The following is a 57,671-nucleotide window of genomic DNA, read 5'->3' as shown; positions in this document are numbered from 1 at the left end:
GTAACTAATTGGTTATGGCCAACTAAGGGGAAAGTAATTAAAGAATTTTCTTCTAGCGATCAAGGTAATAAGGGAATAGATATTGCTGGGAACTTTGGTCAGCCTGTGATATCAAGTGCTGATGGATTGGTTGTTTACTCTGGAAATGCTCTTCGCGGATATGGAAATTTAGTTATTATTAAACATAATAATGATTATATTAGTGCATACGCTTATAACAAACAGTTACTCGTAAGTGAGGGGCAAGATGTGAAAGCTGGTCAAAAAATAGCGATGATGGGAAATTCTGAGATTGGAACTGTTTGTTTGCATTTTGAAATACGTTACAAAGGTAAATCAGTAAATCCAAAGCTGTACTTACCAAATCAGCAAGCATCTTAATTGATGCTGTCTTTCTAGGCCTAATTAAGGCGAAGCATGGGAGGCGTTAAAAATGAATACTAGCAATCCAGCAGCGAAAATTGAAGAATTAGATTTAGAGAAATTTGATATTGAATCAGAAAAGGCTTTTCTTATTACAGCCCAGGATTTTTCAACAGATAAGGAGGAATTTGAAGTATCTGAAAAAAATTTAGATGCAACTCAGATGTATTTAGGTGAAATTGGTTTTTCTCCTTTATTGACTGCAGAGGAGGAAGTTTTTTATGCTCGGCGTGTATTGCTAGGTGATAATATTGCTCGTAAACGTATGATTGAAAGTAACCTTCGATTAGTAGTAAAAATATCTCGCCGTTATAATAATCGTGGTTTAGCTCTTCTCGATCTTATTGAGGAGGGTAATTTAGGATTAATTCGTGCTGTTGAAAAATTTGATCCAGAAAGGGGGTTTCGTTTTTCAACATATGCCACTTGGTGGATTAGACAGACAATTGAACGTGCCTTGATGAATCAAACTAGAATTATTCGTTTACCAATTCACGTAGTTAAAGAACTTAATATTTATTTGCGAACAGCTCGTGAATTATCACAACAGTTGGATTATGAACCTACAGCAGAAGAAATTGCAGTGAAGCTTGATAAATCAGCTTCTGATGTAAGTAAAGTACTACGGCTTAATGAGCATATTGGTTCAGTAGATATCCCAATTGGTAATAGTGGAGAGAAAGTATTATTAGATATTATCCCTGATCTTAATAACTCTGATCCTGAATTATCAACACAGGATAAGGATATTGAGGAGTCACTAATTCATTGGTTAGATGAATTAAATCCTAAACAGAAAGAAGTTTTAGCACGTCGGTTTGGTTTATTAGGATATGAACCAGCAACACTTGAGGAAGTTGGCCGAGAAATTAGTTTAACTCGTGAGCGTGTTCGCCAAATTCAAGTAGAAGGTTTGCGTAGATTAAAAGAAATCCTTATTAATCAAGGTTTAAATATGGAAAATTTGTTTAATTCTGAAAGAATATAGTATTTTTTACTGAATAAAAATCATTTTTCATTGATATGAAAGGTATATGATTTATTTTTATTAGTGATTAGTATTTTTAATTGGTATAGTTTCTCTAGTGCTTGACGAGGACTTAGATCATCTAGCTCTATCTCCGATAAAATTTTTTCTAGTTGATTTATATTTCTATTTGCTATTTGTTGGTTGTGTATCTTTAGGCCATCTGGATGTTCATTATTTTTTTGAAAATATTCTAATTTTTGTCGAGCATTTTTAATTACTGTTTTAGGTAAACCAGCTAATTCTGCAACTGCTATACCATAGGATTTATTTACTGAACCTTCTTTTATTGAATGCATAAAAGCAATTTTGTTTTTATACTCAACTGCATCTAAGTATACATTAGCAACACAATCAGACAATTGTTCAGCTAATTTTGTCAACTCAAGATAATGAGTAGCGAATAAAGTCATTGCTCCAATACTAGTAGCTAACCATTCAGCAGTAGCCCATGCTAATGATACTCCATCGTAAGTGCTAGTGCCTCTACCAATTTCATCCATAATTACTAAACTATTTCTTGTAGCATTATGAAGAATATTTGCTGTTTCTGTCATTTCAACCATGAATGTCGATTGACCAGAAGCTAAGTTATCTGATGCTCCAATTCGAGTAAAAATCCGATCTATAGGACCAATTTTAGCTGAGCTTGCTGGTACATAAGAGCCTGTATATGCTAACAGAATAATCAATGCAGTTTGACGCATGTATGTAGATTTTCCACCCATATTAGGGCCAGTAATGACTAACATTTTTCGTTTATCATTTAGTTTAGTTGGATTGGCAATAAAAGGCTTATTAATTGTTTGTTCAACTACAGCATGTCGACCTAATTGAATCTGAATTCCACTGATAGAGTTGAAAGATGGTTGGCAGTAATTTAATGTTTTTGCGCGTTCCGCAAGATTTTGCAAAACATCGATTTGTCCAATAGCTGCAGCAAGATTTTGCAGTGATTCTAAATGGGGAATTAATAGATCAAATATTTCTTCCCAAAGTTTTTTTCTAATGCTATAGATTTTGAACGTGCGTTAAAAATTTTTGCTTCATACTCTTTGAGTTCTGGTATAGTATACCTTTCGACATTTTTTAGAGTTTGATGACGAGAATAATGTTTTGGAATTAAACTACTTTGTTTACGACTAACCTGAATAAAAAATCCTTGGACATTATTATATCGTACTTTAAGTGTATCGATTCCGTAAAGTTTACGTTGCTCCTTTTCTAATTCAGTTAAGTATGTTAATGCTCCATTTGCTAATATACGATATTGATCTAATTCTTTGTTATAACCTTCTTTAATCACATTACCATCACGAATGGTAACTGAAGGTTCTTCTTTTAATGAAATTTTAAGTAGTTCATATACTTTTTCATTAGGCAATGAAAATTGAGCTAATTGTATGAGATGAGGTGTCATTATAGAATTAAATATTATTTGTAATTCTGGTAACTGTTTTAATGTTTGACGTAATCTAATCATATCTTTAGGTTTGGCAGACCGTAATGCCAATCGAGTGATAATACGCTCAATATCTGCAATTTCTTTTAGTATAGGTTGAAGCTTTATAAACAGAGAATTTCGTTTGATTTCTTCAATAGAGTCCAACCGTTGTTGTAAGGTATCAAGGCAACGTGTTGGTTGTTGTAGCCAACGTTTTAGCATACGGCTACCCATAGCAGTTTTAGTACAATCAAGTAATTCAACTAAGGTATTTGTATTACCACCTGATAGATTTTTATTAATTTCTAAATTGTGACGTGTAGCAGCATCTAATATCATCAAATGATGTTGTTGAGTGAAAATTAAAGAACGTATATGCGGAAGCGCAGTACATTGATTATTTTTTACATATTGAATTAAACAACCTGCAGCACGTAAGCCTAATTCAGCTTGTTCAACGCCAAAACCAGCCAAATTTTGTGTTCCAAATTGTTGGTTGAGTTGTTGTTTAGCTGTATTGAGTTCAAACTCCCAAACAGGTCGAGGTCGATTCCCATTTCGGTGATTTACTAATTTAGTATATTTGAAATCTTCAGGGAAAAGAAGTTCTGTTGGCAAAGTACGTTGTAATTCCGAAGCCATTTCGTTTTCTGTCTCTGGCTCAGTGAGTTGAAACCGACCAGAAGTTATATCTAAAGTAGCGTAACCAAATTTGCCTTTTTGATAATAAATTGCTGCAATTAAATTATCAATCTCTCCTTCTAACAATGTTTCATCGGTAACAGTTCCTGGTGTAATGATTTGTACTACTTGTCTTTTAATAGGAGCTTTTTTATCAGTAAGTTCTCCAATTTGTTCGCAAATGGCCACTGATTCACCTAGTTGAATTAATTTTGTTAAGTAGTTTTCAAGTGAATGAAATGGTACGCCTGCCATTGGCACTGGTTTACCTGCTGATTGGCCTCTTCGAGTTAAAGAAATATCTAGTAATTTAGAGGCACGTTTAGCATCATCATAAAATAATTCATAAAAATCACCCATACGATAAAATAACAACATCCCGGGATTTTCAGCTTTTAATTTTAGGTATTGCTGGATCATAGGAGTGTGATTTTGGTTAATGTTCATGTGTAGTATTTATCACTTATCTATACTATCGAATGATATGTTAAATTACTATTATTAAAAAAGATAATAATAAATGTTCTTAATATCAACTGTAATCTTTATTTTTTATCAAAATTCGGAAAAGTTCAGGTATTATACCTGGTAAACGTGTAAATTCTATGAATTAAAGTACAATATTGCACATTGTAAAACTTGGTATGATTAATATCTAATGCTTTTATCTTGTTTTTAAAACATAACTTGATAAGTATAGAATTAAGAGATAGATATTGAAAGAGTAGGAATAAGTTATGGATGAAAATAAAAAAAAAGCATTAGCTGCAGCCCTTAATCAAATTGAAAAACAATTTGGTAAAGGTTCAATAATGCGTCTTGGAGATAATCGTACTATGGATGTTGAAACTATTTCAACTGGTTCTCTTTCCTTAGATATTGCTTTAGGTACAGGGGGGTTGCCAATGGGGAGAATAATAGAAATTTATGGTCCAGAATCATCAGGTAAAACAACGTTAACTTTAGAATTAATTGCTTCTGCGCAAAGATTAACCAAAACTTGTGCGTTTATTGATGCAGAGCACGCATTAGATCCAATTTATGCAAAAAAACTAGGTGTCGATATTGATAGACTTTTAATATCTCAACCAGATACTGGTGAACAAGCATTAGAAATTTGCGATGCGTTAGCCCGTTCTGGCGCTATTGATGTCATTGTTATAGATTCAGTAGCTGCATTAACACCAAAAGCTGAAATTGAGGGAGAAATGGGTGATAGTCATATGGGACTTCAAGCTCGTATGCTTTCTCAAGCTATGAGAAAATTAACTGGAAATTTAAAGCAGTCTAATTGTATGTGCATTTTTATTAATCAAATTCGTATGAAAATTGGTGTGATTTTTGGGAGTCCAGAAACTACAACTGGAGGTAATGCTCTAAAATTTTACGCTTCAGTGCGTCTTGATATTCGTCGAACTGGTTCCATTAAAGAACGTGATGAAATCATTGGTAATGAAACCAGAATTAAAGTTGTTAAAAATAAAATTGCCGCACCATTTAAGCAAGCTGAAATGCAAATTTTATATGGTCTAGGTTTTAATCGTGAAAGTGAATTGATTGATTTAGGTGTGAAGAATGAACTAATCGAAAAATCTGGTTCTTGGTATAGTTATAATGGGGATAAAATTGGCCAAGGAAAAGGTAATGCGTGTAAGTACCTAAAAGATAATGTAGATAAAGCAAGACAGCTAGATAAACAACTTCGAGAAAAATTACTTAGATTAGATGAATTAAAAGAAATTAGATAAAAGAAAGATTTTACTAAGTGTTCATTTTTAAATTAGAAAGATGTTGATTCAAGGGTATCAATTGGCCAGCGGGCTTTAGCTTGGATAATTAAGTTACTTTTTTTAGAGATTTTTAAACGTTTCATTCCAGCGTAAGCAATCATTGCAGCATTATCAGTACAGAATTCAATTCTTGGATAGTAGGCTGTTCCTCCAATTTCCTTAGCTAAATCCTCAATTGATTTACGTAATCTTTGATTAGCAGATACACCGCCAGCAATAACAATACGTTTGATACCAGTTTGTTGTAATGCTTTTTTACACTTAATTATTAAGATATCACAGAGTGCTTCTTGAAATGCATACGCAATATCTGCTTGTGTCTGTTCGTCATTTCTACTAACACTAATAATGTTAGCAGCAGAAGTTTTTAAACCAGAGAAGCTCATATTAAGCCCAGGATGATTTATCATTGGACGGGGGAATCGAAATCGACCTGGTGTCCCTTTTTGAGCTAAATGAGATATTAAAGGACCGCCAGGATAACCTAGTTTCATTAATTTTGCTGTTTTATCCAATGCTTCTCCAGCTGCATCATCGATTGATTCTCCTAAGGTTTTGTATTTTCCAATATCAATTACTTGTACTATCATGGTATGGCCGCCAGAGACTAATAATGCGATAAAGGGAAATGTAGGATGTATCTTTTCTAACATTGGTGCTAATAAATGTCCTTCCATATGGTTAATAGGAATAGCAGGAATATTCCAAGCATAAGCAATACTATGACCAATGCTAGCACCAACTAATATAGAACCAATAAGACCAGGTCCCGCTGTATAGGCAATTCCATCAATATCTTCCGATGTTGAATCACTATCATTTAAGCTAGATTGGATAAGTGGGATTATTTTGTGTATGTGATCACGTGATGCTAATTCTGGAACAACGCCTCCATACTTAGAGTGAATGTGTACCTGACTATATAATTTATGAGAAAGTAATCCTTCTTTATCATCATAAATGGCTACACCTGTTTCATCGCACGAGGTTTCAATAGCAATAATACGCATATTTTAAAAGTTACTGCTCCATTTTAGTTGAAATATATATAATTAGTATTTCAAATACTCGGCTAGATTCGAGTATAGTGTTGATAATAGATTGTTAGAAATTACTTCTGTATAAAAATTTTTGCAAATTAGTAGAAATAAGATTAGAATCTCGAAAATCTCAAGATAGCTTTTTTGTTGATTGAATGCAATTAATTTTATTAAATAGCTTTTCATTGTATAACCTTAAGATTAAAAAAAGAAGAGAAGATAATTATGCCAATAATTAAAGTACGTGAAAATGAACCATTTGATGTCGCTTTACGGCGTTTTAAGCGTTCTTGTGAAAAGGCAGGTATTCTTTCTGAAGTGCGTCGCCGTGAACATTACGAAAAACCTACGACACTTCGAAAACGAGCTAAAGCTGCAGCTCAAAAACGTCATTTTAAGAAATTATCTCGAGAAAATGCTCGTAGGATTCGTTTATATTAAAATAGCTTTAGTTAAATTAACTGTTTCAGCTATTCTAAAATAATTTAATAGAACGACTTATTTGCGGTATTTAAATTTATTTTTTCTCTTCAGTTCAGTTAAATAAATTTCATTTATTTAATAACGGTTCTGTATCGTTCAGAAGTTAATTTTTAAAAAGATCTTATGGTAGGTCGTATTCCAAGTAGTTTTATCTCTAATCTTCTAGAACAGATTGATATCATTGATATCATTGATTCTCGTATCAAGCTTAATAAAAGAGGGAAAAATTATACTGCATGTTGTCCATTTCACGATGAAAAAACCCCCTCTTTTACTGTTAGTCCTAAGAAGCAGTTTTATCACTGTTTTGGTTGTGGTGTACATGGCAATGCAGTTGATTTTTTAATGCAGTATGAACAGTATGAATTTATAGAAGCTATTGAACAACTTGCATCATTTATAGGTTTAAAAGTTCCTCGAGAGCAGTATGATCATTATGTTAGTAACCGTTCTAAGTCCATTACAGATAAACAAAATTTGTATTTAATAATGAGGGATATTACTAATTTCTATATCGGACAGTTAACATCTCCTGGTAACAAGATCGCTACTAATTATTTAAGAAATCGTGGAATTTCTAGCAAAGTTATCCATAAATTTTTAATTGGTTATGTTCCAAATAAATGGGATTTAGTTCGTAATTACTTTAGTAAACAACATAATATGCTTATAGATACTGGGGTCTTGGTAAAAAATGATTTTGGAAATTGCTATGACCGTTTTCGTGGCCGGATTATTTTTCCAATTCGTGATCGTCTTGGACGAATTATTGGTTTTGGCGGAAGGGTTCTTGATGATAGTAAACCAAAGTATATCAATTCACCAGAAACAATCATTTTTAAAAAGGGAAAGGAGCTTTACGGTCTTTATGAAGTGATTAAATCTTCTTCTATTCTTTCGAGGGTTTTAGTTGTAGAAGGGTATATGGATGTGATTGCTTTATCTCAATATGAGCTAAATTACACTGTTGCATCATTAGGAACATCTATCACTGGAGAACAATTAAAAATATTATTTCGTCAAACCAGTACCGTTATTTGTTGTTATGATGGAGATCAATCAGGTGAAGAAGCAGCATGGCGGACATTAAAAAATTCTTTAAAGCATTTAAAAACAGGAAAGACTCTTAAATTTTTGTTTTTACCTAAAAATGAAGATCCTGATAGTTATATTCGTCAGTATGGTAAAAATAAATTCGAAAGATTAATTGAAGGAGCTACATCATTATCTACTTACTTATTTCAAAATTTAATTAAAATACATAAATTAAATTTAGGTACTGATGAAGGAAAATCAGCATTTCGTTCATATGTAATTAAATTAATTGATAAAATTCCAGATTATCAATTTCAAGAATTATTAGGGAAATTACTTGATCAAAGAACCGGATTTGATAATCACTTTAAGCACCTAAAAAAACACTTGAATAAGAGTCGATTAAAATTAGATCAAAAAATTAAACGTACTCCAATGCGCGAAGTTATTATTTTGCTAATTCAAAATCCAAGCTACGCTAATTTAGTTCCTGATCTTTCAAGTATCAAAGGGTTAGCATTACCTGGACTTGATTTATTATTTGAAGTTCTTGATTATTGTCGAGCTTGTCCCCATGTTAGCACAGGTCAATTGCTGGAAAGCTGGCGATATAAGAAAAACAAGATGCTTTTATCTCGTCTAGCAAGTTATATGATTCCTCTTGATGAAAATAATCAGGAAGATGTTTTTTTGGATTCTCTAGACAAAATATTGTCTCAGTGTATAGAAAAACAAATTGAACTTCTTCAAGCTAAAGATAGAAGTATTGGTTTACCAACTGGAGAAAAAAAGAAGTTATTGGCCTTAATGCTTGATTTAAAATCATGATTCAGTTTGATTAATCGATAATAAATAATTTTGTTAGTATTTTAAAATTTGCAATTCATACACTAAATCCGTTACTAGATGAAAAGTTGGATACCTTTTTATGGATCAAAATCCGCAGTCACAGCTAAAATTACTTATTATTAAAGGTAAAGAACAAGGCTATCTAACCTACTCTGAAGTAAATGATCACCTACCTACAGAAATTGTTGATGCTGAGCAGGTAGAAGATATCATTCAGATGATTAATGATATGGGTATTAGGGTAGTAGAAACAGCTCCTGAGGCTGATGAACTTGTTCTAAATGGCGATAGTGCAATTACTGATGAAGATGTGGCTGAAGCAGCAGCAGCTTTATCAAGTGTAGAAAATGAAATTGGTCGCACAACCGATCCTGTTCGTATGTATATGAGAGAGATGGGTACAGTTGAGTTGTTAACTCGAGAAGGTGAAATTGATATTGCTAAACGTATTGAAGATGGTATTAGTCAAGTTCAGAATGCTGTAGTTGAATATCCAGGTGCTATTCCATATATTTTAGAACAGTTCGATAAAGTTCAATCTGAAAAATTGCGTCTAACTGATTTAATTTCAGGTTTTATTGATCCTAGTGATTATGGTAGTGGAGCACCAACTGCTACGCATGTCGGTTCTGATCTTACAGATTCTGATCTTGAAGACGAAGATGAAGAAATGATTGGTATTGATCCAGAATTAGCTTTTTCAAAATTTTCGAAATTACGTGATACTTATAAAAAACTTCAATTAGAAATTAAGATATACGGCGCAGATAGTGAAAAAGTTGTTCAATCCACGAAAATATTACAACAGGTATTCTCTGAATTCCGTTTGACACCAAAGCAGTTTGATTATTTAGTGAGTGAATTGCGTACAGCTATGGAACGGGTACGTACTCAAGAGCGGTTGATTATGTATCGAACTGTTGAATATGCCAAAATGCCTAAAAAGTTATTTATTGCTTTATTTGTTGGAAATGAATCTAGTGGAGAATGGTTAAATAAGCTTTTTGTTTCAGATAATCCATATATAGAGAAGATAAAATGCCATGAAAATGACATTCGTCGGTCTATTCAGAAACTGAATCTTATTGAAAATGAAACTTCTTTAAAAGTTCAAAATATTAAAGATATTAGTCGTCGTATGTCTATTGGCGAAGCCAAGGCTCGTCGAGCAAAAAAAGAAATGGTTGAAGCTAATTTACGCTTAGTCATTTCTATAGCTAAGAAGTATACTAACCGTGGATTACAATTTTTAGATCTCATACAAGAAGGAAATATAGGCCTAATGAAGGCGGTAGATAAATTTGAGTATCGTCGTGGTTATAAATTTTCAACATATGCTACATGGTGGATTCGTCAAGCAATTACTCGTTCTATTGCAGATCAAGCCCGTACTATTCGCATTCCCGTTCATATGATTGAAACAATTAATAAACTTAATCGAATTTCTCGTCAAATGTTACAAGAAATGGGACGAGAGCCTTTGCCAGAAGAATTAGCAGAACGTATGCAAATACCAGAAGATAAGATTCGTAAGGTCCTAAAGATTGCAAAAGAACCAATTTCTATGGAAACTCCTATAGGCGATGATGAAGATTCTCATTTAGGTGATTTTATTGAAGATACAACTTTAGAATTACCATTAGATGATGCTACGTCAACAAGTTTAAAAGTTGCGACTAGGGATGTATTATCAGGTCTAACACCTCGTGAAGCAAAGGTATTACGTATGCGATTTGGCATAGATATGAATACTGATCATACTCTCGAAGAAGTAGGTAAACAATTTGATGTAACTCGTGAGCGCATACGTCAGATAGAAGCAAAAGCACTTCGTAAACTACGTCATCCGAGTAGATCAGAAACTTTGCGTAGTTTTTTAGACGAGTAAAACTTAATCTATCCATTTATAATATTTAGATAAATGTAAATGGATTAAGCAGCTTTACTTTATTGATAGCAGTCTATTTTTCTAAGCTTATATCTTATATAGGTAGGATAGTTATAAGTATTAATAAACAATCTAAAATGCATGTTTGGCACGCCCTGAAGGATTCGAACCTTCGACCACATCCTTAGAAGGGACGTGCTCTATCCAGCTGAGCTAAGGGCGCATTGTATGCATGTATACCAGAAGGAGATTGTACGGATTAAATTTATTAAATCAACAATTTTATTTGTGTAATAAGACACTATTTAAAATAGCTAAAATTATTTTTTAGGAAAAAAATTAAACAAACTTTTTCATGCTGTATTCATTTTTTTTACATGATAATCTAAGTTTTATTCTTTCATTAGTAAGGGAGACTCATGACTGCTCAAAAGATTGAAGGAATGTCGGTTGCGAAAAATATCCGCTTAGAGGTTGCTAATCGTGTAAAAGAACGGATTAATTCAGGTTTTAGAGTTCCTGGATTAGCTGTAATTTTAGTTGGTCAAGATCCAGCATCTAAAATTTATGTAGACAATAAACGGAGAGCATGTGAAGAGGTAGGTTTTATTTCAAAATTGTATAATATTCCAGTTACTACTGTTAGTGAAAATCAGCTTTTTTCTCTTATAGAGCAGTTAAATGAAGATTCAAAAATTGATGGTATTCTTGTTCAGCTTCCTTTACCTAATTCCATTAATACTATGCGTGTACTAGAGCATATTCTTCCAGAAAAAGATGTTGATGGATTTCATCCATATAATATTGGTTGTCTTGCTCAACGTATTCCTAAATTGAGACCCTGTACCCCTAAAGGGATCATTACGTTACTTAGTTATTATAATATAAATTTATGTGGTAAACATGCAGTAATAGTTGGTGCTTCAAATATTGTAGGTCGTCCTATGACGTTAGAGTTACTATTAGCTGGTTGTACTACAACTACATGTCATCGTTTTACTAAAAATCTTCAAGAACATGTCCGTCAAGCTGATTTATTGATAGTTGCAGTAGGTAAGCCGAATTTTATTCCTGGAATCTGGATTAAAAAAAGTGCTATTGTAATTGATGTTGGTATTAACCGTTTAAGATCTGGTCGATTAGTTGGAGATGTAGAGTATGAAGTAGCTAAAAAACACGCTAGTTTTATAACTCCTGTACCTGGTGGGGTTGGTCCAATGACAGTAGCTAGTTTGATTGAGAATACTATGATTATTGCTTCTGGACAATATTAGATAGAGTTTAGTTTTTTAGAAATATATATATACACTATTTTTCTTAATCAGTTTTAACTGAAGATCTTTTGAAGAGCATAGAAAAATATAACTGAAAGTATCGCACCTGCTGGTAGAGTTACAATCCAAGAGGCAACAATATTGCGTACTACACCTAAGTTTAAAGCAGCAATTCCACGAGCAAATCCAACACCTAATACAGCTCCAACTAAAGTTTGTGTAGTTGAGATAGGTAAACCAGTACCAGATGCAAGAATTACGGTACATGCAGTTGCTAGCTGAGCAGAAAAACCACGGCTTGGTGTTAGTTCTGTGATACCAGTACCAACAGTAGCCATTACTTTTTGACCAAGAGTAGCAAGGCCAATGACAATCCCTATTCCACCTAATGGCAGAATCCACCATGTTATTGTATTTTTGCTTGCAATGATTGTACTTGTTGCATGCTTAATTGTCGAGACAACAGAAGAAAGAGGACCAATAGCGTTAGCTACATCATTTGAACCATGTGAAAAAGCCATTGCACAAGCAGTGATGATCATTAAAATACCAAAAACATCTTCTACTCCAGAAAAGCTATGATCATTTTTGCAGTTTATAAACTTCTTTTGAATATATATATAACCAAGAACCATAATTATACTGGAAATACTCACCGCCAAAATCCAAGCGTTTTCATTACTTAAATTTAAACCAATATGTTTTAGTCCTTTTTTAATAGTTACTAGAGTGATAATAATAGTAGTTATAAACATATATATAGGAACAAATCGTTTAGCATTAACAAGTGCATTATCAGTATTAAATATTAATTTTTGGGTGCTAATAAATATAATATAAGAAAAAAAACCAGAAATTATAGGAGTAATAAGCCAACTACTTACTATTCCTCGGACATTTGCCCAATTTACTGCTTCTATACCTAGTGATGTACAAGTAAAACCAATAATAGCACCAATAGTTGAGTGTGTTGTCGATACAGGCCATCCCATATAGGATGCAATCAATAGCCATGTACCAGCAGCTAATAATGCTGACATCATACCATAGACAAGTATATCTGGATTGTGATTAAATAGAGATATGTCAATTACACCGTTTCGAATTGTATTAGTTACTTGACCACCTGCAAGATATGCTCCTGTGAATTCAAAAATCATAGCAATAATAATTGCTTGTTTCACAGTAAGTGCTTTTGATCCTACTGATGTTCCCATTGCATTAGCTACGTCATTTGAACCGATTCCAATAGCCATAAAAAAACTAAAAATTGCTGAAATCAAAATTAAGACATTGCCATAGTTTGCCAGAATATCCATAGTGGTACCAAATTATTGATAACTAAAGCAAAATCATCTATACACAAAGAAAGACAGGCGGTGAGAGAATCATCGCTTAATTAACTGAGGTATATAAAGTATTTAATTGCTCTTAGTTATTTTGTTAATTATGATTTAGGCTCGAGAAAGCATTACTTCAAGACGGGCACCAACACGCTGTGCTTGATCTGCAATAGCTCCTACCCATTCTAGAATTTTATATAAAAATATGATATCAACAGGGTTATATTCTGATTCAATTTCCATCAATTGTTGGCGAAGCTGAATTTGCATCGTATCAGTATCATCTTCAATTACATCTAATTGATCAATCATTTCAGCAACTAGTGTTACTTCACGACCTTTAAATCCAGTTTCTAGTAATTCATCAAGTTCATTGATTACTTTTTGTGCTTGATTAGCTGCATCTAGACAGCGTTTTAAATAAATAATAAAGTTTTTTTGAAAAGTTTTAGGAATAACTAGTTGTCTACCGAAAACACGACCAGCAATATCTTTCGATAAATTCGCTAGTTTATCTTGTTGGGTGAGGAGTTCAAGCATATCACTTCGATCAACAGGCATGAATAAACCTCTAGGTAGTTTTAACCGAATTTTACGTTTTAATATGTCAGCTTTTTTTTCCAGATTAGAAATTTTCATGTAAATTTCAGATGCTTCCTTCCAATCTCGGTTAGAAGATGCCTTAAAGAATTTTACGAGATGTGAACAGCACTCGTTAACACATACAACATGATGTTGCAAAGGTTTAATCGGGGACTTTGCAAATAACCCCATAATAGTATTTATTGGCATGATGATTACTAAGGCAACTTTATGGTCTTACTATATAAGTATGTATATTTCTAATAACAGTATAGACTGTTCTTTATTTTATTTTATAACTTTTTTTCTTTGCCTATAACAGCAATTTCGGCTCTATTTATTAAAATGAATATTCTTCATCATAGCAAAAAGTTTTGATTGTTTTTATAGTGATTTTTATTTGTGTGTGTCAATTAAAATTTCTCCTTTTTTATGATATGAAACAGTAATATGTTATTTGAAATTTGGAACAATAAAACCTACTGCTTCATAAACTTTTTTTAATGTTTTAGAAGCAAGAATTGATGCTTTTTTTGCACCATCCCTCATTACCGAATTAAGATATGAATAATCTTTTCTGACACGTTTGTATTCTATTTGAATTGGTTCCAGCATTGAAATGATTGCTTCAGCAACATCTGTTTTAAATGGACTATATAGTTCTGTATTTTGGTACTGTGTTTCAATTTCAGTAAAAGTTTTTCCGGTTGCCGCTGAGTATAAACTCATTAAGTTTGAAATTCCAGGTTTTTTATCTGCTTCATATATGATACGTGGTGGTTTGTCCAGATCAGTTTGTGCTTGATTAATCTTCTTAAGGATTGTCTTAGGTTCATCTAAAAGAGTGATGATATTTTTGTGATTATGATCTGATTTAGACATTTTTTTAGCAGAATTTTGTAAGCTCATAACTCGTCCATTGATTTTTGGAGTATATGCTTTTGGGATGGTAAAGATTGGATTATTTTGGCTATATATGTTATTAAATCGAATAGCAATATTACGAGCTAGTTCTAGGTGTTGTTTTTGATCATTTCCTACAGGAACTTTATGGGCTCCATAAAGTAAAATATCTGCAGCCATTAGCACTGGATAATTAAACAAACCTGCATTCACGTTGTTATAACATTGAGATTTATCTTTAAACTGAGTCATTCTGTTAAGTTCACCAATTTGTGTATAACAGTTAAGGAGCCAACTAAGTTGAGTATGCTCTGGTATGTGCGATTGAATAAACAGAGAACTTTTTTTAGGATCGATACCGGAAGATAAACAGATAGCTAAAGTGTCAAAAATATTTTTATTTAATTCTTTTGGATTTTTACGGATACTAATTGCATGAAGATCTACTATACAATATTGGCAATTATAATTATCTTGCATTTCTATCCATTGACGTAATGCACCAAGATAATTGCCAATACTTAATTTACCTGACGGTTGAATACCACTCAGGACAATAGATTTTTTCATTAATAAAATTCCTTTGAAAATAGATTGTTAGACATGAGAATCTGAGAGAGATACATATAGTATATTTATTACATTTTTTCTAGAAATAGTGTTTCATATTTAAAATAAAAACTAAGTTATTAATAAATTAGTTGAGTTAATATTGGAAATTTAAAAATTTTAACAGTGTCAATATGTTTCAAAAAATGGGTTCAATGACTTAATTTTAAATGGAAAAGCATCAATTTTGTTTTTTGATTCTATTTCATACCTTCTATATAAAGCAGTATACCATTTAGTATCATTAACTACCTTATGATTTACCTAGATTGGTTGCTTTCTTTGTATTGGTAAATTATGAATAAATTCATTAATCTCGTTTTTAGAAGTAACTGAAACCATTTGAATAGTACAATTATAATAATTAGAATATATATCTTGTTTTGTTTCTATGGGTAATATAAGTGTAATAATTGTTTTTTTCTGTTTCTCATATATGCTTATATTTCAAATAAAAATAAAATGCTGTATATAAGTATGCTAACTGTTTAGTTTAGAATCAAATTTAGATTTCCATTAGTAATAGATTCGATTTGTTTTAGTTACAGAAAAAGTTAACAGTTCTTCTAATTACAAATGTTGATATATGTTACCAAGATTTAATAAAAAATAGGTTAGATAGCAAAAAATCAAATAGAGTCACGTTCAATAGGACAGCTCATGCAGCGAGTTCCACCACGACCACGCCCTAATTCATTACCTGGAATTGTTAAAACTTTGATACCTGCTTTATCAAATTTTTCATTTGTATAAATATTATGCTCATAAGATATTACTAATCCGGGTTTAACTGTCAAAACATTATTAGCATCGTTCCATTGCTCACGTTCTGCTTGATATTTGTCACCACCAGTTGTGATAATTTGAATAGAACTTAAACCAAGGGCTTTTTCAATTGCATAAATATAATTCTCAGCTTTTTTAATTTTAACTTCACCATTGAGTGTTGGTGTAAAACTCCATGTATCTAGATCTCGGTGCATAACTTTTGGGTAAATAGAGAAAGTATCAATGCTTACATGAGTCATAACTGTATCTAAGTGCATACAGGAACGCGCTTTTGGTAAATTAATTGCTATTAATTCCCTTGCTTGATTATTTTTAAATAGATTAAAAGCTAAACTTTCTACACCTTGTGGAGTTGTTCTTTCAGAAATTCCAACCAATACTACTCCTTTGCCAATAACTAATATATCGCCGCCTTCAATATGAACATTATCATAGTTTATATTTTCATCAAAAAAATATGTAAAAAAATCTTGCTTAGAAAACATTGGATGCCAACGATAAATAGCTCTTAAATGATTAGTTTCTCTTTTTCGAGAAGATTTCATCATTGGATTAAGAGAAACTCCACCATATAACCAACAGGATGTATCACGAATAAACATGTGATTAGGTAAAGGTTCAATAACAAAATCTAAAGATTGATTTATTTGAGGAAGGATTGATGATGAATGAATATTTAGCTCTGAATAAGCAAGACCACCAAGTAGTATACTAGCTAACTCTTTGTTTTTCATATTTTTTAAGTAATGACGTAAATTTTGAGAAAAAACAGGACCATACCGAAAATTAGAGATTTGAGTATTTAGTAGCCATTCTTTAGCTTTATCTATTTCTAAAGTTTCAAGTAACAAATTTTGAAGAAAAAATACCTTGATTCCTTTTACACTAAGAAGAGTCTTCACAAATATATCATATTCTTTCAAGGCCTTTTGTATATTAAAGACATCATCAAATAATAATTTATTGCAATTGGATGGCGTAAGATAGACTAAAGCTCGGTCAGGTCGATTTAACAATACTCGTTTTAGTTGACCTACCTCAGAACCAACATACAGAATACTCATTTTTTATTCCTTAAGTACTTCTAAACATAACATAGTGATATGGTTTGATTTATATATCTTTTAAATCAAATGAAATATTTAGTTTATATAAAAAGCTAATTTTAAGATTATATTCAAACTATGATGAAAAATAGAACTTAGAATCAATATGTTTTTTAACATTTTCTATATTCTGCAATTCGTTGGATTTATTTAATTTAATTTAAGTTTTTGATTTAACTGGATATTTGCTATTATTAAAGATTAATTATAACTAATCTTCATAGAAGAATAATATAGTCAATATTTAAATATTTTTAAAAAATAAGTTAAAGTTAGTAAATCATTGAAATTGAGGCAAGCTATTTATCTTATGATTAGGTAAATGTATTATTATTAATAGCTTAAGATTAGGAGGAAAAATGATTCTTGTAATTGGTCATAAAAATCCAGATAGTGATAGTATTTGTAGCGCGCTAGCAACTACAGCTTTGTTAAAAGCGCGGGGGTTTAAAGCTAAGCCCATACGTCAAGGTAAGGTTAATAGAGAAACTGAATATATTCTTAAAACTGCTGGTGTTGCACAACCTGAATTATGTACGAATATTTCTGGCAAAAAAGTGTGGTTAGTTGATCATACTGATTTAGCACAAGCAGCAGATGATATTGGCGAAGCTGAAATCTTAGGGATTGTTGATCATCATCGTCTAGGTGATGTTATGACAATAAATCCTTTAGAGGTTTGGATTTGGCCAGTAGGTTGCACATGTACCATATTATTCAATCTATTTAAAATTGAAAAGGTACAAATTACACAACAACTAGCAATTTTAATGATGTCTGCAATCCTTTCTGATACAGTTGCGTTTTCATCTCCTACTTGTACTTTAAAAGATAAAGATGCAGTGCAAGAATTAGCAAAGATTGCTTCGGTAGAAAATTTAGATGAATTTACTAAATCAATTTTAATTGCTAAAACAGATATCAAAGGATTATCAGCTACTGAATTAGTAGAAAAAGATCTTAAAGCCTACACACATAATGGTCATTATTTAATGATTGGTCAAGTTGAGCTTGCAAGCTTAGATCAAGTTAGCAATCTCATCAAAGATATTGAAGATGATTTGGAAATTCGTTGCAAAAAAAATAATTCACCTTTTTCAGCTATTATGCTTACTGACATTATGACAGCTAGAACTAGGTTAATTTACAAGGGGAAATGGGCAGATAATCTAAATAAATACAGAAAAAATGGTATGTTAATGATGGAGAATACACTAAGTCGAAAAAAACAATGTTGGCCTTGGATTCAATCAGAACTGTTAAAGTCTGTCTAGAGATTTTTTTTAGCATAAAAATAGCGCGTTAACATACTAAATAAGTACAAAATATGCCAGATTTTATTATTCAGATAAGTTATTTGACAGCTTTAAAGATTTAAAGGAACATCTTGTGAATATGCAATTATTAATTAATAAAAAAATATCGAATGCCCTTGAAGATGCTGGTGCTCCTTTAGGAAGCTTTGCTGATGTTCGTCAATCTTCAAAACAAGAATTTGGAGATTATCAAGTAAATGGGATAATGAGCATTGCTAAACGTTTGGGAATTGATTCATACACATTTGCTAAAAAAGTATCAAAAATCATAAACCTAAATGGTATTGAAAAAAAAATAGAGGTTATCAAACCTGGTTTTATTAACATTTTTCTAAATAATTGTTTTTTAGAGGAAAAAATTAATAAAATTTCAGTTTCTAATGAATGTCTTGGTATTCAAAAAGAAATTAGTAAAACCATTGTGGTTGATTATTCAGCTCCAAATATAGCTAAAGAAATGCATGTTGGCCATTTACGTTCAACTCTCATTGGAGATGCAGTAGTTCGAGTACTAGAGTTTTTAGGTCATAAGGTTATTCGTGTAAATCATATTGGTGATTGGGGTACTCAATTTGGTATGCTTATTGCGAATCTTGAACGGATACAGAAAGGCTTAAGTAATACAGCATTAATGAATTTATCCAATTTAGAAAAATTTTATCGTGAATCTCAAAAACTATATGACACAGATAAGGAATTTGCAATCCAGGCTCGTTCTTATGTTGTTAGGTTACAAAGTGGTGATAAATTTTGTTCTGAAATGTGGAAACAGTTAGTGGATATTAGTATGATTCAAAATCAGCGTAATTATGAACGTTTAAATGTTTCTCTAACCCATAGTCATGTAATGGGAGAAAGCATGTATAACGATATGTTACCTGATATTGTTACTGACCTTGAAAAGAAAGGTTTAGCTAAACAAGATAATGGTGCTAAAGTTGTATTTTTAGATGAATTTAAAAATAAAAACGGTGCTCCTATGGGAGTTATTATACAAAAACATGATGGAGGTTTTCTTTATACTACAACTGATATAGCTTGCGCAAAGTACCGCTATGAACAGATGGATGCTGATCGTATTCTTTATTTTGTTGATTCTCGTCAACATCAACATTTAATGCAAGCTTGGACTATTGTTCGAAAAGCAGGTTATGTTCCCAAACACGTTTCTTTAGAGCATCATGCGTTTGGTATGATATTGGGTAAGGATGGTCGTCCATTTAAAACTAGATCAGGTTGTACTGTGCTTCTTAAAGACTTATTAAATGAAGCTGAAAGTCGTGCAATGAAATTAGTTGAATCAAAAAAACCAAATTTGAAAGCAGATGAGAAAATAAATATTTCTAATATAATTGCAATAGCAGCGATAAAATATTCAGATCTTTCAAAGCATCGTGATACTGACTATGTATTTGATTGGGATCATATGCTAGAAATTGAAGGGAATACAGCATTATACATTCAATATGCGTACGTTCGTCTTATTTCTATCTTTACTAAAGTTGGCCTGTCAATAGATTCTTTTAAAGGTGTTATTAAAATTACATGCAAGAAGGAAAGAGCACTTGTTATGAAGTTGCTACAGTTTGAAGAAGTGATAAAATCTGTTTCTGTTCAGGGACAACCTCATATTCTATGTAATTATTTATTTGAATTAGCAGGGCAGTTTTCTAGATTTTATGAAGTTTATCCTATTCTAATTAAACAAAATATTCTTTTGAAACAAAGTCGGTTGCAATTATCGGCATTAATAGCAAAAACTATTAGACAAGGTTTATCATTACTAGGTATTAGAACTTTAAATAATATTTAATCATTATTGAATGTTGAAGTTTTTTATTTGTTCTTTTTAATTCTCTTTATTTTATAATTTTTTCAGGATAATCGAAAATATGTTTAAAAAACTTCGTGGTATGTTTTCAAGTGATCTATCTATTGATTTAGGCACTGCTAATACTCTCATCTACGTAAGAGGTCAAGGCATTGTTTTAGATGAACCTTCTGTAGTTGCTATACGTCAAGATCGATCCCGTTCAGGAAAAAGTGTTGCAGCTGTTGGTTATGCTGCAAAACAAATGCTAGGTCGAACTCCTGGTAATATTTTAGCAATTCGTCCTATGAAAGATGGTGTAATTGCTGATTTTTATGTAACTGAAAAAATGCTTCAGCACTTCATAAGACAAGTTCATGATAATAGTGTACTAAAACCTAGTCCGCGTGTTTTAGTTTGCGTTCCTTGCGGTTCTACTCAGGTAGAGCGTCGTGCTATTCGTGAATCTGCTTTAGGTGCAGGTGCTCGTGAAGTTTATTTGATTGATGAACCTATGGCAGCTGCAATAGGTGCGGGATTACGTGTATCTGAACCTACAGGGTCAATGGTTATTGATATTGGTGGAGGTACAACTGAAGTGGCCGTTATTTCGTTGAATGGTGTAGTTTATTCCTCTTCTGTTCGTATGGGTGGTGATCGTTTTGATGAGGCAATTATTAATTATGTACGTCGCAATTATGGCAGTTTGATTGGCGAAGCGACCGCAGAAAGGATTAAGCATAAAATTGGTTCAGCTCATCCAGGTAATGATGTCAAAGAAATTGAAGTTCGTGGTAGAAATTTAGCAGAGGGTGTTCCTCGTAGTTTTAGTTTAAGTTCAAATGAAATTTTAGAAGCACTTCAGGAACCTTTAAGTAGTATTGTTTCAGCAGTAATGCTTGCTTTAGAGCAGTGTCCTCCAGAACTCGCTTCTGATATTTCTGAAAATGGTATGGTTTTAACTGGCGGTGGTGCATTATTAAAAGATTTAGATCGTCTATTAACTAAAGAAACTGGAATACCAGTTGTAGTGGCTGAAGATCCTTTAACATGTGTTGCCTTAGGTGGTGGTAAAGCGTTGGAAATGATTGATATGCATGGTGGTGATTTATTTAATGAAGAGTAATTACTATAAAAAATTAGTAGGCTATATTCTTAAGATTAAAAATAAAAAGCAACATTTGGATATTTAAATAGAATGAAACCTATATTTGACAAAGGACCTTCAATTCAATTTCGTTTATTTTTATCTGTTATTTTATCAGCTAGTTTGATGTTTGCAGATAGTCATTCTAGTGCTTTTTATACAGTTCGATATTTCTTAAATAGTTTAATTATTCCATTACAGTATATAGCTGATATGCCTAGGTTTGTTTTTGTTTTTTTTGATGAAAACTTTAATACAAAGAAATCATTAATCGATTCTAATCGTACTTTGAAGATGGAGCTTCTGCTTCTTAAAAGCGATTTAATGCTTTTAAATGAATACAAAAAAGAAAATAAAAATTTACGTAAACTTCTTGAGTTTTCATTATTGCATGATGAAAAGAAAATTGTTACTGAGGTAATGGCAGCTGATACTACATCTTATCGTCGTCAAATTCTTATTAATAAGGGGCATCATGATGGTGTGTATGAAGGTCAACCAGTAATTAGCGAAGATGGTATCGTTGGTCAAGTAGCTTCTGTTAATGCATATAATAGCCGGGTTTTGCTATTGACTGATAATAACAGTGCTATTCCAGTGCAAGCTATACGTAATGGTGTTCGAGCAATTGCTTCTGGCACTGGTAATTGGGATTGGATGCAGTTAGAACATATCTCTATTACTACTGATATTCAAGAAGGTGATTTATTGGTCACATCAGGTTTAGGTGGTGTTTACCCACAAGGTTATCCTGTGGCCTATGTGAATAAAGTTGAACATCATACTCAAAAAAAGTTTGTGGTAGTTCGTGCTAATCCAGTTGTAGATTTTGAACGATTAAGGTATTTGTTATTACTTTGGCCTGCACATCAAATGTGAGGATCTCGATAAGATTGGATTTTTAGAAAAACGAGATATTTTTAACTATGATAAAAGATTTTGTAAAGAGTTATTTAGTAATTAATATTTCTTTTTTATTGCATTGGTTTTACAAACTATTCCATGGCCAGGCAATCTTGTTTTTTTAAGGCCTTCTTGGATTTTTTTAGTGATCTCCTATTGGGTATTATCGTTGCCACATCGGGTAAATGTAGGCACTGCATTAATACTTGGTTTAATTTGGGATTTGTTGTTGGGTTCAACTCTTGGGATACGCGGTATGATGATGTCGATAGTTGTTTATATTATAGCTTTCAATTTTTTAATACTACGTAATTCAGCTTTATGGCAACAAGCAGTTTTAATAGCGTTATTGTCAATGGTTTTAGAAGTTTTTATTTTTCTTGGAGAATATGTAGTTCAGGATACTACTTTTAATCCTCTCTTTTTATTGAGTGCTTTTCTTAATTGTTTACTTTGGCCTTGGGTATTTCTATTGATGCGCCGAATTCGTCGTCATTGGTGTTTAAGGTAAATAGTTATTATTAATAATTAGATAATGTAGAGAAAAACTATTGTACAGAGAACCAACTCCAATCATCAATTACTAGTTGGTTTTCTTTATCCTTGGGCTATCTTCTTATTTTTAAGGTATTTGCTAATGAGCATGGAGTTGGTTCTAAATGTTACTATGAGTGAAACTCGTTTAGCTATAGTTAAAAATAGAGTCCTTCAAGAGATACGTATAGATCGTAAAGTTAATCATGGGATTGTTGGTAATATTTATAAAGGTAAAGTCATTCGAGTATTACCTAGTATGCAATCGGCTTTTGTTAATTTAGGTTTAGATAAACCTGCATTTTTGCATTTATCCGATATTTCTGTTTATTCAAAAAACAGGAAAACCAAGAAATTTCAAGTAAATAGTATTTCTGACATTATTCATCAAGGGCAAGATATTATTGTTCAAGTTTTAAAAGAATCATTAGATATAAAAAGGGTTCGTTTAACTACCAAAATTATTATTCCTTCAAAGTATTTAATTTTTGTTTTTGGTTCTATCAATATTGGTATTTCCAAAAATATTTCAAACCAGTATGAACGCAATCGTTTAAAAAAAATTATTTCTAATTATTGCGATAAAAATTTCAGTTTTATTATCCGAAGTGCTGCTGAAGGTATTGATAAAACTAAACTTGTTCAAGATGCCGTTTTTTTAAAGAATATTTGGTCGAAAGTTTTAGAAAGAAAAAATAGAAGCAGTACTTGTATAGTGCTTTATAGTGAACTAGGCTTAACTCAGAGCATTCTTCGTGATTTTGGAACTATTAACAATTTTGCTAAAATCTTAGTTGATTCGTATTCGGAGTATAAGAAAATCAAAAAGTTTGCTTTGAACTATATTCCAGAACTTGCTAATAAAGTTAAATTTTATTCAGGAAGTGATCCTATATTCGATATTTATAATATTGAAAATCAAATTCAATGTTCTTTAAAACCTAAAGTTACATTTAAATCTGGCGGTTATTTACTCATTGAGCAGACTAAGTCAATGATAACAATCGATATTAACACTGGTACTTTTGTAGGTATGAATAAATTTGAAGATACAATTTTAAATATTAATATTGAGGCAACTAAAGAGATAGTACATCAATTGCGCTTGCGTAACCTAGGTGGAATTATTATTATCGATTTCATTGATATGATGTCTGATAAAGATCGTGAATGTGTAATTGCATCATTGAAAACAGAGTTAACTAAAAATTGCGTACAAGCAACTGTTGGTAGTTTTACTCGATTTGGTTTATTGGAAATAACTCGAAAACGTACACGAGAGAGTATTGAAAATGTTCTTTGTGATAGCTGCTATTCATGCAAAGGAAAGGGAACTATAAAAACATCTGAAACAGTATATTTTGAAATTCTTCGTGAAATTTTGTATTTGAGTAAAAAAGATTCTGTTAAAGAAGAAAAATTTTTTGTACATGCATCACCTGAGGTTGCAAGGATATTACAATTTGATAAATCGCATGAATTATACCAATTACAAGCCATTATCGGAAAGCAAGTATTTATTCAAATTGAACCGCTCTATTTTCGAGAGCATTTTAACGTTGTTGTAATATAATGGAAGTTTTGTGAATCTAAATTTTATTCGGATATCTCGTTTTTTTTTATTTCTAGTAGCTATATCATCTATCTTTTTAGCAATAATAATAACCATATTACGTATTACTTTATTTCGAATTGAATTTTTTCAAGAAGATTTTGAAACTTGGCTTAGTCAAGCAAGCTGTGTTAATTTTCAAGTATCTGAAATGAATGGATTTTTTCGTAATGGTCATATTTATATTTCTCTAGAAGGATTACATCCTAAATCTTCTGAAAGTTGTAATGTTTTTTTTTCTGCTAAAAAACTTGAAATTAAACTTGATCTGATTCAGTCAATTATTCAATTGCAACCGGTTATTTCTAACCTTACTATCAATGAATTTCAATTGGATTTCAAAAGCATTAATCCATTCCATTTTATAAAAGAAATAGGTTTACACTTTTCTTCAGAAAAGGAAAACTTAGACTTTCTTAGAACTATTATTGCTAATTTTGATAGTCTTCTCCTGAGACAGTTAAATAATTTCTCTTTTCTAAACTCCAGTATTCATTACAATTCAAGAAATGGTCAAAGTAACCATATTAACATCGAAAAGTTTCGCTGGCAAAGTAACAAAAAAGACCATCGAGTAGAAGGGTTAATTAGTATTGATGATAGCACTTCAAATTCACTTTTTATAAGAGGTCATTTTATTGATAATAATTCATTTAATGATCTTTCTGGAGAGTTATACATCTCTGCTGATAATATTGCAGTCACTCCATGGTTAAATTCATATTTTACAAGTGAAATTGACAAAGGAGAAGTTAGCTTTAATAGTTGGTTAAGTATTTCTCATAATCAAACTATAGATGTTTATGTAAAACTAAAACCATCAAAATTAATTTGGAAAGACCAATCAAAACACTCTTTATTACTAGAATCAGGCAGATTTAGATTATCTTCATTTCAGAATAATTGGATAACAAATATCCATTTAGTTAATGTTCAAATAAATGACATTACTTGGCCAAAACTTGATATGGTATTAAATTGGCAACCTGAAAAATGGTTTTTTAACATTGTTCAAATTGATATGGAAACGTTTTTTTCTGTTATGAAATTAGCACCTAATTTTTATAAGAATATTCAATTTTTTAATCAGATTAGATTAAAAGGATTATTAAAAGATGTAAGAGTTTCTATGGAAAAAACATGGGATTCCTTGCATTATTCTGCTGGATTTTCTAATGTTTCAATGGAACAGTGGAATTTTTTTCCAGAGATTCATCATGTTTCTGGTTCAGTATTTGGAAATATTCAACAAGCAAAAATATCAATTACACTAATTGATGAAATACTGCCTTATGATAAACTTCTTCAAGCAGCATTAAATATTCAAGAAAGCAAAATTGATCTTATTTGGCAGAATAATGCAAATAGTTGGTCTTTATGGTCTGATAATATCATAGTAATCACACCTGATTTGCAAGTATTAGGTACATTTCATTTAGATTTTCCAGAGAATCAAAGTCCGTTCCTATCTTTTTATGCGGAAGCTAATTTATATAATGCAAGCCAAACTTGGCGTTATTTACCAAAGGCATTATTGGGAGAAAATTTAACTAATTATCTTTCTAGTTCTATTCAGGCAGGTGAAGCAAATGCTGCTAAATTGCTTTGGTATGGGAAATTAGCTGGTTTTCCATACAGTAAAAATAATGGCATATTTCAAGCTTGGATTGGACTTAAAAAAGCTCAGTTTGCTTTTGATACTGATTGGCCCCCATTGACAAATATGCAAGTAAATTTGTTATTTGAAAATGATTCTATGTATTTTGAATCTTATGAAGCTAATTCATTAGATGTAAAAGTTAATCGTATTACTGGTCATATTCCTTTTCTAGGTGTAACTAGTTATATTGAGATGAAAGTTAGTGTAGTAGCGGAAGGCGATGCTTTTCGAGATTATATACTTGTTTCTCCATTGATTGATTCAGTTGGTACGTTATTAAGTGCTATTCATTTGACTGGAGAAGTACATTGTAATGTTCAAATCAATATCCCTTTAAATATGGATAGTGAATTAAAAACAATAGGTTATGTAGATCTTAATAATAACAATGTTAAAATAGATTCTTTGTCTTTAGCATTAGAATCAGTTTATGGTCAAATTGAATTTAATAATGGTCTTGTTAAAGCTAAGGGAATTACTACAAAATTATTTAGTCAACCAGTAGAATTAGATTTAGTTGTAAAAAATATTGATTCAGGTTATGAACTTGAAATTGATCTGTTAGGAAATAATGATATTAAATTTTTATCTCCCTATGTTGGTAAACATTGGACAAGATTTTTATCTGGCTATACTCAATGGAAAATGGATGTAAACGTTCAATTAAATGAATTTGGCTTTATGTATAAAATTGATGGTTTCGCTGATTTAAAAATGATTAAAAGTGAATATCCATATCCATTTCATAAGGATTTTAAACAAGAGGGAAAGTTTTATTTACAAATTATTGGTGATCATAAATCCTTTAATGCAGAGTTTGGACTACCAAAAGTTCGGTATCAAGCTGAAGTTGATATTATTTCTGAGAAATTATTATTTAGAAAAAGTAACTTTGTTATTAGTTCTGATGCTTGTGAGGTTATTGATATTCCTATAGTGGATGGACATTATGCTCAAATTCAGACTAATCAATTTAACTTAGATGAATGGATTGCTTTCTATTATGCATATTTTAATCAAGAACCTTTTTTCAAAAAACCTAATAAGTTAATTATTCCAATTCCAGAAAAAATTAGGATAAATGCATCAGAATTAACTTTAGCTAATATTCAATGGAATGATGTTAATTTTTTTATTCATCGTAAAAATTTAGATTGGTATTTTGATTTTATTAGTCAAGAATTTCAAGGTAAAGCTAATTATATTGAGTTATCTAAATTATCTATTTCATTAGAAAGACTATACTTATATTCCCCTAAGTTTAGTAAGACTATCAAAAATAATCTTTGGTCAATTGAAAAAAAACCAGATTCTTATTCCACTAAATCATTTAACCGTATTTTTCATAAAGTAATGCCAAATTTAACACTCACTATTACTGATTTTTGGCTACAAGGTTATAAAGTAGGAAAAGTTAATATTAATATAAAGCGAGATAGAGAAAAGTTAAAATTTAAAAAAATTTCTTTTATTAGCGATGGAAACGAAATACATATTAACGGTGCTTGGACATTAGATAATACTCGTAGTCATGTTGATCTTAGTTTGGTAATGACTAGTAAAAATAACAGCGAGTTAATGGAGCGTTTTGGTATTACTTCACGTATTCAGGAAGCCCCACTTCAATTATCTAGCTTGCTAAGATGGGATGGTTCTCCTTGGTCAGTAAAATTAGATAGTCTTGAAGGGAAAGTAAACAGCGCATTAGGAAAAGGTATCCTTTTAAAGGTAAGTAACTCTTCACGTGTGCGTTTATTAGGAGTATTTAATTTAGACTCAATTATTCGCAAGATAAAGTTAGATTTTTCGGATTTTTTTTCTAAAGGAATATCTTTTAATTCTATTAAAGGGACTGGTGAAATTAAAAAAGGAATTTTTGTTACTAATGATACCATAATAAATGGAATTTCTGGGAAAATCACTATTAATGGCTCAGCTGACTTGATTAGACAAGTTCTTGATGCAGAAATAAATTTTGTGCCTGATATCATTTCTGGAGTACCATTTTTAAGTGCTTTGATTATGTCATATCACACTACAATATATGTTTTTGCTATTACAGCAGCAATAACTCCTGTACTAGATGCATTAACTCAAGTTAACTATTCAATAAAAGGACCATTGGGTGACCTAGAAGTAAAAAAACTTACTCATACTAAAATTAAGTCAAAATACAATTATTAAAAATCAATTGAGTAATAAAATTGAGAGCAGGACAATGACTATAAATCATATAAAGGATATGTTATTAAAACCAGCGGATTTAACAGAAGAAGATATTTTTAGTACTCTGTCAAGTATCGCTACTCGTCAGATTGATTATGCTGATATTTATTTTCAGTTAAATTCCCAAGAGTCGTTGATTTTAGAAGATAGTATTATTAAAGAAGGTTCTTTTAATATTGATTGTGGTGTTGGTGTACGAGCAATAGTAGGAGAAAAAACAGGTTTTGCTTATTCCAATCAAATCAATCTTGATGGATTAAAGAGCAATGCTTTTGCTGCACGAAGCATTGCTCAAAAAGGGGGAAATGGTAAAGTGCAGTCATTAAAGCGTAATGAAAATCAAGATTATTATTTTGCTTTGAATCCATTAAATACGTGGGGAAATAAGCAAAAAATAGAATTTCTTAAACAGTTAGACTACTATATTCGCTCTAAAGAATCATTAATTGAAGAAGTATCAATCAGTTTAAATGCTATGTACGATCAGATATTGGTTTTTGCTACTGATGAAACTTATGCAGGTGATATTCGTCCGTTAGTTCGTCTTTCAATTAGTGTTTTAGTAAAAAAGGGGAATCGACGTGAACGAGGAACTTCAGGTGGTGGTGGCCGTTTAGGTTATGACTTTTTTTTAGATAAAAATATAGGTTATAAAACAGCATATCGATTTGCTGATGAGGCGATTCATCAAGCTCTTATTAATTTAGAAGCTATTTCAGCACCTGCTGGTTTAATGCCTGTTGTTTTAGGTTCTGGTTGGCCTGGAGTTTTATTACATGAAGCAATAGGGCATGGTCTTGAAGGAGATTTTAATCGAAAAGGTTCTTCTGTATTCTCTGGGAAAATCGGTCAGCAAGTAACATCAAATCTTTGTACAATTGTTGATGATGCTACTTTAAAAGGGAGACGTGGTTCCTTAAATATTGATGATGAAGGAACTAGTGGTCAATACAGTGTGTTAATTGAGAATGGTATTTTAAAAAACTACATGCAAGATAAGCACAATGCACATTTAATGGGCATGAGTTCAACTGGTAATGGTCGACGTGAATCTTATGCACATTTGCCTATTCCACGTATGACTAATACCTATATGCTTCCTGGAAAACATACACCAGAAGAAATTATTTCTACAGTTCATAAAGGTCTTTATGCTCCTAATTTTTCTGGTGGTCAGGTTGATATCACTTCTGGTAAGTTTGTTTTTTCTACCTCTGAAGCGTACTTAATTGAGGAAGGTAAAATTACCTCTCCAGTAAAAGATGCAAGTTTAATTGGTTCTGGCATTGAAGTTATGCAGCAAGTTTCTATGATAGGAAATGATCTTAATATAGATTGTGGTGTAGGGGTTTGTGGTAAAGATGGACAAAATGTACCGGTTGGTGTTGGGCAACCAACATTAAAGTTAGATTTTCTAACTGTAGGGGGTACCGATTAAACAATAAAATAATATGCTACTTTATAGATTAAAGTAGACATTTGAAATTCTTATCTATATAATTCCCGACTCGGGGTTAGAATTTGGTAGTCGCTGCTTTATCATCTCAATTATCAAGGGATTGCTAAAGGAGAGGAAAGTCCGGGCTCCATAGAGCAGGGTGCCAGATAATCTCTGGAAAGCAGGAGCTTATGACAAGTGCAGCAGAAAGAAGATCGCCGATGGCTATATTCCTATAGATTTATAGGATATATGTACAGGTAAGAGTGAAAGGGTACGGTAAGAGCGTACCGTGCGACTGGTAACAGTTCGTAGCTAGGTAAACTTCCACCTGGAGCAAGACCAAATAGACTTCCGCATTGCGTTGCTCGCGTATGAGAAGTGGGTAGGTCGCTTGAGCCTTTGAGTGATCACTGGCCTAGATGAATGACTACCTCCATGAATATGGAACAGAACCCGGCTTATATATTCTAACTCTGTCTATATCACCCATCATAACCTATGTTATGGTGGGTTTTTCAATTTTATGTATGCTTTTCAGTTTGATCTTGAAGGATGATATGCCTGATTTTTTTTCACATACTTCTGTACTACTTAATGAATCTATAAATGGATTAGCTATTAAATCTAATGGTATCTATATTGATGCTACATTCGGTCGTGGTGGACATAGCCGTGCTATTCTTTCCCGATTAGGAAAGCATGGGAGATTGTACAGTATTGATCGTGATTATGAAGCAGTACTAGAAGGGGAAAAAATTGATGACCCTCGTTTTACAATGATTCATAGTCCATTTTCAGAGATGTTAAACTATGCTGGTTATTATAATATTCTTAAACAAGTAGATGGCATTTTATTAGATCTTGGGGTTTCATCACCACAACTTGATAATTCAGAGCGTGGTTTTAGTTTTATGAGAGATGGTCCTTTAGACATGCGTATGGACCAGACATCAGGTACCCCAGTTTCTGAGTGGTTATTGAAAGCTAATTTGAATGATATTATATGGGTAATTCGAAAATTTGGTGAAGAAAGATATGCTTGCCGTATTGCAAAGGCAATTATTAGATACCGAAATGATGTAAAGAAAGAACCTTTAACCCGTACTAGTCAGTTAGCTCAGCTTATTTCTGGAGTAGCTAAAAATTTTAAAAAGCATCCTGCAACTCGTGTATTTCAAGCATTTCGGATATATATTAATAACGAACTTGAAGAAATCGATTCTGTACTTAATCAGTCTATAGATATTTTAGCTCCTAAAGGACGGTTGCTAGTTATTAGTTTTCATTCTTTAGAGGATCGTATAGTTAAGCATTTTATGCGTAAAAAAAGTGATTTTGATAGGATACCTAATCAGCTTCCACTAACTGATAATCAAATTAAAAAATTAAGTAATTTAAATCTTAAGATAATTGGCAAACCTATCAAGGCATCTCAGCATGAAGTTATGGTAAATATTCGTTCTCGCAGTGCTATATTACGAATCGCTGAACGGTTGTAAATATATGAGTAAATTAAAACAAAATTTAACTAAAATCATTCTCCAGGATTTATTTACAGCTGGGCGTACTTCAGTATTTTTATTATCATTGGTTCTTTTGAATGCAATTGGAGTAGTTTATATTACTCATTATTCTAGACAGGAAATCTCTGAGAAAAATCAAATACTGCTTGAACGAGATAAATTAAGTAATGAATGGAGAAATTTACTTTTGGAGGAAACGGCTTTATCTGATCATAGTCGCATCTATGATATAGCAAAAAAAGAGTTAGGAATGAAACGTCCTAGCACAGGGAAAGAAATAGTAATCACTTTATAATAAAGTTAAAGGTAACTTTATTCAAAAGTAGCTGAAAGAAATGAAATCATTATTGATATCTTGGCGTTTTCGTTTAATATTCTTATGCATTTTATGGATCTTTATAATTTTAGTAGGAAGAATAGGATATATACAAATTCTAGAACCTGATCAGCTGATTTATCAAGGAGATATGCGTTCTGTTCGTGCTAAAACTCTTCATTTTGCTCGTGGAATTATTTCAGATAGAAACGGTGAACCACTTGCTATAAGTGTGCCTGTTGAAGCTGTTTGGGCTGATCCTATAGCAATTTTTAAAGGAAATGCTTTAGAGGATTTAAAACGTTGGTATGCACTAGCTGATGTTTTAAAGTTACGAAGAGAAGAATTAATTAAAAAAATTGAAGAAAATCATGATCGTCGATTTATTTATATTCAGCGTCAAGTTACTCCTGTTATAGCTAATTATATTCGTAAACTTAACCTAGTAGGTATTGGATTAAAATCTGAATCTCGTCGATATTATCCTACTGGTGAAGTTAGCGCACATGTTATTGGTGTCGTTGGAATTGATGGTTATGGTTTAGAAGGGATAGAATACAGTTATAATAAATGGTTAACTGGTGAGGTAGGTAGACGTGTCATTCGAAAAGACCATTATGGGAGAGTAATTGAAAATATTTCTTTAGAAGAGCGTGAAGAAGGGAAACCACTAAAGTTAACTATCGACCAACGTTTACAAGCAATAGCATTTCGTGCTATCAAGCAAGCTGTATCAGATTTTCGTGCAACATCAGGTTCAGCTGTTTTGCTTGACATAAAAACTGGAGAAGTATTAGCTATGGTTAATGCTCCCTCTTATAATCCAAATAATCGTTCTGATCTTCAGTCATTTAAGATGAGAAATCGTGTCATAACTGATTCATTTGAACCAGGTTCAACAGTAAAACCATTTGCAATGTTAGCAGCATTGAAGAATGGTGCAGTTAATAAAGATACTGTAATTGATACTGGTAGTGGTGTTATGAGGATCGGTAAAAGTTATGTACGTGATACATTGAAAGTTGGTAAAGCAGATCTCACTACTATATTAAAAAAATCAAGTAATATTGGCATTGCAATGCTGGCTTTAAATATTCCTCTAGAAGTATTATTAAATATCTATAGTTCAGTTGGTTTTGGAGAAGTTTCCGGTTTAAATTTATCTGGAGAAACAGCGGGTATTTTTCATAAAAATCTCCACCGAACACAATTTGAAATTGCAACATTAGCATTTGGTTATGGATTAAGTATCACTCCATTGCAGCTAGCACATGCTTATGCAACCTTAGGGAATTATGGAAAATATCAACCAGTACACATCATTAAGAGTAGCAAATTGCGAGATTCTCGTCAAGTAATTGATGGTGATATTGCTAAACAAGTTTTATTAATGCTAGAAGAAGTTACTCATTCAGGAGGCACAGCTAGAAAAGCTGCAGTGCCTGGTTATCGAGTTGCTGCTAAAACAGGAACATCTCGCAAAGCGATTCCTGGAGGATATGGTGATGAATACTTTGCTTATACTGCTGGAGTGGCTCCTGTTAGTGAACCAAAAGTTGCACTAGTTGTTATTGTTAATGAACCACAAGGAGATCATTATTATGGTGGTATAGTAGCTAGTCCTGTATTTTCAGAGATCATGCAAGGTGCACTACAGATCTTAAATATTCCTCCTGATAACAATAAATTTCAACACCAATAGTGAAGAAGAATTATGAATGCTGGTATTACACTTTCCCAATTAATTTTCCCTTGGGTCAAGCTATCAAATATTGCTATAGGGAATTTACCCGTTCATCGTATAGAATTAGATAGCCGAAAAGTAATGCAAGGCGATACTTTTATCGCATTAATTGGACATTGTATAGATGCTAGAAAATTTATCCCTAATGCAATATATGCTGGTGCAACTATTGTTTTAGCTCAATCAAATTTTATGATGCATGGAAAAATTAATTATTTTTCTGGGATTCCCATTATATATATTAAACGATTAAATATATGTTTATCAGAATTAGCTGGACGTCTTTACCATAATAAATCAAATATACTGATTGGTATAACTGGTACTAATGGAAAAACAACAATTTCTCAGCTTATTGCCCAATGGTTAGGATTACTTGGAAAACGTGCAGCTGTCATGGGAACAATAGGAAATGGCTTTTTAAATGACTTGAAAGAAGTTAATAATACTACCTCTAATGCTATTGATATTCAAAGGACATTAAGTACTTTAGAGAAGCATGGTACTGAATATACTGCATTGGAGCTTTCCTCACACGGTTTGGTACAAGGAAGAGTACGTTCATTAAAGTTTGCTATTGGTATATTTTCTAATTTAAGTCATGATCATTTAGACTATCATTCTTCTATGCAAGAGTATAAAGAAGCAAAATTTTCTTTATTTGTTGAGCATGATTGCCAATTGGCAGTCATTAATGCTGATGATAAATCTGGAGCTGATTGGTTGATTAAGTTGCCAAATGCATTAGCAGTTTCTCTTTCTTCAAAGTCCATTCTTACTCCAAATTCTATTTTTGCTAAATTAATTCAATATTTTGAAGATGGAATTAAAGTTTCTTTTTCAGGTAAGTATGGCAATGGAGAGCTTTTAGTTCCACTTATTGGAAGGTTTAATGCTGAAAATATACTATTAGCTTTTTCTTCTTTATTAATGCTTGGGTTTGATAAACAGAAGTTGCTTGAAAGTGCTCCAAAATTACTTCCAATAATAGGAAGGATGGAATTGTTTAAAGCAAAAGGAAACCCTAAAATTATTGTTGATTACGCTCATACACCTGATGGATTAAAACAAGCTTTGTTAGCGCTTCGTGTGCATTATTCTGGTAAGTTATGGTTGATTTTTGGTTGTTCTGGAGAACGCGATAAAAGCAAGCGTTCAATGATGGCAAAGGTTGCAGAGAAATATGCAGATAAAATTATTTTAACTGATGATAATCCTCGAAGTGAATCTCCAGATAGTATTATTACAGATATTCTGAAAGGTTTAGAATATCCATTAGCTGTTCATATTGAACATAACCGTTATAAAGCGATATCTTTCGCACTGAACTTTGCTAGCAAAGAGGATATTATTTTTCTTGCAGGAAAAGGTCATGAAACTCATCAGGTTTTTAAAAATAGTAAGATTTACTACTCTGATCGTGAATCTGCTAGAAAACTATTAGGAATTAAATGATTACCATGTCATTAAATCAGTTATGCATATTGCTCAATGCAAAACTTGTTGGAGATAATATTCAAATTTCTAATGTATCTATAGATAGTCGAAGCATAGGTAATGATGCAATTTTTGTAGCTATTTCAGGAAAGCGATTTCATGGTGATGATTTTTTATATCAAGCAATTCATAATGGTGCAAAAGCATTGCTAGTTACTAAACGATATGATGTGCTTATACCACAAGTAATTGTCAATAATACTAGGATTGCTTTAGGAAAGCTAGCAGCTTGGGTACACAAAAATTGTCAAACTATGACAATTGCTATTACTGGTAGTTGTGGAAAAACCACTGTAAAAGAAATGATGGTAAGTATCTTAGCGAATAAAGGAAAAATCCTTTATACAGCTGATAATTTCAATAATGAAATTGGTGTCCCTTTGACATTGTTGAGGTCTACACCACAGGATGATTATGCTGTTATTGAGATTGGAGCTAATCATGTTGGTGAAATAGCGTATAGTGCAAATTTAGTTTCTCCTGATATCGCTTTAGTTAATAATGTAGCAGAAGCTCATTTGGAAGGTTTTGGTTCTATTAATGCTATAAAGCATGCCAAAGGGGAAATTTATCAAAGTTTAAAATCTGGAGCAGTTGCTGTAATAAATTTAGATAGCCATGGTGGTAAATTATGGGATTCTTTATTAACTGATAAGAGAGTAATAAGCTTTTCTCAGTATAATGAAAAAGCAGATGTATATGCATCTAATATTCTAATTGATATTGAAGGAAAGTCTAACTTTTTAGTTCATACCGTAAAAGGCACTCGACAAATTTACCTAGGTATTATTGGTCAACATAATGTTTCCAATGCACTTGCTTCAATTTGTTTATCTTTGGAGTTAGGCATAGAATTTCCTGTGATTCAGAATGGTTTGCTTAATTTAATTAAAGTAAAAAAGCGTGCTGAAGTTATTGAATTAGCAAAGAACATAAAATTGATTGATGATAGTTACAATGCCAGTGTACCATCGATGAAAGCTTCAATTATATTATTAAATAATTTCAAAGGTTATCGTTGGTTAATTTTAGGAAATATGACTGAATTAGGAATGGAAAGTTTTCAATTGCACTATAACATTGCAAATTATGCTAATAAGTATAAATTTGAATATGTTTTAACATATGGAAAAGATGCAAAAATTATTAGCGATATTTGTCATGGCATACATTTTAGTTCTCGAAAAAATATGATTGAATACATACAAAAAAAACTAATAAAACATGACGATCGAAATCATATTTTATTAGTTAAAGGAGCAAATAGTACTTGTATGAGTAAAATAAGTATTACATTAAAGGAGTATTATTTATGATTCTTTGGCTGGCTGAGTGGCTAAAGCCATATTTTTCATTTTTTCGATTATTTGAATATTTATCATTTAGATCTATTATTAGCATTTTAACTGCTTTAAGTATTTCATTATGGATGGGACCTCATTTAATTAAAAGTTTAAAATTATTGCAAATTGGTCAAGTTATACGCAATGATGGTCCTGAATCACACTTTAACAAACGTGGTAGACCAACAATGGGTGGTGTGATGCTTTTGGTTTCTATTATTTTCACTATTTTACTTTGGACTGATTTATCAAATCTTTATGTTTGGTCTGTGGTATTGGTTTTAATAGGTTATGGAACAATTGGTTTTATAGATGACTATCGTAAAGTAGTGAGTCAAAATGCCTCCGGTTTAATTGCAGGTTGGAAATATTTTTGGCAATCTTTAATTGCCTTAATTTTAGCTTTACTTCTTTATACTCATGGTAAAAATACTCCTGCAACTCAACTGGTTGTACCTTTTTTTAAGGAATTACTCCCTCAACTTGGATTAATGTATATTATACTTGCTTATTTTGTAATTATTGGGACTAGTAGTGCTGTAAATTTAACTGATGGTTTAGATGGTTTAGCTATTATGCCAACTATATTAGTATCTGCTGGTTTTGCTTCAATATCTTGGGCTACAGGTAATATAAATTTTGCTAATTATTTACATATTCCTCATATTCCTCAAACTTCAGAATTAGTTATTGTATGTACAGCGATTGTAGGTGCTGGTCTTGGTTTTTTATGGTTTAATACTTATCCAGCTCAAATATTTATGGGTGATGTAGGTTCACTAGCATTAGGAGGTGCTCTAGGGACAATTGCAGTATTAGTTCGTCAAGAATTCCTTTTGTTTATTATGGGTGGAGTTTTTGTCATGGAAACATTATCAGTGATTTTACAGGTAGGTTCATATAAATTACGTGGTCAGCGTATTTTTCGTATGGCACCCATTCATCATCATTATGAACTAAAAGGTTGTCCTGAACCACGTGTTATTGTCCGTTTTTGGATTGTCTCAATTGTCCTAGTATTAATTGGTTTAGTTACGCTAAAAGTTCGATAAAAAACACTGTATTTTATAAATGAATCGTTGGAAATTTATTAACTATGTTGTAGTAGTTGGCCTTGGTGTTACTGGGATTTCAGTTGTTAACTATTTAATTAAACTTCCTAAAAAGTTAACAATTAAAGTTATTGATACTAGATTGAATCCTCCTGGTAGAAATAATCTGCCAGATTCAGTAGAGCTATCCCAAGGTCGTTGGAATCTTTCTTGGTTATTTAAGGCTAATTTAATTGTAGTTAATCCTGGAATATCACTGTTAACTAAAGAAATTCAACAAGCAATAGACAAAGGCATTCAAGTTGTTGGTGATATTGAGCTTTTTTCTTGGCAAGTTGATAAGCCGGTTATTGCAGTTACTGGTTCAAATGGAAAAAGTACAGTTGTAGATTTAGCTGGATTGCTAGCTAAGTCTAGTGGTGTGAATGTTGCTGTTGGCGGTAATATAGGGATACCAGCCTTGGATTTACTTCAAAGAAAAGTTGAGCTTTATATTTTAGAAATATCAAGTTTTCAATTGGAAACAACTTCAAGTTTAAACTTAACTGCTGCAGCTTTTTTGAATTTATCAATAGACCATTTAGATCGTTATCAATCTATGGAAGCTTATCGTCGAGCTAAATTAAGGATTTTTAAAAATGCGAAAACTTGCATTGTAAATGGAAATGATATAAGTACTTTTCCTGATGATTCATCTAAAAAAATACTTAAATGTGGTTTTAATAACTCTTTTCAGTTTAAATTAGGAAACTATAAGGGAAAAGAACATTTGATAGCTAATGGTAGGCCTGTTATTGCTTCTGATTCAATTGCTATGATTGGTTATCATAATTTTTCTAATGTTTTATTTGTCTTAGCTCTCTTATCAGAATCTGGTGTTGATTATAATAAAGGTATAGCTTTACTAAAGTCCTACCGAGGTTTGCAACATCGTTGTCAAGTTGTTTTAAATAATAATGGAATTAAATGGGTTAATGATTCAAAATCTACTAATGTTGCTAGTACTTTAGCTGCTTTGTATCAATTAACATGTCCAGGAAAGTTATATTTGTTAGTAGGTGGTGACAGTAAAAATGCCAACTTATCTGCACTAAAACCTATACTAAAAAATCTAAATGTGGAACTTTGTTGTTTTGGTCGTGATGGAAAAAAATTTATGTTGTTACATTCATCGGCTAAGTTATATGATTCTATAAACTCTATTATAAGTACAATAATTACAAGGATCAAAAAAGGGGATATCGTAATGCTATCACCAGCTTGTTCTAGTTCAGATCAATTTGAAAACTTTATGAAAAGGGGAGATCTGTTTGTTGAGCTTGCTAAAAAATTTTCTAATTTAGGATTAGAGTGATGGACTTACTAAAGAACTTTTTCCCTCTACTAAAAAAACAGATTTTTTTTTCTAAAAAATTCATTGGTTTTGATAGACAATTACTTTGGACCTCACTATGTTTAATGTTAGTTGGTTTGATTATGGTTACTTCTGCATCTTTCCCTATCAGTATAAGATTAGCAGGGCAGCCTTTCTATTTTATGTTTCGCCACGCTATCTTTTGTATTTTAGCTTTGTTTATATCAAGCATAATCTTAAAAATTCCACTGGAATATTGGATGAAATGTAGTCCATTATTACTTGCTATTTCATTTTTTTTATTAGGTCTTGTTTTAGTATTTGGAAAACCAGTGAATGGTTCATCCCGTTGGTTATCTTTTGGTATGTTTAATTTTCAACCAGCAGAATTAGCTAAATTGACACTTTTCATATTTATGTCAGGATATTTAGTAAGAAAACAAAAAGAAGTAAGAAGTACTTTCTTTGGTGGTTTTTTAAAACCTGTTATGGTGTTTTCCTCTTTAGCTATTTTACTACTATATCAACCAGATTTAGGGAGTATAATCGTTATGCTAGTTACTTTATTTGGGATGTTATTTATTGCTGGTGCAAAGCTATTACATTTTATTGCATTTATAGCTCTTGGAATAATGTCTATTATTTTATTGATTTTTTTAGAACCTTATCGAATCCAGCGAGTGATTTCATTTTTAGACCCTTGGGAAGATCCATTTGGGAGTGGTTACCAATTAACTCAATCATTGATGGCATTTGGTAGAGGTAGTTGGTTTGGTCAAGGATTAGGTAACTCAATACAAAAACTTGAGTATTTACCAGAGGCACATACAGATTTTGTATTTGCAGTATTGGCTGAAGAACTAGGTTTTATTGGAGTGATCTTAGTTTTATTCCTAATTTTAAATTTGGTGTTAAAAGCTCTTTTTATTGGAAAGAAATCCTTTGAAAATAATCAATATTTTTCTGGTTATTTAGCATTTTCTTTCTCGATTTGGTTCACTTTACAAACATTAATTAATGTAGGTGCAGTTACTGGTATTGTTCCAACTAAAGGTCTTACATTGCCACTTGTTAGTTATGGTGGTTCAAGTTTGATCATTATATCTATTGCTATTTCTATGTTATTACGTATTGATTATGAATATCGATTGACGATAAAAAATTATGAAGAACAATAAGAAATTAATGATAATGGCTGGTGGAACTGGTGGACATATATTTTCTGGCTTAGCGGTTTCTAAACAGCTTGAGCAACAAAATTGGTCAATTGCTTGGATTGGTAATTTTGAATGTATGGAAACATGTTTGGTTCCAAAATATGGCATTCCAATTTATTTTATTAAAATACAAGGGTTGCAAGGAAAAAAAAAGATAGAATGGATTAAGGTGTGTCTAAATTTTTTTTATGCGGTTTTAAAAGCACGAAAATATATAAAAAAATGGAAACCAGATATTGTTCTTGGTATGGGAAGTTATGTTAGCGGACCAGGGGTTTTTGCTGCATGGTTGAGCGACGTACCTATAGTATTACATGAACAAAATTCAGTTTCTGGTTTAACAAACAAATGGTTATCGAAGATATCTAAGAAAGTGTTACAAGCATTTCCTGGTACATTATCAAAAGCAGAAACTGTAGGCAATCCAATACGAAAGAGTATTATAGAATTAGATCCTCCTGAAATTCGTATGAAAGAGAGAAAAGGTCCTATTCGTATCTTGGTAATAGGAGGTAGTCAGGGAGCACTGATTTTAAATACAATTATGCCTAAAGTAATGTTTAAGTTAGGTAATACTTATCAAGTGTTACATCAAGTAGGGAAATATAAGAAAAAAGGAATTAAATCAGCTTATTACAAAGTAAATTTTAATCAAGTAAAAGTTATTGAATTTATTGATAATATATCAGAAGCATATGGTTGGGCAGATCTAGTAGTATCTCGTTCTGGTGCTTTAACTGTCTCTGAAATAGCAGTAGCTGGTCTGCCTGCTATTTTTATTCCATTTATTCACAAAGATCATCATCAGTCACTTAACGCTGACTTTTTAGTAAAATCTGGAGCAGCAAAAATCATTAAACAAACTGAATTAAGTGTTGAAAAATTAGTTTTTGAGATTTCTAAACTTAACAGAGTTCATCTTATTGATATGGCTAAAAAAGCTCGTAAATTAGCAATTACAGATGCAGGACAAAAAGTCGCAAATACCATTGTAAGTTTAGTAAAATAATAAAATTAGATTGATATATCATAAAATATACTTGAGAATTAGACCAAATTTATAAACGGCATTATAAAATGCGTAAAGTTACGTCTATTCATTTTATTGGTATCGGTGGTGCGGGTATGAGTGGAATTGCAGAAGTTTTACTTAATGAAGGTTATAATATTACTGGATCAGATGTATCAGAAAGTACTATTGTTAAATCTCTTATTAAAAAAGGTGCAGTTATTTATATTGGGCATCAATCAGAAAATATAGAAGAAGCAAGTGTAGTAGTAATTTCAACTGCTATTCATTCTTGTAACCCAGAAATTATTGCAGCTCGAGAACGTCAAATTCCTATTATTAGTCGAGCAGAAATGCTAGCTGAGTTAATGCGTTTTCGTTATGGGATTGCAGTATCTGGAACTCATGGAAAAACAACCACTACTGCATTAGTAACTCAGATTTATTTAGAAGCTGGATTAGATCCAACATTTGTGAATGGTGGTTTAGTTAAAAGCGCTGGTACACATGCTCGATTAGGGTCTAGTAAAATTCTTATTGCTGAAGCTGATGAAAGTGATGCTTCATTTTTGCATTTGCAACCTATGGTCAGTATTGTAACTAATATTGAAGCTGATCACATGGATACATATGATGGAAATTTTGAAATACTTAGACAGGCTTTCATCGACTTTTTACACAATCTTCCATTTTATGGTCAAGCAATAGTATGTGTTGATGATCCTGTTATTCGTGACCTCATACCTAGAATTAATCGTCAAGTAATTACTTATGGTTTTTCAGAATGTGCAGATGTTCGTATAGAAAATTATTATCAGATAGGATTACAAGGTAAATTTACTGTACTTCGTCGTGGTAAAAAAAAATTAGAAACCACTCTTAATATTCCAGGTCGTCATAATGCACTAAATGCTGTAGCAGCAATTGCAGTAGCAACAGAAGATAATATTAATGACGAAGCTATTTTAGCAGCAATGATTGGAACTCAGGGTACTGGTCGCAGATTTGATTACTTAGGAGAATTTGATATAGGTGATGGTCAAGTTGTTCTAGTAGATGATTACGGACATCATCCAACTGAAGTTGATGTAACTATTAAAGCAGTTCGTGCTAGTTGGAAAAATAGGCGGTTAGTAATGATTTTTCAGCCTCATCGTTATACTCGAACTCGTGATTTATATAATGATTTTCTGAATGTTTTAGAACAGGTTGATTTACTAATTATGCTTGATGTATATTCTGCCGGTGAATCTCCTATTCCAGGTGCTGATACACCTTCCTTGTGTCAAAGTATCCATAATCGTGGAAAGATTACACCAATTTTATCTTCTGAAAGTATGGTATTTTCAGTATTATCAGATATTTTACAAGATGGTGATTTATTATTAACTCAAGGTGCAGGTGATATTGCTCAAGTAGCCAAACAACTTCTTATTTTTAGATTAAACCTTAAAAATATGCGATTACATTCTAATAGGAAGGTGCCTATTTGTGGGGTTTAAATAAATTAACTTATCTTTGATCTTTCAATCATAACTTTCTACATTTGATACTTTGTATTAGCTTAGTATAATTTAATTTAAGTTAAGATTATTTTAGGGTTAAAAATTAATTAAACTTAAGGAAGTATTAATTTGATAAGAACTATTTGCGAAGATGAAAATAATAAAAAAGGAGTTGCTCCCTATTTTCAGCAGCATATTGTTGGAGGTTTGTTTTTTTTGATGGTTTTGCTATCAATTATTTTTCTTCTTTACTTGGTTTTATCTTGGATGTGGGATGATAATCGGCTACCACTTTCTAGAATGGTACTTGAAGGTGATTTAAATCATGTAACAGTAGGAGATATTCAACATGCTTTTAATAAACTAGAATCCATTGGAACTTTTATGTCCCAGGATATCAAGGTATTGCAAGATATAATTTCTTCAATACCTTGGGTTTCTCATGCTGCTATTCGCAAGCAATGGCCCGATACAATTAAAATTTTTTTAATTGAGCATAATGTTGAAGCTATTTGGAATGAAGATGTTTTATTAAGTACAAAAGGTGATTTTTTTAATGCAGATATTACTCAGTTAAAAGGAAAACTAGTTAGACTACATGGCCCAAAAGGAAGTAGTCAGGAAGTTTTAGACATTTATTATAAAATTACTCCATTTTTAAAATCATTAGGTCTGAAAATTCATTCAATAGGCTTAGATGAACGTCGAGCATGGCATTTAATTTTAGATAATGGTATTAGATTGGAACTTGGGAAAAAGTCACTAAGTAAGCGAATCAACCGTTTCTTGAGGCTTTATACAAATTTAGGAACAGATACTAGCCAGAATATTAGTTATGTTGATCTGAGATATGATACTGGAGCCGCTATTGGTTGGTTCTCTAAACAAACGTCAGTTGAAGTGAGTAGAAGATGACTAGAGCTTCCAGCGATGAAAAAATTATTGTTGCTCTTGATATAGGAACTGCTGCTGTATCAGCTTTGATTGCTGAGATATTGCCTGATTCTCAAATTAATATTCTAGGGGCAGGGTATACTCCTTCTAAAGGTATGAAAAAAGGAGGGGTAAGTGATTTAGACTTAATTGTAAAATCTGTTCAAAAAGCATTAGAACAAGCTGAGCTAATGGCAGGATATGAAATTAGTGAGGTTTTTTTATCACTTTCTGACAAGCATATAAATAGTCGAATTGAAAAAGGTATGGGTATTGTTACAGATCAAGAAGTATCACAGAAAGATATAGATCGAGTTATTTATACTGCTAAATCAATAAAAATTAGTGATGAAGAAAAAATTTTACATGTAATCCCCCAGGAATTTACACTTGATTATCAAGAAGGTATTAAAAATCCACTTGGTTTGTCTGGTGTTCGTATGGAAGTTAGTGTGCATTTAATTTCTTGTCATACTGATATGGCTAAAAATATAATTAAGGTTGCAGAGCGTTGTGGCATTAAAGTTAAGCAACTTGTTTATTCAGGATTAGCCACTAGTAATGCTGTTATTACCGATGATGAACGTGAACATGGTATTTGCGTAGTTGATATAGGTGCAGGGACAATGGATTTATCTATCTGGACCGATGGTGTTTTAAGGCATACTGAAGTTTTTTCTTATGCGGGGGATTCAGTTACGAACGACATTGCATTTGCATTTGGTATTACAGTGAACGATGCTGAAGAAATTAAGATTAGACATGGCTCTGCAGTACATGCATCAACGGATAAAGATGATATCATCAATATACCAAGTATTGGAACTAGAACACCTCAAATTTTACGAAGGGAAATGTTGTCTTCAGTAATAGAGCCTCGTTATACTGAGCTGATGACTTTAGTTAATCAAGTTATTAATGTAGTTCAAGGTAAATTATATAAAAATGGTCTTAAACATCATTTAGCGTCTGGCATTGTGCTTACTGGCGGGGCATCAAAAATAGATGGTTTAGTAGAGTGTGCTGAACGAGTATTTAATAATCAAGTTAGAGTTTGTCAACCAATTGGAGTTCATGGCTTAACAGATTGTGTTAAAGAGCCATATCATTCTACAGTAGTTGGTTTGCTTCATTATGCAAAAAATAGTCAAATAGCTAATGGTATTGGATATAGCAAAGTAAATCACCAATCAATATCAGGATTTATTGGTCGTTTACGTAATTGGATAAAAAAAGAGTTTTAACCTAAACATCAGGGAAAACGGAGATGATAAATGTTTGAACCAATGATGGAAATATCCGACGATGCTATAATTAAAGTCGTTGGGGTTGGTGGTGGTGGTGGAAATGCTGTAGAACATATGGTAAATGAGTCTATAGAAGGTGTTGAATTTATTAGTGTTAATACAGATGCTCAGGCATTACGAAAAACTAATGTAAGTAGTGTTATTCAAATTGGTGTTGATATTACAAAAGGGCTTGGTGCAGGTGCTAATCCTCAACTTGGCCGTGAAGCGGCTTTAGAAGATCGCGAAAAAATTAAAGAAGTTTTAGATGGTGCAGATATGGTATTTATTGCAGCTGGTATGGGAGGTGGAACTGGTACTGGTGCTGCTCCTGTAATCGCTGAAGTTACTAAAGAACTTGGTGTTTTAACTGTCGCTGTAGTGACAAAGCCATTTAGTTTTGAGGGTAAAAAACGCTTGGCATTTGCTGAGCAAGGTATTGAAGAACTTTCTAAGCACGTAGACTCTTTAATTACAATTCCAAATGAAAAATTGCTAAAAGTTTTAGGTCGTGGTATTACACTATTAGAAGCTTTTGCTAGTGTTAATGATGTTCTGAAAAATGCTGTTCAAGGTATTGCAGAGTTAATTACTTGTCCTGGAATGATTAATGTTGACTTTGCAGATGTACGTACAGTTATGTCTGAAATGGGACATGCTATGATGGGTAGTGGGGTGTCTAAAGGTGAAAATCGTGCTGAAGAAGCCGCTGAAACTGCAATTTCTAGTCCATTACTTGAAGACATTGATTTATCTGGAGCTCGTGGTGTTCTTATTAATATTACTGCTGGTATAGATATGCGTTTAGATGAATTTGAGACGGTAGGTAATACCATTAAAGCCTTTGCTTCTGATAATGCAACCGTTGTAATTGGTACTTCATTAGATTCAAGTATGACGGATGAAATAAGAGTAACTGTTGTTGCTACAGGTATCGGTAATGAAAAAAATCAAGAGCTTTCTTTAACTTCAAGAAGTACTTCATCTAAGATTATTCAGAATGCTGAATCTACTAAAATAGAGAAATTAGGGCGTTCATTATTAGAAAAAACACCAGTTGATTTTTATCCTCAAAATAAAACATCTGTTTTATCAGCATCAGAAAAAAAACAACATATTGATAAAAAAACAGAACAAGATGCTGGGTATTTAGATATTCCAGCATTTTTACGTCGTAAGGCTGATTAAGATTATGTTAGATTTGAATCCTTATTAAAACTACAATTTATGATGCTTTTTGAGGCAAGCATATGATTACACAATGTACTCTAAAAGAAATTGTTAAAACTACTGGTATAGGACTTCACTCCGGTCGTAAGGTTACTCTTACTCTTCGTCCTGCTTCAGCAAATTCTGGTATTATCTATCGTCGTACGGATCTTAATCCTTTTGTAGATCTTCTAGCTGATCCTGGATCTGTTCGTGATACTATGTTGTGTACTGCCTTAGTAAACGATGCAGGTGTGCGTATTTCAACGGTTGAACATTTAAATGCAGCACTTGCAGGAATTGGCATTGATAATATTATTGTGGAAGTTGATGCACCAGAAATTCCTATTATGGATGGTAGTGCTACTCCGTTTGTTTTTTTGTTACAACAAGCTGGTATTCAACCATTAAATTCTCCTAAACGCTTTATTCGTATAAAAAAGGTAGTGCGTTTTGAAGATGGGGATAAATGGGCTGAATTTGTCCCTTATAATGGTTTTCGTATTAATTTTACAATTGATTTTAACCATCCTGCAATTGATGTTGATCAGCAGAATTTACATTTTGATTTCTCATTTCAGGCTTTTGTAAAACAAATTTCCCGTGCTAGAACTTTTGGTTTTATGCATGATATTGAATATCTTCGTTCAAAGAACTTATGTTTAGGTGGAAGTTTTGATTGTGCAATTGTACTAGACAGATATCGGATTTTGAATGAAGAAGGCCTTCGTTTTGAAAATGAGTTTGTTACTCATAAAGTTCTTGATGCTATTGGTGATTTGTACATGTGTAGACATTCTATTATTGGAGAATTTCGTGCTTATAAATCTGGGCATGGACTAAATAATCAACTGCTTCGTTGTTTGCTTTCAGACCAGGATGCTTGGGAATTAGTTACATTTGAAGAAACAATTGGTTCACCAATCGAGTTTGGTAAATCTAGGTTATTATCAGTTTAGTTAGTCTATTTTATTGCTTTTTTTTGAATATTTAAAGAGATCAGGTTTTTAAGGTTTGCTAGCGATTCTTTTGTGTTGTCAGATAGATATCGTTTTGGAGATTTTTTCTTATTCAGATCATTATATAGGTTAGGATTAACCTTTACCTTGAGTTTCATAAGATAGGTAAATCCAGCTTTTTTCAATTGTTTTAAAATCCCTGACATCTCAGAATTAATTAGTATTTTTAACCCAGCATTGGCAACTTCTATAATTAAACAATTATCTCTAATATTTGCTACTCGGCAATAGGAAACTATGATTTCAGGAAGATTTTTTTTAAGATACTGGTCAATTTCTAGGATTTTTTTACAGTGATTCAGAATCCGACTAAAACCAGGGTCTAACATAAGTTTATTAATTAAAACTGTATTGTTTTGATTCATAGGAACTTTTAATAAAAATTAATAATTTGCACCATGTTAATATATATTATTAGGAAATAATAGAAGTAGTAAATTAAATTATTCGAAAATGTACTTGTGGTATTTCTTATTGTCAGTAGAATTTATTCAATTAAATGTTTCACAAAGCATAACCGAAATCAATTGAATTTACTTACTTAAAAAGAGAGATTTTTTGGAAATGATCACTAAGCTGTTAACGAAGTTAATTGGTAGTCGAAATGATAGAGTATTAAGTCACCTTAATAAAATTGTCCAAGAAGTTAATAACTATGAATCTATATTTAGAAAACTTTCTGATGCTAATTTAAAATTAAAAACAACTGAATTTCGTCAACGTATAAACCAGGGTGAACATTTAGATAATTTGCTTCCTGAAGCATTTGCAACATTACGTGAGGCTTCAAAACGCGTGTATGGAATGCGTCATTTTGATGTTCAATTAATGGGTGGTTTAGTACTTAATTTAGGGAAAATTGCAGAAATGCGTACAGGTGAAGGTAAAACTTTAACAGCTACTTTGCCAGCTTACTTAAATGCTTTAACCGGTAAGTGTGTTCATATTGTAACAGTAAATGATTATTTAGCTAAACGTGATGCAGAGGTTAATCGTCCTCTTTTTCAGTTTCTTGATATGAATGTTGGTATAAATGTATCTAATATGTTGCATAAAGAAAAAAAAGAAGCTTATCAAACTGATATTTTGTATGGAACAAATAATGAATTTGGTTTTGATTATCTTCGTGATAATATGGCTTTTTGTCATGATGATCGTGTTCAAAAGGAGCGTTCTTTTGCTATTATTGATGAAGTAGATTCAATTTTAATTGATGAGGCTCGCACTCCTCTTATCATTTCTGGTGTTTCAGAAGATAGTTCTGATCTTTATATACGTATTAATTCCTTAATTCCTTTGTTGAAAAAACAGGATCGAGAAGATTCAATGGAATATCGAGGCAATGGTCACTATACAGTTGATGAGAAATCCAAGCAGGTTTATTTAACTGAAACAGGTCATGATTTTGTAGAAAAATTAATGATTAAAAATAATCTAATGACTAAAGATGATACGCTTTACTCTCCAAAAAATATTGGTTTATTGCATCATATTGATTCTGCTTTGCGTGCACATATACTATTTGAAAAAAATGTTGATTATATTCTTAAAAATGGTGAAGTGATTATTGTTGATGAGCATACAGGTCGAACAATGCCAGGCCGTCGTTGGTCAGAAGGACTTCATCAAGCAATAGAGGCTAAAGAGAAGGTTAATATTCAAAATGAAAATCAAACTTTAGCATCAATCACATTTCAAAATTATTTTCGTTTATATGAAAAATTATCTGGTATGACTGGAACTGCAGATACTGAAGCATTTGAATTTCATTCAATTTATGGTTTAGAAACAGTAGTCATTCCAACCAACAAATTAATGATTCGTAATGATATGCCTGATGTTATTTATCGTACTGAACTAGAAAAGTTTAATGCAATTATTCAAGACATCAAAAAACGCGTAATTAAAGGACAACCCTGCTTAGTTGGTACAGTTTCTATAGAAAAATCAGAGTTACTTTCTAATGCTCTTAGTAAGGCAAAAATTAAACATAATGTATTAAATGCCAAGTTTCATGAAAGTGAAGCAGATATCATTGCTGAAGCTGGTATGCCTAGTGCAGTTACAATTGCAACAAATATGGCTGGTCGTGGCACTGATATTGTATTAGGTGGTAGTTGGAAATCTAAAGTTGAATTATTAGATAATCCTACCTTAGAGGAAATTAATAAAATCAAAGCTGATTGGGAAATTAATCATAATAAAGTACTTAATGCTGGAGGATTGCATATCATTGGTACTGAACGTCATGAATCTCGTCGTATTGATAATCAGTTACGTGGTCGTGCAGGTCGTCAAGGTGATATAGGTTCATCTCGTTTCTATTTATCTATGGAGGATTCATTACTTCGAATTTTTACGCCTAGCCGTGTAGTAAGTTTAATTCAAGGTGGAATGGATGAAGGAGAAGCAATCGAAAGTAAAATGTTATCGCGTTCAATTGAAAAAGCTCAACGTAAAGTAGAAGGTCGTAACTTTGATATTCGAAAACAATTACTTGAGTATGATGATGTGGCAAATGAGCAACGCAAAGTAGTGTATGAGCTTCGAGATGAACTGATGGATATTGATAATATTAGTCAAATGATCAAACAGAATCGTAGTGATGTTTTTTTATCAGTAATGAGTGAATATATTCCTTTTCGATCTCCTAAAGATAGTTGGGATGTGCTTTCTCTTGAAAATCGATTAAAAAGGGATTTTAATCTGGATATATCAATTAGATCTTGGTTAAATCTAGACACTGAATTAACTGAAAAAGATCTATTTGATAAGATCTTATTCTCAGCAGTTGAAGTTTATAAACAGAAAGAAAAAATAATTGGCACAACGATTCTGCGTAATTTTGAAAGGTCAGTTATGTTACAAACACTTGATATCCTTTGGAAGGAACATTTATCTGCAATGGAACATTTACGTCAAGGAATTCACCTTCGCGGTTATGCTCAAAAAAATCCTAATCAAGAATATAAACGTGAATCCTTTGAATTGTTTGAAAATTTTTTAGATTCACTTAAATTTGATGTAATCATTATACTCTCAAAGTTTTCTATAAAAAGTCAAGATATTAAAAGCATAGAATCTCAAAATTATTCACAGAATAGTACTTTTATAAATCAGAAACAGTCGTTTTCTAGCAAAAAAAAACAATTTATTTTTAATAAAAAACGTAAAGTTGGTCGTAATGAATCTTGTCCATGTGAAAGTGGTAAAAAATTTAAGCACTGCCATGGTAGGATAAAGAAATGAATCTATATAAATGAAACCTTTGAAAATTGTTGCTGGCATTATTCTAAATCCAAAAAGAACTGAGGTTTTTATTACTAAGCGTCATAAAAATGTTCAAAAAACTGGTTATTGGGAATTTCCTGGTGGTAAAGTAGAAACTAGAGAAAGTTATCAAGAAGCTCTTATTAGGGAATTAAAGGAAGAAGTAGGGATAGTAGTTATAAAGTTAAATCATTTTGAACGTTCAATTTATAAGGAACAGGGAACCTTATTTCAATTTGATTTTTTTTTGGTATCTTTATTTGAAAATGAACCATATGGACGTGAGGGACAGAAAGGAGTTTGGATAAAGCTAAGCAACCTAAAAAATTATCGTTTTCCTAAAGCAAATATATCTATCATAGATAGGATAAGTAAAAAGAATAGTTTTTAATTTATTTGCTTATCCTGATAAATTCTCTCTTTAATTACTATTACTCTTATACAGCTTAAACTCAGTTAATGAGTATTACATACAATATGAGGATACAATGGTAAAAATTGGTATTTCAGGTATAATGGGTCGTATGGGTTCTTGCGTAGTAAAATCAGCATTAAATCATCGTGATATAATGGTAAATGCTGCTTTTGAATCCGCTAATTCTTCGTCTATTGGTATGGATATTGGCAAATTATTCGGTGAAAAAAACATTGGAGTTATTTTGACAAATAATTTTGAGGAATCAGCAGAAAAATTTGAGATCTTAATAGATTTTACAACTCCAGAAAGTACTTTGAAAAATATTGAATTATGTAAAAAATATAAAAAGAAGATAGTTATAGGTACTACAGGTTTCAGTGATAAAGAACGTTTTTTAATCAATGAAGCAGCACAAGAAATAGCAGTTATGATCTCTCCAAATTACAGTGTTGGAATTAATTTGCTTTTTAAATTATTAGAAATATCATCTAAAGTAATAGGGAATTTTTGTGATATTGAGATCATTGAAGCTCATCATCGTCATAAAGTAGATATGCCATCTGGTACTGCTATTGCTATGAGAGATATCATCGTTGATGCTATGAGGGAAAATTCTAAAGATGATGTATTTCATCAGATGTCCAAAAATAAAATTTCTTTTTCAGTTATTAGAGCTAGTAATCTAGTTGGTGAGCATACGGCTATTTTTTTTGGCACTGGTGAACGAGTAGAACTTGTCCATAAAGCTACTGATCGTATGATGTTTGCTAATGGTGCTATTGCAGCAGCTCTTTGGTTATCTGATAAAAGTTCAGGTTTATTTTCTATGACAGATGTTTTAGGTCTTTAATATTTATTTCTTAATTCTAAATTGAACTTTGGTTTTAAATAATTTTTTATCGATCGTTAAAAATAGGGTTTAGATCATATAAAAATTATGTTTTCTTTATTGCTGTAATTGTAACAAAATCTTAGTTGTATGTTTTTATTCTGGAGGATATCTTGAGTAAATCGGCATTCTTGTTTTTAGAAGATGGTACAGAATTTAGTGGTGTTTCTATTGGAGTATCAGGTATATCTATTGGTGAAATGGTTTTTAATACCTCAATGACAGGGTACCAAGAAATTCTTACTGATCCTTCTTATTATCAACAAATTATTACTTTTACTTACCCTCATATAGGTAATACTGGGGTAAATCAAGAGGATGAAGAATCTTCTTCAATTCATGCACAAGGAATTGTAATTCGTGAACTTCCTATAGCTCATTCAAATTTTCGTAGCGAACAATCCATCTTAGATTATATAAAATTTAAAAAAATTGTTGGTATTGCTAGTATTGATACTCGTAAATTAACTCGAATAATTCGTGAGAAAGGTGCTCAGAATGCTTGTATTATTGCTGGTAATAAAAAATTTGATCGAACAAAGGTGTTATCTAAGGTAAGGAAATTTCCTGGTTTAAAAGGAATGAAGATTATAAAATCAGTCTCCACTAATAAGATATATAAGTGGAGACAAGGTTCTTGTGCATGCTTAACAAAATATTCTAAATATAAAGATAATACTGAATTGCCATATCATGTCGTTGTTTATGATTTAGGTGTAAAACGTAATATTCTTCGGATGCTTGTTGATCGTGGTTGTCATTTGACAGTAGTGCCTGAAACAATTCTAGTTGATGAGATATTAGCATTAAAGCCAGATGGAATATTTTTATCTAATGGTCCTGGTGATCCTGAAGCATGCAACAATGTCATTGAAGCAACTAAAATATTTTTAGAGAAAAGCATACCTATTTTTGGTATTTGTTTAGGACACCAAATATTAGCATTAGCATCTGGTGCAAAAACTATAAAAATGAAATTTGGTCATCATGGAGTCAATCATCCTGTTGAAGACATTAAACGTGGTCTAGTAATGATTACATCACAAAATCATGGTTTTTCAGTTGATCCTTATACATTACCTAAGAATTTGATACCAACACATAAATCTTTATTTGATGGTTCTTTGCAAGGTATTCATCGTACAGATAAACCTGCTTTTAGTTTTCAAGGTCATCCGGAAGGCAGTGCTGGTCCGCATGATGCATCTATTTTATTTGACTACTTTGTAGATTTAATTAGACAGTATATGTAGCCGTAATTTGGAGTTTAGATAAATGCCAAAACGTACTGATATTAAAAGTATTTTAATTCTAGGTTCTGGACCTATAGTGATCGGTCAAGCTTGCGAATTTGATTACTCAGGCGTTCAAGCTTGTAAAGCTTTACGTGAAGAAGGCTATAGGCTTATCCTAGTAAATTCTAATCCTGCTACTATTATGACTGATCCTGATATAGCCGATGTAACTTATATTGAAACAATTGACTGGAAAATCGTACGCCGTATTATTAAAAAAGATCGTCCAAACGCTCTACTTCCTACAATGGGTGGACAGACTGCGCTTAATTGTGCATTAGATTTAGATAAACATGGAGTTCTAGAAGAATTCTCTGTTGAAATGATTGGTGCAACAGCAAAAAGTATTAATAAAGCAGAAGATAGAGCTTGTTTTTATAATGCGATGAAATCTATTGGCTTAGATTCTCCTTATTCTGATATAGCTAGAACCATGGACGAAGCTGATCGTATTGTTGAGATGATCGGTTTCCCTTGTATTATTCGTCCATCATTTACTATGGGGGGTTCTGGTGGTGGTATCGCTTACAATAAACAAGAGTTTAATGATATTTGTTGCCGTGGTTTTAGTCTTTCTTCAAAACATGAACTACTAATTGATGAATCACTGATTGGTTGGAAAGAATACGAGATGGAAGTAGTTCGTGATAAATCAGATAACTGTATTATTGTATGTGCAATTGAAAATATTGATCCAATGGGTATTCATACTGGTGATTCTATTACTGTAGCGCCAGCTCAAACTCTGACTGATAAAGAATATCAATTTATGCGTAATGCCTCAATATCTGTATTGCGTGAAGTAGGAATTGAAACTGGAGGTTCAAATGTACAGTTTGCTATTCATCCGAAAAATGGACGTATGGTTATTATTGAAATGAATCCTCGTGTATCTCGTTCCTCTGCTTTAGCATCAAAAGCAACAGGTTTCCCTATTGCAAAAGTCGCTGCAAAATTAGCTGTAGGTTTTACTCTTGATGAGCTCATGAATGATATTACTGGTGGTATAGTGCCTGCATCTTTTGAGCCTACTATTGATTATGTAGTAACTAAGATTCCTCGCTTCAATTTTGAAAAATTTATTGGTACGAATGATCGATTAACAACCCAAATGAAGTCAATAGGTGAAGTAATGGCTATTGGGCGTAACCAACAAGAATCATTACAGAAGGCATTACGCGGATTAGAAGTAGGTGTCACCGGTTTTGATGAAATTGTTAACCTAAATGATCCAGAGGCATTGATAAAAATTTGCTATGAATTAAAACAAGCAAGCTCCAAGCGTATTTGGTATATAGCAGATGCTTTTCGAGCAAAAATGTCTATTGATAAAGTTTATCATTTAACACAAATTGACCGTTGGTTCTTAATGCAAATTGAAGAACTAATTGTATTAGAAGAAAAAATTAAAATCATAGGATTTTCTGGTTTTGATAAAGAAAACTTGACTCAAATGAAGCGTAAAGGTTTTTCTGATGCTCGTTTATCTAAATTAGTTGGAGTAACTGAAAAAGATGTCCGTTCTTTACGTAATCAATATGATATTCATCCTGTTTATAAACGTGTTGATACCTGCGCTGCTGAATTTTCTACTAAAACAGCCTATATGTATTCTTCTTATGATGATGAATGTGAATCAGATCCTACTGATAAAGAAAAAGTCATGATACTTGGAGGAGGTCCGAATCGTATTGGTCAGGGAATTGAATTTGATTATTGTTGTGTCCATGCATCTTTAGGATTGAGAGAAGATGGTTATGAAACAATTATGGTAAATTGTAATCCTGAAACGGTTTCTACCGATTATGATACTTCTGATCGGTTATATTTTGAACCAATCACATTAGAAGATATTTTATCTATTGTGCGTATTGAAAAACCTAAAGGTATTATCATTCAATATGGTGGTCAAACACCACTTAAGTTAGCTCGTTCTCTTGAGGAGGTTGGTATTCAAATATTGGGTACAAGTCCTGATTCCATCGATTATGCTGAAGATCGTGAACATTTTAAGTCAGTAGTGAATCATTTGGGTTTACTTCAACCTAAAAATGCAACTATTAATACAATAAAAGAAGCGATTGAGCAATCAAAAGAAATTGGGTTTCCACTCGTAGTTCGTCCTTCGTATGTTCTTGGTGGTCGCGCAATGGAAATCGTTTATGATAAACAAGATTTATGTCGTTATTTTAAAGAAGCTGTTAGTTTATCTAGTCAGTTACCAGTACTCCTTGATGCTTTTCTTGATGATGCGGTTGAACTTGATGTAGATCTTATTTGTGATGGTAAGCATGTTGTTATAGCTGGTATTATGGAACATATAGAACAAGCTGGCATTCATTCTGGTGATTCTGCATGTTCCCTACCAGCATACACATTAAGTCAAGAAATTCAGGATATTATACGTAAACAAGCAAAAAAACTTGCATTTGAACTCAATATTTTAGGTTTAATGAATATACAATTTGCAGTTAAGAAGAATGAGGTATATTTAATTGAAGTTAATCCTCGAGCAGCACGTACAATCCCATTTGTATCTAAGGCAATTGGAGTGCCGATTGCAAAAATTGCAGCCCGTGTTATGTTAGGTCAATCTCTTAAATCTCAAAATTTTACTAAGGAAATTATCCCTTCCCATTATTCAGTTAAAGCTGTTGTGTTTCCTTTTAATAAATTCCCTAACGTCGATCCATTATTAGGTCCAGAGATGCGATCTACTGGTGAAGTTATGGGTATTGGTAAAATATTTAATGAAGCATACGCTAAGGCAGAGTTAAGTTGTGGTAATGTATATTCTAATAAAGGTATTAAACGCGCACTTCTTTCTGTTTGTAAAGGTGATAAAGGGCGAATTGCTGATTTAGCATTAAAATTAGAAAAAATTGGTTATGAACTAGATGCGACTTATGGTACTGCGATTGTTCTTAGAGAAGCGGGTATGAATCCTCGTATAGTTAATAAAGTACATGAAGGACATCCTCATGTTCTTGATCGTATACAAAATAATGAATATACTTATATCGTAAATACTGTTTCTGGTCGTCAGGCAATTAAGGATTCAAAAATTCTCCGACGTGCTGCATTAACAGAAAAGGTGAACTATGCTACTACCTTAAATGCGGCGTTTGCAACCTGTATGGCACATAGCGCTAGTAATTATTCTAATTTATTAATTTCAATACAAGAATTGCATAAAAAATAAGTTTTGTATTATGTTAAAAGTTGAATAAGAAGAGAGTTGCTATATTAGATGTTTTTTTTACAATCTCTCACTAATTAGAGTAGTGACCTAGAAATAAACGCTTGGTTGTTACATTTAAAATAATTTGATTCTAGGAATATATTATGTCTTTAAGCACAGGAAGTAAGAAAGTGATTATTGCTCAATATGCTCGAGGTAAGGCTGATACTGGTTCACCGGAAGTTCAGGTTGCTTTGCTTACAGGAACCATTAATCATCTTCAATCCCATTTTAAAGTTCACAAAGGAGATCATCATAGTCGTCGTGGCCTTTTATTTATGGTTTCTCGCCGTCGGAAACTTCTTGATTATTTAAAAAACAAGTCCCATTTTCGTTATCAAGATTTAATTAAAAAATTAGGGTTACGCAGATAAGTAGAAATCAAAGGAACGGTTTGAATTTTTCAGGGAGCTTTTGCTCCTTTTTTATTCTCTATAAACTTTCCAAAATTCTTTACAAGTAGTTTATACTACATTTTAGCTAGCTTCTACAATTTATAATTGACCATATATTAGCATTATTAACGTTAAGAAATTTTTATTAAAGGGATTAAAAAAACTAAAAGTAAGGCAAAATAAGTTCGATTATTTTTATTTAGTTCCAGAGTTAATTTCTAGTTTGTAGAGTCTATTCAATTTAATTTAATTTATACTTAATTTAATACTTAGCAAGGAATGAGAATGTTCAAAAAACCAGTTGTTAAGACTTTTCAGTACGGTAATCATACAGTTACTTTAGAAACTGGTGTAATTGCACGTCAAGCTACATCATCAGTAATAGTAACTATGGATGATACAACAGTATTTGTATCTGTAGTTGGTAATAAAAAAGCAATGGAGGAACAAGATTTTTTCCCTTTAACAGTGAACTACCAAGAACGTACTTATTCTGCAGGCAAAATTCCTGGGGGGTTCTTTAAACGTGAAGGTAGACCTTCTGAAGCTGAAATATTAACAGCTCGTCTGATTGATCGTCCAATTCGTCCATTATTTCCAAGTATGTTTACAAATGAAATACAGGTTATTGCAACAGTAATGTCACTAAACCCAGATGTTCAACCTGATATAGTAGCAATTATTGGTGCTTCAGCAGCTCTCTCTATTTCTGGTATTCCATTTAAAGGTCCTATTGGTGCTGCACGTATTGGCCATATTGATAATAAATTAGTCTTAAATCCAAGCAATATAGAGTTAAAACATTCTCGACTTGATTTAGTCATTGTTGGTACTGATAATGCAGTGTTAATGGTAGAATCAGAGGCTGATAATCTGTCTGAAGAAGAAATGTTATCAGCAATCGTATTTGGTCATGAGCAACAACAGGTATTAATTAATGAGATTAATCAATTTGCAGATGTAGTTGCAACTCCTTTGTGGGAATGGAAAGCTCCAATAGTTAATACAGAACTAAAAAATCACATAGTTAAACTAGCTAAAACTCGCCTTATTAAGGCGTATCAAATTAATGATAAAATAAATCGTTATGAACAGATTAATATAATAAAAAACGATACTATTGAAGAGTTACTTGAGAAAAATAATGAACTATGTAAGCGTGATATTTTATCCATTTTGATTGAATTAGAAAAAAATGTAGTACGTGATCGTATTCTCAACGGCAGTTTACGTATTGATGG

General features: G+C 32.0%; 42 protein-coding genes, 1 tRNA gene, 1 other RNA gene and 1 pseudogene (2 of these 45 only partly in view). 37 read left to right on the top strand and 8 right to left on the bottom strand.

Going from position 1 to position 57,671, the window contains the following annotated elements; all coding sequences use genetic code 11:
• Together O1U_RS00990 and rpoS are read left to right on the top strand one after the other, a co-directional pair.
• Positions 1-381, top strand: partial view of a peptidoglycan DD-metalloendopeptidase family protein gene (locus tag O1U_RS00990; protein ID WP_034411333.1) — the end only. It extends 510 nt beyond the left edge of the window; 381 of the gene's 891 nt are visible here — the last part of the coding sequence; its start codon lies off the left edge, out of view; its stop codon occupies positions 379-381.
• Between the two features lie 52 nt (positions 382-433).
• Positions 434-1,411: an RNA polymerase sigma factor RpoS gene (gene rpoS, locus O1U_RS00985; protein ID WP_016503548.1), complete on the top strand. Its 978-nt coding sequence runs from the start codon at positions 434-436 to the stop codon at positions 1,409-1,411.
• A 20-nt stretch (positions 1,412-1,431) separates the two neighbouring features.
• On the opposite strand, the pseudogene mutS reads toward rpoS, so the two are convergent.
• A pseudogene (gene mutS / locus O1U_RS00980) lies at positions 1,432-4,022 on the bottom strand (DNA mismatch repair protein MutS).
• Positions 4,023-4,312: 290 nt separating this feature from the next.
• Here mutS and recA point away from each other — a divergent pair.
• Entirely contained in the window at positions 4,313-5,323 is a 1,011-nt protein-coding gene (gene recA, locus O1U_RS00975) for a recombinase RecA (RefSeq protein ID WP_016503546.1), read from the top strand.
• Between the two features lie 32 nt (positions 5,324-5,355).
• On the opposite strand, the gene tsaD is transcribed toward recA, so the two are convergent.
• The gene (gene tsaD / locus O1U_RS00970) at positions 5,356-6,375 is read right to left on the bottom strand and encodes a tRNA (adenosine(37)-N6)-threonylcarbamoyltransferase complex transferase subunit TsaD (RefSeq protein ID WP_016503545.1); all 1,020 of its coding nucleotides are present in this window, start codon (positions 6,373-6,375) and stop codon (positions 5,356-5,358) included.
• Between the two features lie 255 nt (positions 6,376-6,630).
• Here tsaD and rpsU point away from each other — a divergent pair, with 255 nt between their 5' ends.
• The 3 genes from rpsU to rpoD all read left to right on the top strand — a co-directional run bounded on the left by rpsU (position 6,631) and on the right by rpoD (position 10,660).
• On the top strand, positions 6,631-6,846 hold the full coding sequence (gene rpsU / locus O1U_RS00965) for a 30S ribosomal protein S21 (RefSeq protein ID WP_016503544.1): 216 nt from the start codon (positions 6,631-6,633) through the stop codon (positions 6,844-6,846).
• Between the two features lie 165 nt (positions 6,847-7,011).
• On the top strand, positions 7,012-8,751 hold the full coding sequence (gene dnaG / locus O1U_RS00960; protein WP_016503543.1) for a DNA primase: 1,740 nt from the start codon (positions 7,012-7,014) through the stop codon (positions 8,749-8,751).
• A 100-nt stretch (positions 8,752-8,851) separates the two neighbouring features.
• Entirely contained in the window at positions 8,852-10,660 is a 1,809-nt protein-coding gene (rpoD, locus tag O1U_RS00955) for an RNA polymerase sigma factor RpoD (protein WP_016503542.1), read from the top strand.
• Between the two features lie 146 nt (positions 10,661-10,806).
• Here rpoD and O1U_RS00950 read toward each other — a convergent pair.
• Positions 10,807-10,883, bottom strand: a tRNA-Arg gene (locus tag O1U_RS00950).
• Between the two features lie 196 nt (positions 10,884-11,079).
• On the opposite strand from O1U_RS00950, the gene folD reads away from it, so the two are divergent.
• The gene (folD, locus tag O1U_RS00945; RefSeq protein ID WP_016503541.1) at positions 11,080-11,934 is read left to right on the top strand and encodes a bifunctional methylenetetrahydrofolate dehydrogenase/methenyltetrahydrofolate cyclohydrolase FolD; all 855 of its coding nucleotides are present in this window, start codon (positions 11,080-11,082) and stop codon (positions 11,932-11,934) included.
• A 53-nt stretch (positions 11,935-11,987) separates the two neighbouring features.
• Here the strand turns inward: folD and O1U_RS00940 are convergent, their stop codons facing one another.
• The 4 genes from O1U_RS00940 to arcA form a co-directional block, all read right to left on the bottom strand.
• Complete coding sequence (locus tag O1U_RS00940) at positions 11,988-13,253, bottom strand: inorganic phosphate transporter (protein WP_016503540.1); 1,266 nt, start codon at positions 13,251-13,253, stop codon at positions 11,988-11,990.
• A 135-nt stretch (positions 13,254-13,388) separates the two neighbouring features.
• Positions 13,389-14,069, bottom strand: a complete 681-nt coding sequence (locus O1U_RS00935) for a TIGR00153 family protein (RefSeq protein ID WP_016503539.1) — start codon at positions 14,067-14,069, stop codon at positions 13,389-13,391.
• A 243-nt stretch (positions 14,070-14,312) separates the two neighbouring features.
• Positions 14,313-15,332 (bottom strand): tryptophan--tRNA ligase, encoded by a 1,020-nt coding sequence (gene trpS / locus O1U_RS00930; protein ID WP_016503538.1) that lies wholly within the window; start codon positions 15,330-15,332, stop codon positions 14,313-14,315.
• A gap of 668 nt (positions 15,333-16,000) precedes the next feature.
• Positions 16,001-17,224 carry an arginine deiminase gene (arcA, locus tag O1U_RS00925; RefSeq protein ID WP_016503537.1) on the bottom strand — a complete coding sequence of 408 codons (1,224 nt, stop codon included), beginning with the start codon at positions 17,222-17,224 and terminating at the stop codon, positions 16,001-16,003.
• A gap of 401 nt (positions 17,225-17,625) precedes the next feature.
• On the opposite strand from arcA, the gene O1U_RS00920 reads away from it, so the two are divergent.
• From O1U_RS00920 to lpxC, 23 genes are all read left to right on the top strand, one after another.
• Positions 17,626-18,540 (top strand): manganese-dependent inorganic pyrophosphatase, encoded by a 915-nt coding sequence (locus tag O1U_RS00920; protein ID WP_016503536.1) that lies wholly within the window; start codon positions 17,626-17,628, stop codon positions 18,538-18,540.
• A gap of 115 nt (positions 18,541-18,655) precedes the next feature.
• On the top strand, positions 18,656-20,395 hold the full coding sequence (argS, locus tag O1U_RS00915; protein ID WP_040356494.1) for an arginine--tRNA ligase: 1,740 nt from the start codon (positions 18,656-18,658) through the stop codon (positions 20,393-20,395).
• Between the two features lie 79 nt (positions 20,396-20,474).
• Positions 20,475-21,518 (top strand): rod shape-determining protein, encoded by a 1,044-nt coding sequence (locus O1U_RS00910; protein WP_016503534.1) that lies wholly within the window; start codon positions 20,475-20,477, stop codon positions 21,516-21,518.
• Between the two features lie 72 nt (positions 21,519-21,590).
• Entirely contained in the window at positions 21,591-22,418 is an 828-nt protein-coding gene (gene mreC, locus O1U_RS00905; RefSeq protein ID WP_016503533.1) for a rod shape-determining protein MreC, read from the top strand.
• 97 nt (positions 22,419-22,515) lie between these two features.
• The gene (gene mreD / locus O1U_RS00900) at positions 22,516-22,953 is read left to right on the top strand and encodes a rod shape-determining protein MreD (RefSeq protein WP_051348137.1); all 438 of its coding nucleotides are present in this window, start codon (positions 22,516-22,518) and stop codon (positions 22,951-22,953) included.
• 126 nt (positions 22,954-23,079) lie between these two features.
• Positions 23,080-24,549, top strand: coding sequence for a ribonuclease G (gene rng, locus O1U_RS00895; RefSeq protein WP_016503531.1), 1,470 nt, complete (start codon positions 23,080-23,082; stop codon positions 24,547-24,549).
• A gap of 10 nt (positions 24,550-24,559) precedes the next feature.
• Positions 24,560-28,432 (top strand): YhdP family protein, encoded by a 3,873-nt coding sequence (locus tag O1U_RS00890; protein WP_016503530.1) that lies wholly within the window; start codon positions 24,560-24,562, stop codon positions 28,430-28,432.
• Between the two features lie 34 nt (positions 28,433-28,466).
• A complete protein-coding gene (gene tldD, locus O1U_RS00885) occupies positions 28,467-29,912 on the top strand; it encodes a metalloprotease TldD (protein ID WP_016503529.1) in 1,446 nt (481 codons plus the stop codon).
• A 74-nt stretch (positions 29,913-29,986) separates the two neighbouring features.
• An RNA gene (gene rnpB / locus O1U_RS04740) (RNase P RNA component class A) lies at positions 29,987-30,392 on the top strand.
• An 80-nt stretch (positions 30,393-30,472) separates the two neighbouring features.
• Positions 30,473-31,414, top strand: coding sequence for a 16S rRNA (cytosine(1402)-N(4))-methyltransferase RsmH (rsmH, locus tag O1U_RS00880; RefSeq protein WP_016503528.1), 942 nt, complete (start codon positions 30,473-30,475; stop codon positions 31,412-31,414).
• A gap of 4 nt (positions 31,415-31,418) precedes the next feature.
• A complete protein-coding gene (ftsL, locus tag O1U_RS00875; protein WP_016503527.1) occupies positions 31,419-31,733 on the top strand; it encodes a cell division protein FtsL in 315 nt (104 codons plus the stop codon).
• Between the two features lie 40 nt (positions 31,734-31,773).
• A complete protein-coding gene (locus O1U_RS00870; protein ID WP_051348136.1) occupies positions 31,774-33,456 on the top strand; it encodes a penicillin-binding transpeptidase domain-containing protein in 1,683 nt (560 codons plus the stop codon).
• Between the two features lie 12 nt (positions 33,457-33,468).
• Positions 33,469-34,953: a UDP-N-acetylmuramoyl-L-alanyl-D-glutamate--2,6-diaminopimelate ligase gene (gene murE / locus O1U_RS00865; RefSeq protein ID WP_016503525.1), complete on the top strand. Its 1,485-nt coding sequence runs from the start codon at positions 33,469-33,471 to the stop codon at positions 34,951-34,953.
• Positions 34,950-36,311: a UDP-N-acetylmuramoyl-tripeptide--D-alanyl-D-alanine ligase gene (locus O1U_RS00860; RefSeq protein WP_016503524.1), complete on the top strand. Its 1,362-nt coding sequence runs from the start codon at positions 34,950-34,952 to the stop codon at positions 36,309-36,311. Before murE ends, O1U_RS00860 begins: the two co-directional genes overlap by 4 nt.
• Positions 36,308-37,390 carry a phospho-N-acetylmuramoyl-pentapeptide-transferase gene (gene mraY, locus O1U_RS00855; protein ID WP_016503523.1) on the top strand — a complete coding sequence of 361 codons (1,083 nt, stop codon included), beginning with the start codon at positions 36,308-36,310 and terminating at the stop codon, positions 37,388-37,390. The genes O1U_RS00860 and mraY overlap by 4 nt, the downstream gene beginning before the upstream one ends.
• A 19-nt stretch (positions 37,391-37,409) precedes the next feature.
• On the top strand, positions 37,410-38,744 hold the full coding sequence (gene murD / locus O1U_RS00850) for a UDP-N-acetylmuramoyl-L-alanine--D-glutamate ligase (protein ID WP_016503522.1): 1,335 nt from the start codon (positions 37,410-37,412) through the stop codon (positions 38,742-38,744).
• Complete coding sequence (gene ftsW, locus O1U_RS00845) at positions 38,744-39,922, top strand: cell division protein FtsW (RefSeq protein ID WP_016503521.1); 1,179 nt, start codon at positions 38,744-38,746, stop codon at positions 39,920-39,922. The genes murD and ftsW overlap by 1 nt, the downstream gene beginning before the upstream one ends.
• Complete coding sequence (gene murG / locus O1U_RS00840) at positions 39,909-40,970, top strand: undecaprenyldiphospho-muramoylpentapeptide beta-N-acetylglucosaminyltransferase (protein ID WP_040356493.1); 1,062 nt, start codon at positions 39,909-39,911, stop codon at positions 40,968-40,970. The genes ftsW and murG overlap by 14 nt, the downstream gene beginning before the upstream one ends.
• A gap of 68 nt (positions 40,971-41,038) precedes the next feature.
• Positions 41,039-42,472 carry a UDP-N-acetylmuramate--L-alanine ligase gene (gene murC / locus O1U_RS00835; protein ID WP_016503519.1) on the top strand — a complete coding sequence of 478 codons (1,434 nt, stop codon included), beginning with the start codon at positions 41,039-41,041 and terminating at the stop codon, positions 42,470-42,472.
• 135 nt (positions 42,473-42,607) lie between these two features.
• Positions 42,608-43,390 carry a cell division protein FtsQ/DivIB gene (locus tag O1U_RS00830; protein ID WP_241761341.1) on the top strand — a complete coding sequence of 261 codons (783 nt, stop codon included), beginning with the start codon at positions 42,608-42,610 and terminating at the stop codon, positions 43,388-43,390.
• A complete protein-coding gene (gene ftsA / locus O1U_RS00825) occupies positions 43,387-44,652 on the top strand; it encodes a cell division protein FtsA (protein ID WP_016503517.1) in 1,266 nt (421 codons plus the stop codon). The genes O1U_RS00830 and ftsA overlap by 4 nt, the downstream gene beginning before the upstream one ends.
• A 30-nt stretch (positions 44,653-44,682) precedes the next feature.
• Positions 44,683-45,882: a cell division protein FtsZ gene (ftsZ, locus tag O1U_RS00820; protein WP_016503516.1), complete on the top strand. Its 1,200-nt coding sequence runs from the start codon at positions 44,683-44,685 to the stop codon at positions 45,880-45,882.
• 62 nt (positions 45,883-45,944) lie between these two features.
• Positions 45,945-46,862, top strand: coding sequence for a UDP-3-O-acyl-N-acetylglucosamine deacetylase (gene lpxC, locus O1U_RS00815; protein ID WP_016503515.1), 918 nt, complete (start codon positions 45,945-45,947; stop codon positions 46,860-46,862).
• A 5-nt stretch (positions 46,863-46,867) separates the two neighbouring features.
• Here the strand turns inward: lpxC and O1U_RS00810 are convergent, their stop codons facing one another.
• Positions 46,868-47,287, bottom strand: a complete 420-nt coding sequence (locus O1U_RS00810) for a DciA family protein (protein ID WP_016503514.1) — start codon at positions 47,285-47,287, stop codon at positions 46,868-46,870.
• A 199-nt stretch (positions 47,288-47,486) separates the two neighbouring features.
• Here O1U_RS00810 and secA point away from each other — a divergent pair, with 199 nt between their 5' ends.
• The 7 genes from secA to pnp all read left to right on the top strand — a co-directional run.
• A complete protein-coding gene (gene secA / locus O1U_RS00805) occupies positions 47,487-50,171 on the top strand; it encodes a preprotein translocase subunit SecA (RefSeq protein ID WP_040356492.1) in 2,685 nt (894 codons plus the stop codon).
• Positions 50,172-50,181: 10 nt separating this feature from the next.
• Entirely contained in the window at positions 50,182-50,583 is a 402-nt protein-coding gene (gene mutT / locus O1U_RS00800; RefSeq protein ID WP_016503512.1) for an 8-oxo-dGTP diphosphatase MutT, read from the top strand.
• A 97-nt stretch (positions 50,584-50,680) separates the two neighbouring features.
• Positions 50,681-51,460 (top strand): 4-hydroxy-tetrahydrodipicolinate reductase, encoded by a 780-nt coding sequence (dapB, locus tag O1U_RS00795; protein ID WP_016503511.1) that lies wholly within the window; start codon positions 50,681-50,683, stop codon positions 51,458-51,460.
• Positions 51,461-51,612: 152 nt separating this feature from the next.
• Positions 51,613-52,752 (top strand): glutamine-hydrolyzing carbamoyl-phosphate synthase small subunit, encoded by a 1,140-nt coding sequence (gene carA, locus O1U_RS00790; protein WP_034411361.1) that lies wholly within the window; start codon positions 51,613-51,615, stop codon positions 52,750-52,752.
• 22 nt (positions 52,753-52,774) lie between these two features.
• The gene (carB, locus tag O1U_RS00785; RefSeq protein WP_016503509.1) at positions 52,775-55,996 is read left to right on the top strand and encodes a carbamoyl-phosphate synthase large subunit; all 3,222 of its coding nucleotides are present in this window, start codon (positions 52,775-52,777) and stop codon (positions 55,994-55,996) included.
• 143 nt (positions 55,997-56,139) lie between these two features.
• The gene (rpsO, locus tag O1U_RS00780; protein WP_016503508.1) at positions 56,140-56,409 is read left to right on the top strand and encodes a 30S ribosomal protein S15; all 270 of its coding nucleotides are present in this window, start codon (positions 56,140-56,142) and stop codon (positions 56,407-56,409) included.
• A 306-nt stretch (positions 56,410-56,715) separates the two neighbouring features.
• Positions 56,716-57,671 carry the 5' end (the start) of a polyribonucleotide nucleotidyltransferase gene (gene pnp, locus O1U_RS00775; protein WP_016503507.1) on the top strand. 1,138 nt of this gene lie beyond the right edge of the window, so 956 of the gene's 2,094 nt are visible here — the first part of the coding sequence; the start codon lies at positions 56,716-56,718; its stop codon lies off the right edge, out of view.

This window comes from Candidatus Photodesmus katoptron Akat1 (assembly GCF_000478685.1).
In the GTDB taxonomy this organism is placed as follows: Bacteria; Pseudomonadota; Gammaproteobacteria; order Enterobacterales; family Vibrionaceae; genus Vibrio; species Vibrio anomalopis.
The sequence above is the reverse complement of the archived record's forward strand: the minus strand, read 5'-3'. Positions and strand labels throughout refer to the sequence as shown.

What these genes read in the sequence shown, in the direction of transcription:
- rpoS (WP_016503548.1), top strand. Translation starts at nt 434, where the DNA reads ATGAATACTAGCAATCCAGCAGCGAAAATTGAAGAATTAGATTTAGAG.
- recA (WP_016503546.1), top strand. Translation starts at nt 4,313, where the DNA reads ATGGATGAAAATAAAAAAAAAGCATTAGCTGCAGCCCTTAATCAAATT.
- tsaD (WP_016503545.1), bottom strand. Translation starts at nt 6,375, where the DNA reads ATGCGTATTATTGCTATTGAAACCTCGTGCGATGAAACAGGTGTAGCC.
- rpsU (WP_016503544.1), top strand. Translation starts at nt 6,631, where the DNA reads ATGCCAATAATTAAAGTACGTGAAAATGAACCATTTGATGTCGCTTTA.
- dnaG (WP_016503543.1), top strand. Translation starts at nt 7,012, where the DNA reads ATGGTAGGTCGTATTCCAAGTAGTTTTATCTCTAATCTTCTAGAACAG.
- rpoD (WP_016503542.1), top strand. Translation starts at nt 8,852, where the DNA reads ATGGATCAAAATCCGCAGTCACAGCTAAAATTACTTATTATTAAAGGT.
- folD (WP_016503541.1), top strand. Translation starts at nt 11,080, where the DNA reads ATGACTGCTCAAAAGATTGAAGGAATGTCGGTTGCGAAAAATATCCGC.
- O1U_RS00940 (WP_016503540.1), bottom strand. Translation starts at nt 13,253, where the DNA reads ATGGATATTCTGGCAAACTATGGCAATGTCTTAATTTTGATTTCAGCA.
- O1U_RS00935 (WP_016503539.1), bottom strand. Translation starts at nt 14,069, where the DNA reads ATGCCAATAAATACTATTATGGGGTTATTTGCAAAGTCCCCGATTAAA.
- trpS (WP_016503538.1), bottom strand. Translation starts at nt 15,332, where the DNA reads ATGAAAAAATCTATTGTCCTGAGTGGTATTCAACCGTCAGGTAAATTA.
- arcA (WP_016503537.1), bottom strand. Translation starts at nt 17,224, where the DNA reads ATGAGTATTCTGTATGTTGGTTCTGAGGTAGGTCAACTAAAACGAGTA.
- O1U_RS00920 (WP_016503536.1), top strand. Translation starts at nt 17,626, where the DNA reads ATGATTCTTGTAATTGGTCATAAAAATCCAGATAGTGATAGTATTTGT.
- O1U_RS00910 (WP_016503534.1), top strand. Translation starts at nt 20,475, where the DNA reads ATGTTTAAAAAACTTCGTGGTATGTTTTCAAGTGATCTATCTATTGAT.
- mreC (WP_016503533.1), top strand. Translation starts at nt 21,591, where the DNA reads ATGAAACCTATATTTGACAAAGGACCTTCAATTCAATTTCGTTTATTT.
- rng (WP_016503531.1), top strand. Translation starts at nt 23,080, where the DNA reads ATGAGCATGGAGTTGGTTCTAAATGTTACTATGAGTGAAACTCGTTTA.
- tldD (WP_016503529.1), top strand. Translation starts at nt 28,467, where the DNA reads ATGACTATAAATCATATAAAGGATATGTTATTAAAACCAGCGGATTTA.
- rsmH (WP_016503528.1), top strand. Translation starts at nt 30,473, where the DNA reads ATGCCTGATTTTTTTTCACATACTTCTGTACTACTTAATGAATCTATA.
- ftsL (WP_016503527.1), top strand. Translation starts at nt 31,419, where the DNA reads ATGAGTAAATTAAAACAAAATTTAACTAAAATCATTCTCCAGGATTTA.
- O1U_RS00870 (WP_051348136.1), top strand. Translation starts at nt 31,774, where the DNA reads ATGAAATCATTATTGATATCTTGGCGTTTTCGTTTAATATTCTTATGC.
- murE (WP_016503525.1), top strand. Translation starts at nt 33,469, where the DNA reads ATGAATGCTGGTATTACACTTTCCCAATTAATTTTCCCTTGGGTCAAG.
- O1U_RS00860 (WP_016503524.1), top strand. Translation starts at nt 34,950, where the DNA reads ATGATTACCATGTCATTAAATCAGTTATGCATATTGCTCAATGCAAAA.
- mraY (WP_016503523.1), top strand. Translation starts at nt 36,308, where the DNA reads ATGATTCTTTGGCTGGCTGAGTGGCTAAAGCCATATTTTTCATTTTTT.
- murD (WP_016503522.1), top strand. Translation starts at nt 37,410, where the DNA reads ATGAATCGTTGGAAATTTATTAACTATGTTGTAGTAGTTGGCCTTGGT.
- ftsW (WP_016503521.1), top strand. Translation starts at nt 38,744, where the DNA reads ATGGACTTACTAAAGAACTTTTTCCCTCTACTAAAAAAACAGATTTTT.
- murG (WP_040356493.1), top strand. Translation starts at nt 39,909, where the DNA reads ATGAAGAACAATAAGAAATTAATGATAATGGCTGGTGGAACTGGTGGA.
- murC (WP_016503519.1), top strand. Translation starts at nt 41,039, where the DNA reads ATGCGTAAAGTTACGTCTATTCATTTTATTGGTATCGGTGGTGCGGGT.
- ftsA (WP_016503517.1), top strand. Translation starts at nt 43,387, where the DNA reads ATGACTAGAGCTTCCAGCGATGAAAAAATTATTGTTGCTCTTGATATA.
- ftsZ (WP_016503516.1), top strand. Translation starts at nt 44,683, where the DNA reads ATGTTTGAACCAATGATGGAAATATCCGACGATGCTATAATTAAAGTC.
- lpxC (WP_016503515.1), top strand. Translation starts at nt 45,945, where the DNA reads ATGATTACACAATGTACTCTAAAAGAAATTGTTAAAACTACTGGTATA.
- O1U_RS00810 (WP_016503514.1), bottom strand. Translation starts at nt 47,287, where the DNA reads ATGAATCAAAACAATACAGTTTTAATTAATAAACTTATGTTAGACCCT.
- secA (WP_040356492.1), top strand. Translation starts at nt 47,487, where the DNA reads ATGATCACTAAGCTGTTAACGAAGTTAATTGGTAGTCGAAATGATAGA.
- mutT (WP_016503512.1), top strand. Translation starts at nt 50,182, where the DNA reads ATGAAACCTTTGAAAATTGTTGCTGGCATTATTCTAAATCCAAAAAGA.
- dapB (WP_016503511.1), top strand. Translation starts at nt 50,681, where the DNA reads ATGGTAAAAATTGGTATTTCAGGTATAATGGGTCGTATGGGTTCTTGC.
- carB (WP_016503509.1), top strand. Translation starts at nt 52,775, where the DNA reads ATGCCAAAACGTACTGATATTAAAAGTATTTTAATTCTAGGTTCTGGA.
- rpsO (WP_016503508.1), top strand. Translation starts at nt 56,140, where the DNA reads ATGTCTTTAAGCACAGGAAGTAAGAAAGTGATTATTGCTCAATATGCT.